The following is a 55,881-nucleotide window of genomic DNA, read 5'->3' as shown; positions in this document are numbered from 1 at the left end:
ACCTGATCTGGCCGGTGTTCGTGCACGAGTTGTCCGGCCGCGCGCCGATCGCGTCCATGCCCGGCGTCGAGCGTCTGTCGTTGGACGAATTGCTGCGCGAAGCCGAAGCGGCCCTGGAGCTGGGTATTCCGGTGATCGACCTGTTCCCGGTGATCGACCCGGCCGGCAAGAGCCTGGACGCGGCCGAGGCGTGGAATCCGGACGGCCTGGCGCAGCGTGCGGTACGTGCGCTGAAAGCGCGGTTTCCCGAACTCGGCATCATGACCGACGTGGCGCTGGACCCGTACACCACGCACGGCCAGGACGGCATCATCGACGCCAAGGGCTATGTGCTCAACGAGATCACCGTCGAGGCGTTGGTCAGGCAATCGCTGTCGCATGCCGAAGCCGGTGTGGACATCATTTCGCCGTCGGACATGATGGATGGCCGCATCGGTGCGATCCGTCGCGCGCTGGACGCGCAGGACCACCTCAACGTGCGCATCATGGCCTACTCGGCCAAGTACGCCTCGGCGTTCTACGGCCCGTTCCGCGATGCGGTCGGCAGCGCCGGCAATCTGGGCAAGGCCGACAAGACCACCTATCAGATGGACCCGGCCAACAGCGACGAGGCCATGCGTGAGATCGCGCTGGACCTGGAAGAGGGCGCGGACATGGTGATGGTCAAGCCGGGCATGCCGTACCTGGACGTGGTGCGCCGGGTGAAGCAGGAATTCCGCGTGCCGACCTTCGCCTATCAGGTCAGCGGCGAGTACGCGATGCTCAAGGCCGCCGCCGCCAATGGCTGGCTGGACGAACGCAAGTGCGTGCTGGAAGCGCTGATGGCGTTCAAGCGCGCCGGCGCCGATGGCGTGCTGACCTATTTCGCGCCGCAGGTGGCGCGCTGGTTGCGGGAAGGCTGAGTGCGGTGAGGCGGTGCTGTGACGCCTCCCAGGCGGGTAATCGGCGCTTGCAGGCTTGGCGTGATTCGAAAGACGCAATGATCCCGCAGGCCGCGTTGTCTCGCGGCCTGTGCTTCGTACGGCGTGCTGCAACCTGCTGGATGAGCAAGGATCGTGCAGCGCAGGCGGCTTTGGTCAGTCTGCCTTCCGCGGATCAGCGGGTACCGGCGTCGCTGCAATGAACGAGTGACAGGCCCATCGTTGCGTGATCGCGTCGCGTCAATGACGCAAGCCTCAAATCGCCACGCAAACTGCGATAACGATTCTCATCTACAATGGCGGGCCCACTGTTGCAGGCTGCTCGCGCGTGCTTAAGACCGCCCTGTTCCAATTGCACTGGCTGCTCGGCATCACGGCCGGGCTGGTGCTGTCGGTGATGGGGCTGACCGGCGCGTTGATGTCCTTCGAAGACGAGATCGTGCGGCTGGCCAATCCGGCCATCGCACAGCTGGCACAACGGCATACGGCAGGCGAGCGGCCATTGCCGGTGAATGTGCTGCTGCGCCGGCTCGATCTGGATCGACAACAGGCGGTCACCCGCATGCTGATCGATCCGACCGGCAAGCGCCCGTCCACCGCACGCCTGGCCGGCAAGGGCGGCGGCCGGGTGTATTTCGATCCGTATACCGGGGAGAAAGTTGCCGCTCCGCGGCTGAGCGGCGCGTTTGCCTTTATCGAGGACCTGCATCGCCATCTGACCGCGGGCAAGCGCGGCCAGGCGGTGACCGGTGCAAGCACCCTGATCCTGCTGTTCTTCTGCGCCTCCGGCCTGTATCTGCGTTGGCCGCGACGCTGGTGGAGTCTGCGCACCTGGTGGGCGGTGGAGTGGCGACGGCAGGGGCGCAGTTTTCTGTGGAGCCTGCATGCGGTGTTCGGTACCTGGTGTCTGCTGGTGTACCTGCTGGTGGCGCTGACCGGGCTGACCTGGTCCTACAACTGGTACCGCGACGGCGTGGTGGCCTTGCTCGGCACCGAGCCGGCGATGCGTGGCGACGGGCGCGATCATCGCCCCGCCACGGTGGATTTCGCAGCCGTGCAGCGCACCCTGGATGCCATCCCGGGCACGCACGGCACGGCACTGGACCTGCGTATTCCGCCGCGTGCGGGTGAACCGCTGAGCGTGCGGTTCCTGCCCGATCATCCCGATCACGATCGCGCCTACGACAATCTGGAGATCGAGCCGGGCAGCGGTGCGTTGCAGCGTCGTCAGGACTATGCACTGCTGCCGCGCGGCCAGCAGTTGCTGGTGAGCATGTTTCCGCTGCACTCGGGCAGTTTCTTCGGGCTGCCGGGCCGCATCGTGGTGATGCTGGCCAGTGTCGGCATGTCGGTGTTCTTCGTGACCGGTTGGATGCTCTATCTGGATCGCCGCCGCAAGAAGCGCGCGCTGCGTGCCGCGCGCGATGTCCTGCACGGTGCACCTGCGGCCTCGCAAGCCGAGCCGTGGTTGATCGGGTTCGCCAGCCAGAGCGGGTTTGCCGAACGGCTGGCCTGGCAGGCGGCCGCGCATCTGCAGGCCGCCGGTCTGCCGGTGCAGGTGCGCTCGCTGGCACAGCTCACCGCGCAGCATCTGCAGGGCTCACGGCATGCCTTGTTCGTGGTCAGCACCTTCGGCGATGGCGAGCCGCCGGACACCGCGCGCAGCTTCGAGCGCGAACTGTTGCGCCAGCGCATGACGCTGTCGCAGCTGACCTATGCCGTGCTGGCCCTGGGCGACCGCCAGTACGCGCAGTTCTGCGGGTTTTCGCGACGCATCGAGCAGTGGCTGCAGGCGCAAGGCGCGCAGCCATTGTTTCCGGCAGTGGAGATGGACAACACCGATCCGCAGGCCCTGGCGCAATGGCATGCGCAGTTGGCGCAGATTGCCGGTGCGCCGGTGGCCGCCGTGCCGCTGGCACGCCCGACGCTGCTGCACTGGACGTTGGCGGCGCGCACGCATCTCAACCCGGGTAGCGAGGGAGCACCGATCTGGCAGATCGATCTGCTGCCACCGTCCGGCACGCAGTGGCAGGCCGGCGACATTCTCGAAGTGCAGCCGGCGCACGCCTACACGCACGTCCGCGCGTGCCTGGCTGCGTGGGGACTGCCGCCCGACGCGCTGGTGCATGTCGATGCGCAGTTGCTGCCGCTGCAGCAGGCCGTTGCCGAGCGCGTGCTGCCGGAGCCGCCCACGCGCCCGCCAACACCGCATCCGGATCCACAGAGCTGGCTGGACGCCTGCGCCTGGCTGCCGACCCGCGACTACTCGCTGGCCAGCGTGTCGGCCGATGGCGTTGCGACTGCAGTGGTACGCCTGACCACAGGTACCGACGGCAGCCCCGGTCTGGGCTCGGGCTGGCTGATCTGCCACGCACCCGTCGGTGGGCAGATACGCGCGCGGTTGCGCACCAACCCCGGCTTCCATCGCGTCGAACAGGCGCCGATGGTGTTGATCGGCAACGGCACCGGTATCGCCGGCTTGCGCAGTCTGCTGCGCGAAGCCGAGCTGGCCAGCGTGCACGGGCATTGGCTGCTGTTCGGCGAACGGCAGGCCGCGCACGATGGTCTGTTTGCCGACGAACTCCAGGCCTGGCATGCGCGTGGCCATCTGCAGCAGCTGGACCGGGTGTTCTCGCGCGACCAGGCGCACAAGCGCTACGTGCAGCATCACTTGCGCGAGACCGGCGACACCTTGCGCCACTGGATCGATCGCGGTGCGGTGATCCATGTCTGCGGCAGCCTGGACAGCATGGCGCGTGAGGTCGATGCCACACTGCGCGAATTGCTGGGCGAGGCGCGCCTGGAGTCGCTGACCGCAGCGGGACGTTATCGGCGCGATGTGTATTGAGCGCGGCCGTCGCCACTGCATCGCTGCGTTGGAGCGCTAACAAAAAATCTAGCGCGCAGTCGTCAGGCGTGGTGCGGATGGCGTGGAGGAACCGCGGGGAACGAGGTTTATATGCTGCTTCCTAGCGCAACTGTGCCCGTCTTGCAGTGAGCGCAGTGGTGTTCGTTGGCTGCATCCTGTTGCATGCAGGCGAGAGCCTGGTTGATCGAGGGCGCGATGCCCTCACCACTTCCGGGACACGCCGTGAATCCGTCCATGGAGGCTCCTTGGCGGCATCCATGCCGCCAAGGTTCCCGCAACCGGTAAGGACATCACGCTTGCCAAGTTGGTCGTGCGCTGACGGAACTGCAAAAGCGGGATGACTTAAGCGAGGTGACTTAACGCAGCGGCCTGGCCGCTTGTATGCATGTGTGGATGACTATTAGCGACAGGGGGCAAACCCAATCCACTTGCTGCCCGCCTTCGACGGAAAGTTTTGGAAATCAGACCACGTCTGCCAGATCACAAGGATCATGCAACCACCGCTGCATCTGACCGCCGGCTGCCGCTCCCGCTTCTGACCATGCATACCGACCATCTCGACTGGCCCTTGCCCGCTCACCGTCGCGGGACCTTACGCGGCATGGATGCCGCGTAAGAGCCTACAAGGACGTACTTGCGGCGTGTCCCGCGATGGTGGGCGGGCAAGGGCCCTGCGACCAAGCTTCAGATCAGCAGCCCTACAGTCAAACCTCAGATCAGCATCCCTGCAGCGTGACCCAGATCATCCGCTCTACAACAGCTTGGCGCGAAGTCGTATTCCCGGCAGCTCCTGGCCCGAGTCTGCGCACCCACCCATCCTCAACGGCAGCTCGTATCTCCATCCACCGCCGGCGCCTTCATCCGATAGATGTCCAACTGCCCCGCACGTGGCGCGCGCGCGCTGCCGGTCACCAGCAACTCGCCTGGCTTGGCCGCATCCACCACCGCACCGAAGGTGCGTTCCTGCGGCCCGTTGAACGACAGCGGCAATGCCTGGCCCACGGTGTAATGGCCGTTGTTGCAGGTCGCCAGCAATAACTGGCTGGGACCATTTTGCTGGCCGCGTGCCCATACCAGCCCCCGTCCATCGCCGAGCCAGGCCACATCCAGCTCGTCGGCAGCGCTGTTGATATCGCTCAGCGCCACCGGCGCGATGAAGGCCTGCCCCTCCCAGCGCGCCACGAAGATGTCCATGCCGCCGGCGCCGCCGTGGCCGTTGCTGGCGAACAACAGGCGCGTGCCGTCCAGCGACAGTGTCGGGGAACGCTCGTCGCCGCGGCTGTTGATCGCCGCGCCCAGCGATTGCACCGCACCGATCCGGCCCTGCGCGTCCACCGGCGCGCGATACAGGTCGGCGCCGCCGGCACCGCCAGGGCGGGTGGAGGCGAACAGCAGCCAGCGGCCATCGGCACTGAACAGCGGGGAGGTCTCGTCCTGCGCGGTGTTGATCGGCAGCACGTCTGCGTTCTGCCAGCGCCCGCCGCTCAACCGGGCCTGCCACAGATCCCAGCCCCCGCTGCCGCCGGCGCGGTCGCTGGCCCAGACGATGCGTTGCCCGTCCGGACTCAGCGTGGCGCGCGCTTCGTTGGCCGGGGTGGAGACCACGCCCATGCCTTCGATGCCGAATTCGGCAAGCCCCGACGCGGCGGGGACGCAGAGTAAACTTGCCGCCAGCGCGAGCAGTGTCCATCGAAGTTGCATGCGGGGTTCCTGCCTCAAGTCGCGCACAGTCTAGTCAACCAGAGAGCGTTTCATGCCCGTATCCCGTTATGCCGTGTTCGGTCACCCCGTCGCCCATTCGCTGTCGCCGGCCATCCATGCCGACTTCGGGAAGCAGACCGGCATCGCGCTGGACTACACCGCCATCGACGCACCGCCGGAAGAGTTCGCTGCCGCGCTGGAGCGCTTCGCCGACGAAGGCGGCAAGGGCGCAAACGTCACCCTGCCGCTGAAGGAAGCCGCCTTCGGGTTGTCGGCCAGCCTGAGCGATCGCGCGCGTCTGGCCGGTGCGGTCAACACGCTGGTGCGCAACGACGGGCAGTGGCAGGGCGACAACACCGATGGCGCCGGCCTGGTGCGTGATCTGACCGACCGCCACGGGCTGGATCTGCGTGGTCGCCGAGTGCTGCTGCTCGGCGCCGGTGGTGCCGCGCGCGGCGTGGCGCCGGCGCTGCTGGAAGCGGGCATCACCGAGATGGTGGTGGTGAACCGCTCGCCCGAGCGCGCCGATGCCTTGTGCGATGCGCTCGGCGAACCGGGGCGGGTGGTCTCGCGCTACATCGAAGACCTGCGCGATCTGGGCGACTTCGAACTGATCGTCAACGCCACCGCGGCTGGGCGCGATCGCGACGCCGGTGCGTTCGCCATGCCGCTGGGCCTGGTCAACAGCCTCACCGCAGCGGTCGATCTCAATTACGGCGCCACCGCCATCGCATTCCTGGCCTGGGCACGCGCGGCGCAATGCCGCTACGCCGTCGATGGCCTGGGCATGCTGGTGGAGCAGGCCGCCGAGAGTTTCTCGCTGTGGCACGGGGTGCGCCCGGACACCGACCCGGTCTACGCCGCGCTGCGCGCGCGCGAGGCCCTTCTGGTCAGTGCCGACTGAGGTGGGCAGCGTCACCGCCACCGATATCCTGCTGACGCTGGTCACCAGCCTGCTGTCGCGCGTGCCGATGCTGATCGCGTTGCTGCTCGGGCTGGTTCTGCTGTGGCGTGCCTCGCAAAGCCCGTTGCGGCGTACCGGGCTGGCCGCGCTCTGGCTGCTGCTGGGCTGCCTGTTTGCCGAGGTTGCCTTCCAGGCGATTCCGATGCTGTTGCTGCAGCAAGGCAATGTGCGTCAGATCAGCATGGTGGCCAGCATCGCCCACTTCGTGCTGATGGCGGTGCAAGGCGTGGGCATCGGCGTGCTGGTGTGGACGCTGGCAGGCAGCCTGCAACGCGTGCCGCCCGCCGCCGGCCCGCGCCCATGATTCCGCTCAAAGCCATCGCCCTGGTGGTGGTCGGGCTGGTCAGTGCCGGGCAGGGCGGGTGGACGCTGCTGCATCCGCAGGCGCTGGCTGCGGTCAATCGCGGTGGCCTGCTGTATGAACGCTTCGGGCCCACTGGCGTGGGCGCCGGCATGTTGCTGATGGGCGTCGCAATGGTAGTCATCGGACTGGTATGGGCGCGCCATGCATGGCCGCCGCGGACGCAAGGCCGCTGACACGAGGCGCGACGCTGCCTGCTCGTTGCAGGCAGCGCAGGGTGATTGGGTCGGCATCCATTGCGCGACCTTTCGGGTCAGAACGTGCGGCCAGTGCCCGCCGGCGATGAGCGGATCCGACGCATGCAGTGGCCGTGCAGCGTGCGTACCCGGGACCAGGCTGGCGGTGGCGCCGCCCCGCGCCAGCAAACACGTTCAGCCGAGTGCTACGCCGGTCGCAGGCGCTGCGCCGGTCCGTGCGAAAATAGCGCGATGAATGAAGTCGCCCCACCGGCCGCGCCGTCGGCGCCTGTTCCCACCCAGCGCGTTCTGACCGACCCCATCAAGGCCGGCATCCGCGAGGCCTACGCCAAGCTGCAGGCCAACACGCCCGGCTTCGCCACACGGCGGGCGCAGAGCCAGATGATCGGCCTGGTCTCGCGCGCGCTGGCCACCTCCGGCGGCATCGGCATTGCCGAGGCGCCCACCGGTGTGGGCAAGAGCCTGGGCTATCTCACCGCCGGCGTGCCGATCGCGCTGGCCACCAAGAAAAAACTGGTCATCAGCACCGGCACCGTGGCGCTGCAGTCGCAGTTGGTGGAGCGCGACATCCCGGCCTTCCTCACGGCCACCGGGCTGCAAGCCACCGTCGCGCTGGCCAAGGGCCGTACCCGCTACCTGTGCACGCGCAACGCTGCCGAGCTGCAGGGCGAAGCCAGCCAGGAAGGCATGTTCGACGATGAGCAGGCGCTCTACGACCGCCCGCTCAGCCCGGCCGACGCGGATCTGGCCAAGCGCCTGGCCAAGGCCTACGCCGAGCGCAGCTGGAACGGCGATCTGGACGATGCGCCGGAACAGATCTCGGTGCCGCTGCGCCTGCGCATCACCACGCCGGCCTCCGGCTGTGCCGGTCGCCGCTGCAGCTACGCCGCGCAATGCCCGGTGCTGAAGGCGCGCACCGACGTGCGCGAAGCGCAGATCGTGGTCACCAACCATGCATTGCTGCTGTCGTCGCTGTCGCTGGGCGACGCCGAAAACGGCCAGCCATTGATCGCCCCGCCCGCCGACATGCTGCTGGTGCTCGACGAAGGCCATCACATCGCCGGTGTGGCGATCGACCAGGGCGCCGCCAACCTGCCATTGGACGAGATGGCCAAGCGCACCGGCCGGTTGCAGATCCTCATCGCTGCCGCCTACCGCGCGGTGGACAAGGACAAGCTCGGCAACCTGCTGCCCAACGAGGCGATCGAGGTGGCCGCGCGCGTGTCCAAGCTGCTCAAGGCCTTCCACGCCGAGGTCGAACGTGTGTGGAAGCCCGAGCCCGGCGAGCGCGATCCCTTGTGGCGTGCGGCCAACGGCAAGCTGCCGCCGCAATGGGGCCCGGCGATCGAAGAACTCGGCGAGGAAACCCGCGCGTTGTTCAACTGGGTGCATGCCGCACACAGTGCGATCGCCAAGGGCAAGCAGGACGACTCGGCGCGCGAACGCCTGCAGCGCAGCCTCGGCCTGGCCCTGGAGATGGCCGAGCAGCAACACAATCTGTGGAGCGGCTGGCGGCGCGAAGATAAGGAAGGCCAGCCGCCGATGGCACGCTGGATCACGCTCTCGCGCGACGGCGATCTGATCTGCCATTGCTCGCCGGTGTCGGCTGCGCAGGTGCTGCGCACGATGATCTGGAACGAGGTGGATTCGGTGGTGATGACCTCGGCCACCTTGACCGGCGGCGGCGATTTCCAATCGTTCGCGATCGACAACGGTCTGCCCGATCACGCCGAAATGGCCTCGCTGGCTTCACCGTTCGACCTGCCCAACCAGGCCGAATTGGTCGTGCCCAACTTCCCGGTCACTCCCGACGATCGCGAAGGTCACCCGAAGGAAGTCGCGCGTTACCTGGTGCGCGAACTCGACTGGACCGCCAAGGGCAGCATCGTGCTGTTCACTTCGCGCTGGAAGATGGAAAAGGTCGCTGACCTGATGCCGCTGGCGCAGCGCAACCGCGTGCTGGTGCAGGGCGAGGGCAACAAGTCGCAACTGATCACCGAACACCTGCGCCGTATCGCCGCCGGCGAGGGTTCGGTGCTGTTTGGCCTGAATTCGTTCGGCGAAGGCCTGGATCTTCCCGGCGATGCCTGCACCACCGTGGTCATCACCCAGGTGCCGTTCGCGGTGCCGACCGACCCGCAGACCTCGACGCTGAGCGAATGGCTGGAGAGTCGCGGCCACAATGCCTTCAACCTGATCGCCATCCCGCACGCGCTGCGCACGCTCACGCAGTTTGCGGGCCGCTTGATCCGCAGTTCCAGCGACCACGGGCGCGTGATCATCCTCGACTCGCGCCTGCTGACACGTCGCTACGGCAAACGCATCATCGACGCGTTGCCACCGTTCAAGCGGGTGATCGGGCGTTGATCGATCACTGCTGCATTGATGCAGTGGCCCGCTGACAAGCAGCAACCTGCATCGGCAGCGCTGCATGACCGACGCATGGCGTCCGCCATTCGCACCCTGACGAGCGCAGTGCCACGACAGTGCTGATTGATGCTGCAGCTGCATCTTGAATGCGAGGCGCAGTGCATCCTGCCCGAAACGTCAGCTCGACCTAAAACGGATGCAAGACGAAGACGTTTGACCACCACCCCGAACGTTTGCAACCTCGTATCGCAGCATCAGCTTGTTCCCGCCGCACTTGCGTCCATGCAGACGAAGACGGTCTGTGGATCATTGCTCGCCTATCTGCAACCTACTGCCGGGGCATTTAGCGATACATATCACGCAACGCACCCACCATCATGTTTGCCTATCGCAGCGATCATAACTAACGACTTCTCACGCTTCGGTCTGCTGGCGATGATTCAGCTCCCTCAAACGAGCTGACGCCATGCGCCCTGGATCCCTCATGGTGCTAGCCCTGCTAGCCCCGACGCTGATCGCCCCGCCGGTTTTCGCCCAATCCGCTCTGACCCGCGACAACGGCGCCAAGGTCGGTGACAACCAGAATTCGCAGACCGCCGGGGCCAATGGCCCGGCCCTGCTGCAGGACGTGCAACTGATCCAGAAGCTGCAGCGCTTCGATCGCGAGCGTATTCCCGAGCGCGTGGTGCATGCACGCGGCACCGGCGTCAAAGGCGAGTTCACCGCCACCGCCGATCTGTCCAGCCTGACCAAGGCCAAGGTGTTCAGTGCCGGCGAAAAGACCCCGGTGTTCGTGCGCTTTTCCTCGGTGGTGCACGGCAACCATTCGCCGGAAACGTTGCGCGACCCGCACGGCTTCGCCACCAAGTTCTACACCAGCGAAGGCAACTGGGATCTGGTCGGCAACAACTTCCCGACCTTCTTCATCCGCGATGCGATCAAGTTCCCCGACATGGTCCACGCGTTCAAGCCGGACCCGCGCACCAACCTGGACGACGATTCGCGCCGCTTCGATTTCTTCTCGCACGTGCCCGAAGGCACCCGCACGCTGACGCTGCTGTACTCCAACGAAGGCACCCCCGCCGGCTACCGCTTCATGGATGGCAACGGTGTGCACGCCTACAAGCTGGTCAATGCGCAGGGCGAAGTGCACTACGTCAAGTTCCACTGGAAGACGCTGCAGGGCATCAAGAACCTCGACCCCAAGCAGGTCGCCGCCGTCCAGGCCAAGGACTACAGCCACCTGACCAACGATCTGGTCGGTGCGATCAAGAAGGGCGACTTCCCGAAGTGGGACCTGTACGTACAGGTGCTCAAGCCGGAAGACCTGGCCAAGTTCGATTTCGATCCGCTGGACGCTACCAAGATCTGGCCGGACGTACCGGAGCAGAAGGTCGGCCAGATGGTGTTGAACAAGAACGTCGACAACTTCTTCCAGGAAACCGAGCAGGTCGCAATGGCGCCGGCCAACCTGGTGCCGGGCATCGAGCCGTCGGAAGACCGCCTGCTGCAGGGTCGCATCTTTTCCTACGCCGACACCCAGCTGTATCGCATCGGTGCCAACGGCCTGAACCTGCCGGTCAACCGTCCGCGTGTGGCCGTCAACAACGGCAACCAGGATGGCGAAGGCAACAACGGGCACACCACCAGCGGCGTGAACTACGAGCCGAGCCGCCTGGAGCCGCGTCCGCAGGACACCGCCGCGCGTTACAGCGCGTTGCCGCTGTCGGGCACCACCCAGCAGGCCAAAATCACCCGCGAGCAGAACTTCAAGCAGGCCGGTGAGCTGTATCGGTCCTACAGCAAGAAGGATCGTGCCGATCTAGTGCAGAGTTTCGGCGAGTCGCTGGCCACCACCGACACCGAGAGCAAGCACATCCTGCTGTCGTTCCTGTACAAGGCCGACCCCGAGTACGGCACTGGCGTGACGCGTGTCGCCAAGGGCGACCTAGCACGGGTCAAGCAGCTGGCCTCCAGCCTGCAGGACTGATCCACCCACGGCACCGCGGCCTGTGCCGCGGTGCCGTTTTCGCTACCGGGAGAGCCACATGCGCACCCTGCTGTTTCTGATGCTTGGCACCCTGTCTGCGGCTGCCAACGCCGCCTCGCCCGCATCTGTCTCCACCAGCGCCACGACTGCCGCCGCCGACCCGGCGCAAATCAAGCTGCAGCTGCGCGAGTACTTCTTCGACGCGGCACGCGAAGGGCGGCAGGACATGCTGGCCGAGTTCATCCGCTCGCGCTACGACCTCAACACCCGTGATGAGAAGGGCTACACCGCCCTGATCCTGGCGGCCTATCACGGCCAGCGCCCGGCAGTGGAGCAGTTGCTCAGCGCCGGTGCCGACCCGTGTGTGCAGGACAAGCGCGGGAATACCGCGCTGATGGGTGCGATCTTCAAGGGCGAGTTGGGCATCGCCAAGCGCCTGATGCAGGCCGACTGCGCGCCGGACCAGCGCAACAACGCCGGCCAGACCGCCGCGATGTACGCCGCGCTGTTCCAGCGGACCGACGTGCTCAAGGATCTGGCCGCCAAGGGCGCGGACCTCAGCCTCAAGGACGGGCAGGGCAACGATGTGACCAAGCTGCAACGCGGCGAGTTTGCGACGTCCCCGGCGCGCTGAGCGCGCCAGTCATGCGTGGCGAGCCTGGCATGCGTAACGCCAGGCGTCAGCAAACTCGCATACGCCATGCGGCCGATGCCGATGCCGATGCCAGTCCGGCCGCCAATGCCGGCGTGAGCCATCGGTAATGCTTGCTGCAGGGTGCCGCACCGTTATCCACCGGCCAGCCGCCTGTAGGCCCCATCCGAGCGGGTTACACGCCTCGCGCTCGGGCATCTTCGACGCGCTGTACGTGGTTGCGACGCCAGCTCCGTCACGGTGGCCGTCGGGCGAGTCGCTGATCGCCATCGCCTGAGTCCTGCACCTCGATATCCGGTGCCTTGGTGGCCGCGCTCGCAGCACCCCATCGCGCGCGCTGACGCCACCGGTGCGTGCCAGCGACCACCAGTTTCGCTATGGCCACCTACGCGGTTGCCGGTTGGCCGGTGCGCGCCCTAAATGTCGTGCACGGTTGATCCCGAATCTGTTGATTGCTGGCCGACGCGCCGAAACTGCCTTGGCTGGCCGCCGAAAAGTGCGGTCACCGCCCCGTCGGTTTTCTGCCGCAGGTGCGTTGGATATCCGGCGGAAGCGGTGATTTTTCTGCCACTGCGTCAGGAGTTTCCTGACGGCCAAACCTTTGTGCGCCAAGGCTTTGACATAAATCTGAGCGCGCGCTGACTTGCTTAAAATCTGTTCCCGAAAACCGCAAAAAACAGTTCAAGAAAGCGCTGCGAACGCCGATGCTTCCGCTATCGCACACTGGAACCCCCGGACCATGAAGCTCGATCCCTCCATCCCTTTCCTGATGTCCCTGTTGGCCATGGTGCTGTGCACTGCCACTGCCGTGGTCGCCCTGGTGTTCGGTCAGGTACACGTGCTGGCTACTTCGTGGAGCTTCTACACCGTGCTGGGCACCGCCCTGATCACCCTGGTCGCCTCGTATCACGCCCTCGGCAAGCCGCTGAGCGCCGAAGAGCGTGTGGGCTTCCGCAACCTGTAACTGCAGATCCCGTCCAGGCGCCGTGCACCGTGCCGGCACTGGACGAAAGAAGCTCCGCTGATCACTGATGATGCACCGCGTTCGGCCGGCATCGGCGGACGCCACCAGGCACTGCGCATCTGCAGCGATGCCGCCCATTAACGCGGACCCGGCGAGCGAGAGGAACGACAGCAGCGCCAGCGCGATGTCGTTCGCCCCCTGCCGGTGCACAAGCAGCTGTGATGCCGGCCGGCGAAGCGTGCCACCTGCGCAATCCCAAACGCGCGTCGTGCTCGAATTCGGCCTGCCGATACGGGGCAATTACACGGTGCAATGAATGGGTGGTCCTGCAGCGCGCTTCGGCAGATCGGCCTGGCAGCATGCCGCGCCGCGCGCGGCAGATTCGCCGACACCCGTGTAAGCTGTTGATCCTGCTCCGCATTCCGATGGCTGCTCGCTGTAGCCACATGTCGATGACCGCTTCCGCCGATCGCTACGCCGCCTCCCTGCGCCTGTCCGTCGCCCCGATGATGGACTGGACCGACCGCCATTGTCGGGTTTTCCATCGCCTGTTGGCACCCTCGGCACGGCTGTATACCGAGATGGTGCACGCCAATGCGGTGATCCATGGCGATCGCGCGCGGTTAATCGGCTTCGATCCGGTCGAACAGCCGCTGGCGCTGCAACTGGGCGGCAGCGAGCCGGCACTGCTTGCGCAGGCCGCGGCGATCGCGCAGGAGTGGGGCTACGACGAGATCAACCTCAATTGCGGCTGCCCGTCCGATCGCGTGCAGGCCGGGCGCTTCGGTGCCTGTCTGATGCGCGAGCCGGCGCTGGTCGCCGACTGTGTTGCCGCCATGTGTGCGGCGACCACGTTGCCGATCACGGTCAAATGCCGTCTCGGCGTGGACGACGATGACGACTACGCCGTCTTCGCCAGTTTCGTCGACCAAGTGGTCGCAGCCGGCGCGGCCATGGTGGTGGTACATGCCCGCAACGCGTGGCTCAAGGGCCTATCGCCCAAGGAAAACCGCGAAGTGCCGCCGCTGCGTTACGACTGGGCGTATCGCCTCAAGCAGGAGCGCCCCGCGTTGCCGGTGGTGCTCAATGGCGGCATTGCGGCGGTGGAAACCGCAATGGAGTACCTGCACCAGACCGACGGCGTCATGCTCGGCCGCGCCGCCTACCACGACCCCTACCTGCTGCATCGCCTGGATGCGGCCCTCGATCGACGTACAGAGCAACCGCGCGACCACTTGCTGCGCGCCTTGCGGCCCTACGTCGAGTCCCAACTGGAACACGGCCTGGCATTGAAGCACATGACCCGGCACGTGCTGGGGCTGTTCCATGGCCAGCCGGGCGGACGCGCGTTCCGGCAGGTCCTGAGCGAGGGCGCGCACCGACCCGGTGCCGGTTGGGAGTTGGTCGAGCAGGCCTTGCAGCGCACCGACACCCAGGCCTGGCGCGTGGTGGCCTGAACTGGTCTGTGGCTTGCATTACCTGAACCGGCATATCCGTTGACCGCATTCGGCAGCGATGTCGCCCGTCAGGCCCGACGGCGGAATCCAGGGCAAAGCGCCTTTCCATGCACGTCCGGGATTCATTTCACTGAACAGCGTTAACACAAAGCTGAAAAGTTCAGATGGGATTCACCCCGAAAAATCAAGAATTTGGGTCTATTCTCGGGCTCGACCATGCTGGCACCGGTGGTTGGTTTCACGAATTTTGAATGTTCCTGAACAACCCGCTAGGATTCATTGTGACCCAGCCGTTCTGCCGCGCTCGCTATGTCGTCCTGGTTGCCCTTGGGGTAGCCATGGCAACGCCGTCGGCGTGGGGACAGGGATATCCGATGTCGCATGCGGGACGCGAGGCGTTGCCGCCATCGGCGCGCGGCAATGGACGCACACTCTCGGACACCATTCGGCAGGTGCAACGGTCCACCGGTGGACAGATCCTCAGCGCCGAACGCGTGCCGTTCGATGGGGGCAATCTCAACCGGGTCAAGTACATGAAGGATGGCCGTGTGCACACCGTGTACGAGTCGGAGCAGATGCAGGCCGCGCCGCCGCGCAGCCAGGCGCCACTCGATGTGCCACCACGCGACGATAACCACTAGGCGTAGATAGTTCTGCGTTCAGTCTTATAAATCCCCCGGCAATTGGCCGACAACGTAACTAGGGAGAGTGCATGCGTATCCTTTTGGTCGAAGACGAAGCTCCGCTGCGCGAGACCCTTGCCGCGCGTCTGAAGCGTGAAGGCTTTGCTGTCGACGCTGCACAAGACGGCGAAGAAGGCCTGTACATGGGCCGCGAAGTCCCGTTCGATGTCGGCATCATCGATCTCGGCCTGCCCAAGATGTCGGGCATGGAACTGATCAAGGCGCTGCGCGATGAGGGCAAGAAGTTCCCGGTGCTGATCCTGACCGCGCGTTCGAGCTGGCAGGACAAGGTCGAAGGCCTCAAGCAGGGTGCCGACGATTACCTGGTCAAGCCGTTCCATGTCGAAGAGTTGCTGGCGCGCGTCAATGCGCTGCTGCGGCGCGCGGCGGGCTGGAGCAAGCCGACCCTGGAATGCGGCCCGGTCGCGCTGGATCTGGCAGCGCAGACGGTCAGCGTCAATGGCGCCAACGTGGATCTGACCAGTTACGAGTACAAGGTGCTCGAGTACCTGATGATGCATGCCGGCGAACTGGTCTCCAAGGCCGATCTGACCGAGCACATCTATCAGCAGGATTTCGATCGCGATTCGAACGTGCTGGAAGTTTTCATCGGGCGCCTGCGCAAGAAGCTCGATCCCGATGGTGAGCTCAAGCCGATCGAGACGGTACGCGGTCGCGGCTATCGTTTCGCCATTCCGCGTACAGAAGGCTGAGTCCGCGCATCGGCAAGCAGGAAGATCAGGTGCCGGGCCGCTCCAAGTGGTATAGACGCTGGCGGCCGCGCTCCCTGCAGGCCCGCCAGTTGCTGGCCGCCAGCCTCAGTCTGGTGGCCTTCCTTGCACTGGCGGGTTATGCGCTGGATGTCGCGTTTGCCGACACCGCCGAAAAGAATCTGCGCGAGCGGCTGAAGAACTACGCCTCTGCGTACGCCGCCAATATCGATTTCGTCCGCGACGGCTCGCTGTATATCGGCGGCCAGCCGCCGGATCCGCGTTTCGATGTGCCCGGCGGCGGGCTGTACGTGGAAGTCGTGCGCCCGGACGAGAGCTGGACCTCGATGTCGGCCGAAGGCCCGAACATTCCGCACGGGCGCATGCTCGAGCCACGCCAGGAAGAGTTCATCGGCCCGCTGGAGATGACCCAGATCGACGGCAGCGTGGGCCAGCTGTACCGCTACGGCCTGGGCGTGAGTTACGTCGAGCGCGAACACGGCGGCGAGATTCCGTACACCATCTACGTGATGGAAGATGCGCGCTCGATGGGCGCGCAGCTGCGCGTGTTCCGTGGCGCGGTGTGGTTCTATCTCGGCAGCGCCGGTGTGGTGCTGCTGGTGCTGCAGGCGTTCATCCTGCAGTGGAGCCTGCGTCCGCTGCGGCGGGTCATCAACGAGTTGACCAAGGTGCAGCGCGGCGAGATCCAGCGCATGAGCGAACAACACCCGCGCGAGCTGGAGCCGCTGACCGAAAGCATCAACGCCTTCATCGAGAGCGAGCGCGACAATCTGGACCGCCAGCGCAATACGCTGGCCGATCTCGCACACAGCCTCAAGACGCCGATCGCGGTATTGCGCACCCAGCTCGATAGCGGTCAGTCCGAGCGCGATCTCCACGAGGAGATGGATGTGCAGCTGCGCCGTATGAACGATCTGGTGTCCTACCAGCTCGCACGCGCGGCTTCCAGCGGGCACAAGCTGTTTGCCGCACCGCTGCCGATCGAGTCGACCGCCGAAGAGATCGTGCGCGGATTGGAGAAGGTCTATTCGGTCAAGGGCGTGTTGTGCGAGTTCGATATTTCGCCCGACGCGCGCTTCCATGGCGAGCCGGGCGATCTGCAGGAACTGCTGGGCAACCTGCTGGAAAATGGCTTCAAGTGGGCACGCAGCCGCGTGCTGCTGACCGCACAGCCCGGTCCTACCACCGGCAGCCGTCGTGCCGGATTGATCCTGTCGGTGGAAGACGATGGCCCGGGCATCGCGCCGGAAGATGTGGCCAAGATCCTGCAGCGTGGCGTGCGTGGCGACGAGCGCGTGCAAGGCCACGGCATCGGCATGTCGATCGTGCAGGATCTGATCAAGGCCTACCGCGGCGAGCTGCAGGTGGTGCGCTCGCAGGAACTGGGCGGCGCCCGCTTCGACGTGACCCTGCCGCCGGGACTGTGACCGGCCTGCGCTGCGGAATGAACCCGTGGTCAACGTCGCAGCGCATTCCGACAACCGTTTAACGCCCCGCGCGTTGGCTTGACCATACTGAGCTGCTTCCAGGCTGTTGCGATGGAGAGCTGCATGTTCGAGCGCAATGCACAGATGCGTTGGCTCAGCGAGCGTCCAGTGGGCGCGCCCGGCCGTCACCGCTGGCAGCTGGCATGGCTGTTGGCGGGCTGTGCCTTCGCCATGTCGTGCAGTGCTGCCCATTCGGCACTGACGCCGGCACAGACGCGCTGGCTGCAGCGTGCGACCTACGGCGTAGATACCGATAGCGTAGCGCAGCTGCAGCGGCTCGGTCCCAGGCGCTACGGCAGGTTGCTGTTGCAAGCCAGCGACGATGCGGCATTGCCAGCGCCGATCCATGCACAACTGCAGCAATTCGATGCATTGCACACGCCCCTGCCGACCTTGCTGATGCAGTACGAGGCCGACAAGATCCGCCTGCAAGGCATGCCAGATGGCGACGAAAAGACCGCCTTGCGCAAGGCGTGGCAGGCGCGTGGCGGGCAGATGCTGACCCAGGCGCGCCAGGCACAGCTGTTGCGTGCGGTGTATGCGCCGGAGCAGACGCGCGAGCAGCTGGTGTGGTTCTGGCTCAACCATTTCAGCGTGTACGCCGACAAGGGGCGGGTGAAATGGATGGTGGCCGATTACATGGAAAATGCGATCCGCCCGCATGCCACCGGCAAGTTTGCCGACCTGGTGATGGCGACGCTGGAAAGCCCGGCGATGCTGGAATATCTGGACAACGCCAAGAACGCCAGAGGCAAGATCAACGAAAATTACGCGCGCGAACTGATGGAGTTGCATACGCTTGGCGTGCATGGCGGTTACAGCCAGCAGGATGTGCAGCAACTGGCACTGATCCTCACCGGTGCCGGTCTAGTGCCGGTCAAGGCCGAGGGCGTTCCGCCCCTGTCGACTGCTGCGCCGGGGCAACCGCAGGTGGTGCGCAAGGGGCTGTTCGAATTCAATCCTGCGCGTCATCAACCCGGCGACAAGACCTTGCTGGGCCAGCGCATCGCCGCGGGCGGGCTGGATGAGATCGAGCGTGCGGTGCAGCTGTTGGTGCGGCAGCCGGCATGCGCGCAGTTCGTGTCGCAGCGTCTGGCCGAGTATTTTGTCAGCGACAAGCCGCCGGCCGCGCTGGTCGAGCGCATGGCGAACACGTTTCGACGCAGCGATGGCGACATCGCCAGCGTCATGCAGGCCATGCTGGACTCGGCGGAGTTTGCGCAGGCGCAACCGCGCAAGTTCAAGGACCCGAACCGGTTCGTGGTTTCGGCGATGCGGCTGGCGTACGAGGGCCAGCCGGTGGTCAATGCCGCGCCAATGGTGAGCTGGGTGCAGCAACTCGGCGGGCCGCTGTTCGGGCGCATCACCCCCGATGGCTGGTCGCTGCAATCGCAGGCATGGACCAGCTCCGGGCAACTGGCGCGGCGCTTCGAGGTGGCGCGTGCGCTGGGTGGCGGGCCCAAGCAACTGTTCCGCTTGGATGGCGATAACGACACGCCACTGCCGGCGCTGACCCAGATCGACATGCGCCCATCGTACCGCTGGGCCGCACCGTCGCTGTCCAGTGCCACGCGTGATGCCCTGGGGCAGGCGCGTTCGCCCGCAGAGTGGAATGGATTCCTGCTGTCATCGCCGGACTTCAACTATCGCTGATTCGAACGTCGCCGATGCAACGGCTGCCGAGTCAACGCCTGCTGTTTCAACAGTCTATTGGCGACCATCGCCATGGGAGCGCGCCATGCAACGACGTCAATTTCTGCTTGCTTCCGCAGCGGCCGCGAGTCTGCCCTGGAGCGGTCGCCTGTTTGCTGCGCCACGCGACAGCGCGCGCATGCTGGTGGTGTTTCTGCGTGGCGGCTACGACAGCAACAATCTGCTGGTGCCGCATGCCAGCGATTTTTATTACCAGGCGCGCCCGACCCTGGCGATCGCACGACCGGATGCGGCCAATCCGAACAGTGCCGTTGCGCTGGATGCGCAATGGGGTCTCAACCCGGTGATGCGCGATGCGCTGTTGCCGCTGTGGCAACGCCAGCAATTGGCATTCGTGCCGTTTGCCGGCACCGACGATCTGTCGCGCAGTCACTTCGAGACCCAGGACGATATCGAATCCGGACAGGCCGGCCGCCAGCGCCGCGATTATCGTTCCGGCTTCATGGCGCGCCTGTCGGGTGTGCTGAGCGGAGTGCCTGCGATTGCCTTTACCGATTCCTTGCCGCTGACCTTCCAGGGCGGCGGCGACTTGCCCAATGTGTCGTTGCGGGGCATCGGCAAGGGCGGTCTGGATGCGCGTCAGGCGCAGATCCTGTCGCAGATGTACGACGCGACGCCGCTGGCAGCGGCCGCGCGCGAAGGACTGGCCCTGCGTCGGCAGGTCACCGCGCAGCTGCGCGAAGAGATGGAGCAGGCCGGTCGCGGCGCCGCCAGTGCGCGCTCCTTCGCCGACGAAACCCGGCGCATGGCAAGCCTGATGCGCGAGCGTTATCGGCTGGGCTTTGTCGATGTCGGCGGCTGGGACACGCACGCCAATCAGGGCAGTGTCGAAGGCGGCCTGGCGAACAATCTGCGCAATCTGGGCGAAGGGCTGGCGGCGTACGCCGACGCCCTGGGACCGGCATGGAAGGACACCGTGGTGGTGGTGCTGTCCGAGTTCGGCCGCACCTTTCGCGAAAACGGCAGCAAGGGCACCGATCACGGGCACGGCACCGCCTACTGGGTGCTGGGTGGCAGCGTGCGCGGCGGTCGGATCGCGGGCGAGCAGGTCGCCGTTGCGCAGGCGCAACTGCTGCAGAACCGCGATTACCCGGTGCTCACCAATTACCGCAGCCTGTTCGGCGGTGTATTGAGTCGGTTGTGGGGATTGTCGCCTGCGCAGTTGGAACGGGTGTTTCCCGGTGCCAGGCCGCGCGATCTTGGGCTAGTGTGAATGCCTGGCAATGCGCTGGCGATGTCGATCCGTCTCGCGTTCGGCATCGCGCATTGTGGTGGTCAGTCGGTTGGAACGCATGCGATTGATGCGGGCTAGAGCATTGCATGACGACAGCCCAAGTCATGCAGGCGTGTCACCACACCAACAGCGCTGCGCTGACGATGCAAACGGCGAAGGTCCATAAAAACGCGTCAGCTGCGCAGCGACATCCGGCATGACGCGCGCCAGCAGCTGCGGCGCGGAGAAGTGGTATTCGCTCACCACCGCGAAGAACTCTTCCGGCGCTTCGGCGGCATACGGGTCGATCTCGGTGTCTTCGCCTGCATCGACGCGTTGGCAGAACGTATCGAAGGCGCGCTGGAAATCGCGTGCCCAGGCGCGTTGCGCATCGCGCGGCAGCGGCGGGGTGCCGTCGAGGGCGCCATCCAGCGCATCGAGCTTGTGCGCCATCTCATGCACGATCACGTTGAAGCCGGCCTGCGGGTCGTCCAGGTCGGCCTGCACATCGGCCCAGCTGACGATCAGCGGGCCTTGCTCCCAGGCCTCGCCGATCAGGGTGTCGTCCCAGGCATGCATCACCCCGGCCGCATCCATGTGCGTGCGCTGCACGCGGAACGCGTCCGGGTAGACGATCAGCTGCGACCAGCCACGCCAGCCGGCCGCGCCGATGGTCAGCAGCGGCAGGCAACACATGGCCGCCAGCAGGACGTGATCGTGCGGTTGCAGCCGCAGCCCGTCGAGCGGAGAAATGGTCTTTTGCTGCAGGAACTGCGCGGTCAAGGCGCGCAGACGGTGCTGGCGGGACGGGTCGAGCGCAGCGACCCAGGCACAGCGGCGGCTGACCGGCAGCCATAACGCATCGGGAACATCGGGGGGCGGCCGGCGTAGCCGGCGCAACAACCACTGGATCAGCGGAACATGCCCGGCAGGAAGCTATGCCAGCGCGGCATCATGCGCATGCGTGGGAACAGGCCGTCGCCGTCGCTGCCACCGCCGCCGGTGGCCGGCGCGGGCTTGTGCGCGGGCGCGCGCGACGCGGTTGCTGGCTCGCCGTTGGGGGTTCTGCCGCGGGCCGCCGAGTTGCTGCTGACGCAGCTCTCATGATCGCCATCGGCCAGCTGGTCCGATGCCAGCGCGGCAAGCGGAGCCAACAACAGAAGCAGGCAAACCGTGATTCGGCGCATCGTCCACATCCAGGGCAAGCGGCGTGAGTCGCCGATCATAACGTGCTTTTCACTCCCTCACGCAAGCCAGGGTGGGCGGGTGCGGACGCTTGGCGCATACTTTCACGGATCGATTTGGGGACTTGCCGTGGATGACCGCGCCTTGCTGGCCAAACTTGCGAGCGGCCGGCTATCCGGCGATGCGCTGGCGCGCGATGCCGGGCTGACCCGTGCGGCGGTGTGGAAGCGCATCCAGAATCTGCGCGCGGCCGGAGTCGACATCGACGGGCGGGCCGGGGACGGCTACCGCCTGGCGGCGCCGCTGGACCTGCTGGACGACGCGCGCATTCGTGCGGCGATGTCGGCCGATGCGCTGGCAGGCCTGGCTGCGCTGGAGATCGCCTGGACGCTGGAATCCACCAACACCAGCTTGCTGGCGCGCCCGGCGCCGGAGCGGGGCGTGGCGGTGCTGCTGGCCGAGCGGCAGACCGGCGGGCGCGGCCGGCGCGGGCGCCAATGGACCTCGCCGCTGGGTGCGCACATCTATCTGTCGGCCTCGCGCCGTTTCAGCGGTGGACTGGGCCAGTTGGCCGGGCTCAGCCTGGCCGTGGGTGTGGCGGTGGCCGAAGCGTTGCGTGGTTGCGGTTTTACCGATGTCGGGCTGAAGTGGCCCAACGATCTGCTGGCGCGCCAGCGCAAGCTGGGCGGCCTGCTGATCGAAGGCGGCGGCGAAATGGCCGGCAACGCGCGCGCGGTGATCGGGCTGGGTTTGAACGTACATATGCCAGCTGCGGCCGCCGCTGCGATCGATCAACCATGGGTGGATCTGGACACGCTGGCCGGCCGCACGGTATCGCGCGAGACCGTGGTGGCTGCGGTGTTGTCCGCGCTGCTGCCGGCGCTGGAGTTGTTCGAGGCGCAGGGGCTGGCCCCGTTCCTGAGCCGCTATGCGGCATTGGACGTGTTGAGCGGGCGCGCAGTGCAGGTCGAAGAGGCCGGCACCCGGCATCGCGGCATTGCGCTTGGCCTGGCTGCCGACGGTGCGTTGCGGGTGCAACTGGGCCAGACGGTGCGGCTGTTCCACTCCGGAGAAGTGAGCGTGAGACCTGCATGAGCGAGTGGCTGTTCGACCTGGGGAATTCGCGGTTCAAGTACGCACCGCTGCAGGGCGGCCGCGCCGGCGATGTGCAGGCCTGGCCGCACGGTGCCGAGGCGATGGATGCGGCCGCGTTGTCGGCCTTGCCCACCGGGCGTATTGCGCATGTGGCCAGCGTGGCTGCGCCGGCATTGACGCAGCGCATGCTCGGCTGCCTGCGCGAGCGCTTCCAACAGGTGCGCATCGTGCGGACCGCGGCCGAATGCGCCGGCATCCGCATCGCCTACGCAGACCCGAGCCGCTTCGGGGTGGATCGCTTCCTGGCGCTGCTGGGCGCGCGCGGCGACGCACCGGTGCTGGTGGCCGGCGTGGGCACCGCGTTGACCATCGACGTACTCGGCGCCGATGGACGGCACCACGGCGGACGTATTGCCGCCTCGCCGACCACCATGCGCGAAGCGCTGCATGCGCGTGCGGTGCAGTTGCCGGCCAGTGGCGGGGCCTATGTCGAGCTGGCCGACGACACCGACGACGCACTGACTTCCGGCTGCGATGGCGCCGCAGTGGCGCTGATCGAGCGCAGCCTGCAGCATGCGCAACGCAGCCTGGGGGTGCCGGTGCAGCTGCTGGTGCACGGGGGCGGCGCGCCGCCGTTGTTGCCGTTGTTGCCCGGTGCCAGTTTCCGCGCGGCGCTGGTGCTGGATGGGCTGGCGACCTGGGCGAGGTCTGCGCTGGCGCCTTGAATGGCGAGCTACGCAATTGCTAAGAGCACGCGGCGGGCGCGGCCGTGAGGCCGAACCGGTGGTACTCGTACACTGCGCCAGCGTCTGGCGTCGGCAGCAAGTCGACGAGCCCTCGCCCATTGTCACTGACCCCCTCTTAGAATCCATTGCATGTACGTACGCGCATTCATCGTTGTCCTGATCGTCCTCAATGCCGGTGTGGCGTTGTGGTGGGCGTTGCAACCGGCACCGATAGCAGTGGCTGCACCGCCGCAGCCGGCCGGTGTGGCGCGCTTGGAAGTGCTGCCGAGCACTGCGACAGCAACGAGGCCCGCAGCGGCAGGCGAGGCAGGCACGACCCCGGCAGCTTCGGACGCCACGCCGACCGCACCATCGGATGCACCGGTATCGACATCGACATCGACGGCACCAGCGGCAGCGTCTTCGTCGCCAGCTGCGGCCGCCGCGAAGCGGACCGATACGCTGCAGTCATCGGCACAGGTTCCAGCGCCAGCCAAGGTCGCTCCAACACCGAACGAGGTTGCAGCAGCTGCGATCAAGCCATCGCCAGCGGTACCTACCCCGGCCGCTGCGCCCGAGCGCTGTGCCAGCCTGGGGCCGTACGCGGCGCGCGCCGAAGCCTATGCCGCGCTGGCGCGCCTGCGTGGTCAGGCCACGCGCACCAGCGTGCGCGAGGACAAGGACGCCGGGATCAGTACGTTCCGGGTGATGCTGCCCAATGTCGGCGATCGTGCAGCGGCGCAGGCCTTGGTCAAGCGCATCGCCGCCGCCGGCATGGGCGACTACTACGTGATTGCCCAGGGTGAGAACAACACCATCGCGCTGGGGCAGTACCAGAGTCGCGAGCGTGCCGAGCGACGTCAGGCCAGCCTGGTCGGCGCGGGGTTCCCGGCGCAATTGCTGCCCAGCGGCTCCGGGCAATCGCGCTGGTGGATCGATGTGCGCAGCGCGGCCGCGATCGGCACATTGCAGGGCACCGCGGGCGCGGCGCGTCAGCGGTCGCTAGATTGCGCCGCGCTGCGCTAGAATGCGCACCGGCGCGCAACGCGCCTGCCTTTGCCGGCATAGCTCAGTTGGTAGAGCAACCGCCTTGTAAGCGGTAGGTCCCCAGTTCGAATCCGGGTGCCGGCACCACGAAGGTCTGCGTCCCATCCCGGAATGTCCGGGTAGCTCGGTACCGGCTGCGCTATTGGGTTAGCGTCCCCAGAACGCCTCCGTTTTCCCGGGTTCGATTGGTCGAGAACAGGCATCTGCTCGCAGCACGCGAATTGCTTGCGCCAGGTGCTGTTGCCTGCGCACAGTACGCGCAGCAACTCAGGCCGGGCGACCGGCCGATAGCAGTTTCAGTGCGGCCTTGTCGGCGTCGGCATGGTTGGCCTGGCCGCGCAGGCGTTCGGCCAGCGCTGCAACGACGATGGCGTGGGCCTGGCGAAGCACGCTGTCCGCATCGGCGCTGGCATCCACGACGTGCTTCCCCGGCAACTGCAACTGCGCAAAGATGCTGCGGCAGCGTTCCAGGTTGTCCTGGGTTTCGAAGTGATTGGGTGCATCGCCGCGGGCGCGGATACGCGCCAGGCCGCTGGGCGGGGGCAGGTCGAGCAGCAGCAGCACGTCCGGGCGCGGCGCGAAGGCGTTGCGCTCCAGCAGATCGTCCAGCGGCAGGCCGGCGGCGCCTTGGTAGGCGATCATTGAGGGGAAGTAGCGGTCCAGGATCACGATGTCGCCGCGTGCCAGCGCCGGTGCGATCAGGGTATCCACGTGCTCGTGACGGTCGCGGATCAGCAGCTCGGCTTCTTCGTCCGCGCTGAGGCGGCCGGTGGCGGCGGACTGGCGCAGCTGGGTGCCCCACGGGCCATTAGTCGGTTCCTTGCTCAGCACCACGCGCGCGCCGGCCGCTTCCAGCGTGGTGGCCAGGCTGCGGGCGAGGGTGGTCTTGCCGGCGCCGTCGATACCTTCGATCGCGATCAGCAGACCGCCGGGCTTCAGTTCGATTGTCATCGCGCTACTTTATCCGATCGTGGTGCTGGATCAGCACCTGGCATCGGCGGGGAAGCCGCCCTGCAGCGGCCGATCCCGGCGCATCGGGTCTCCGCTGCGCGTCACCGATGGCACCGCCGCTGCCGCGCGTCGATGCCTGTGCCAGACGGCTTGACGAACGGTCTGTCCAACGCATTGCCGGGCGCGCACGACAACTGCAGCACGATCGCCGATGCAGGCTGCACTGGCCGCCTACGGCCGGTGCGATTGCCCATGCCGCATGACCGGCATGTCCTGTGCGATGTCGGGAACGTCCCGATGCCCTAGTTATTGATCGCGCGCCATACTGAACAAGTCAGGCAAAGCGCTCGCATGTATGACGTTCGCGTCGCGTGTCTGGCATCAAGGAAGATGGACGCGTCGCCGCCACCCTAGAGGCGGCATCCCCCGCGTGACGCCCTTTTCAGGCACCGTCGTGACCGGATTCCTTGTTTTTCTCGCTCGCCGACCACGTCGGCAATGCCACGTACGCGCCCGATCAGCTGGTCGCCGAGGTGTAACGATAGGACAGCAGCGACTTCACCAGGAACGTGATCTGGGTGGCCGAGCGTGCATCCACGCGCATGACCGGGATGCGGAAGCCTTCGGCCACCAGGGCGTCGCGGAACGGCGGCAGCAGGAAGTCCTGCATGTCGTCGGTCATGGTGATGCCCACTGCCAGGCTTGCCGCAGGTGCGATCTGCGAAAACTCGCGCAGCAATGCCAGGGTGGCTTCGCGCATCTGCGGATCGCGCGCGCTGACCAGCACGATCACGCCCAACGCGCCGTCGCACACCAGCGGCCACATGAAATCCAGGTACTTCTGCCCGGGCACGCCGTAGACGTGCAGCAACTCGCCGTCCTCCAGTTCGATCGAGCTGTAGTCCAGCGCGACCGTGGTGTAGGTCTTGTCGCCGTAGGCATCCTGGCTGAGCGGCATCTCGGTGCTGACCGGCTCCACGTCCGAGATGGCGCGTACGGCGGTGGTCTTGCCGGCGCCCATGCCGCCAACGAACACCAGTTTGTTGGCCGGAACACTCATGACTGCGCCTGAAAGAGAGAGAGGCCAAAGCGACGTGCGACCCAGGAGAAAAACCGGGAATTGCTGCTGTCCGGACGGGGCTGCGTTGCAGGCACGGCAATCTCCGCAATCTGGGCAAGGCCGCTGGCGAGTGCAGCGGCGAACAGGCATTCCACCGTTTGCAGCGGTAGCTTGCAAGCCTTGGCCAGCGCCTGCGGGCGCCACGGGCGCGCATGCAGGTGGGCAATGGCAAGCAGTTGCGCCGGCGAACTGGTCTCGGCGCTCAGCTCCGGCCATTGCCGCAACTGCAGCGCATGGCTGGGTTCGACCGCCGGCAGCGCGGGGCGCAGGTGATCGGGCAGGGCGAAATACAGCGCTTCGAACGAAATACGTTGGCTCAGTGCGCTGTCGGCGGCGTCCGGTGCAACCTGCCAACCGGGGCGATCCAGGGCCGCGAGCAGCTCGGACAAGGCAATGCCGGCGGGAAGCTGCACGCAGCCGTTGGCCGGGTCCACGCGCACCTGCAAATGCCCGTTGCGTAGCAGCACCGCAGCGGTGCCGAATTCGCCGCGGCAATGGCGGATCAGCAGGGCCGGCTCGGCAACCTGCGCGTGCGCGGAGGAGGACAGCAGCACGCGCATCTGCTCGTTGAGTTCGCGCACGGTGGCACCGTGCTTGAGCCAGGCGCCGCCGACCGGTGCTCGCGACACCACCAGCACCCGCAGGGGTTGCCCTTGCAAGGCCTGCCAGGCGGCCAGCCCGTCGGCGCTTTCCAGCCCCAGCACCACCACGTCGGCGGCGTGGTGCGGCCATTGTCCCAACTGCACGTCGATGCGCTCGGCCAGCAGCAACGAGCACGCCAGTTTCAGGCGCGTGGTGTGCAGCAGGTCCAGGCCGGCCGTGGCGACCCGCATGGTGTGAATGGGTGAGGTCATGACATGGCGCCGCGTCGGCGCGGAGAAAGTGCGGTGCCTGCCGATGCGGACCGGCAGGCCGGGCAGGCGACGCGCGTGCGCCGCCTAGTGGGCATCAACCGAAATCCAGGGTCTTCTCGAACGCCTTGAGTTCGTGACGGGCCATGGCCAGATTGGCCTTGGCGCGATCCAGTACGACATACAGGAACAACGTGCCGTTGCTCTCCAGCGGGCGCAGCAGGTGGTACTGGCGTGCCAGGGTGATCAGGATGTCTTCGATGGTGTCGTTGAGGCCGAGCTGCTCGGCGATACGGCGCTTGGCACGCACCACTTCGGTATTGCCGGCCGCGGCAAGTTCCAGGTTGAGATCGGTGCCGCCGGTCATGCCCAGCGCCATGCCGCTGTCGCTATCGACCAGGGCAGCACCGACGAAGCCGGCGATCGAATGCAGGTGTTCCAGATTGAGTTTTGACACGGGTCGTCCTTACGAGCGGTGAGAAATCAGTGCACTGGCGCAAGCACGAACAGTGCCAAGCGCTCAGTTCGTCGGCTGCGCCAGCGCTGTCGCCAGGCGGCCGGCGCAGTCGCGCGCATTGAACAGCAGCGCCGCGGCGTTGAGGTCGCTGCCGCCCACCGCAGTGAGCGTCAACGGTCTGTCGGCGCGAATGCGGATCAGCACCAGCTGCCCGCCACGCGTACTGACGGTGGCGTAATCGGCTTCGCTCAGACCGGATTCGCGCGCCAGGGTCTCGCCCAGGGTCAGGAACGAGTTGGCCATCGCTGCCAGACGGCGAGCATCCACGTCCAGGCTGGATTGCTCGGCGATGGCACGCCCGTCGGCAGTGGACAGCATCAACAGACGGATGCCCGGCTCGCGCTCGATGGTCTGCGCAAACTCGCGCCCGATGCGCAGCAGATCGTAGTGATGCGACGCCCGCGCGACCTCGCCCACGGCAGCCTTGACGACCTGGTTGACGGCGTTATGCGGCATGAAATCCTCCCCTTGTACGAAACCCGCTGCGCGATGAAAGACCCTGTCGATGACACCGGGACCCGCGCTGGCGGGCGAACAGTAGCATCGGCACCTTCGGCCATCGTCATAGCAGCCCCAATCTCTTAACTGTGCGGTCAGACAAGCACAGCCCGCAAAGCGCAGATACGCCACAAACTGCCCAACCACGTCACTTCGAGCAGCCATCGGGAACGCGTTGGCGCCGCCAAGCGGCCGCGGCCGGTACCTGGTAGCGCCACGGCGGACTGCATCGCACCCTGCACTGCGGCGTTGCGCCTGCCGTCCGTGCCGGTCCGACGTTTGCCCGCCACGCAGTATCGGCCGCACTTTGGATTGCTGCAGTGGCAGATGCGATTGCGTGATCGGTGACGCACGCCGGGCGCCGTGCTGCGCTGCCGCGCGTCAGTGCGCGAGCCGGCGACTAGACTTCAGCGCTTTCTCGATGCTGGAGCAATGCATGGCGACGCAGTACCTGCCGATTTCCCTGATTGGCGTTCCCACCGACATCGGTGCCGGCCACCGTGGTGCGCGGATGGGGCCAGAGGCGTTGCGCATCGCCGGGCTGCAGGAGGCCTTGATCGGCCGCGGCGTGGAGGTGCGCGATCTGGGCAATCTGGATGGCCCGCGCAATCCCTGGCAGGCCCCGCAGGCCGGCTACCGCCATCTGGACGAGGTGGTGGCCTGGAACCAGGCGCTGATGGAGGCCAGCTATGCGCAGCTGCGCGCCGGCCGCATGCCGATCATGCTCGGTGGCGACCACTGCCTGGGCATCGGCTCGATCACCGCCGTGGCCAACTATTGCCGCGAGCAGCAACGCCCGCTGCGGGTGCTGTGGCTGGATGCGCACTCGGACTTCAATACCAGCGAGGTGACGCCGTCGGGCAATGTGCACGGCATGCCGGTGGCCTGCCTGTGCGGGCTGGGCCCGCAGGCGCTGACGCATCTGGGCGGCAGCGCACCGGCATTGCTGCCCGAGCAGGTGCGGCAGATCGGCATCCGCTCGGTGGACCCGGAGGAGAAGCGCCTGATCAAGCAGCACCGCATCGATGTCTACGACATGCGCTACATCGACGAGGCCGGCATGAAGCGCACCATGGAGACCGCCCTGCAGGGCATGAGCGAGGATACTCATCTGCATGTGAGCTTCGATGTGGATTTCCTGGACCCGAGCATCGCGCCGGGCGTGGGCACCACCGTGCCGGGTGGGCCCAATTACCGCGAAGCGCAGCTGGTGATGGAAATGATCGCCGACACCGGGCGCATGGGATCGCTGGACATCGTCGAGCTCAATCCGGTGCTGGACAACCGCAACGCCACCGCCGAGCTGGCGGTGGATCTGGTCGAGAGCCTGTTCGGCAAGTCGACACTGATGCGAGATTGATCGATCGCTGAACGCAGCACGCCACGTTCACATCAAATCCACGGCCGCGCAGTCAGATTTGGCGCCAGACACGGTGCGTCTGCACCGAACGCAGAACTGAGGAAGACCGATGAAGCGACTGCTGACACTGATGGTACTGGGCCTGTTTTCGGCCGGTGTGATGACTGGCTGCAATACTATGGCCGGCGCCGGCAAGGACATGCAGGGTGCAGGCGAGAAGGTCGAAAAGAAGGCCGACAATTGCAGCGACGGTAAGTGCTGATCCTTGCGTTCTGTTTGAACCCTAGTTGTTTGATTTGATTGATCTGCGGCAAGCCGCCGCTTTACCCACGAAGGAGTCTGTTATGAAGCGTGCAATTGTGCTGCTGGTGCTGTCGGTGTTGTCGGTCGGTATGCTGTCGGGTTGCAACACCGTCGCAGGTGCCGGCAAGGACGTGCAGGGCGCTGGCGAGAAGGTGGAAGACGCTGCGCGCAAGTAATCTAGCGCTGCATGCAGAAAAACGGGCCGCAAGGCCCGTTTTTTTTGCCCGAGTTTTTTGCGCAAGCAGGGCTGCGCAATGACGCGCTCGGGCATGCAACGGCGCGGCCAAGGCGAAAAGCTGCGCCAAAGCGTCGGCAACCGTTCAGTGCGGTGATTACGGGTTTGACGGTTTTTGATCTACAGCGAACGGCGCCCCGGGCAACCTGCGCGCACGGTCAATCGCGACCGCATCAGCGGAGTCGACGCAATGAATACCGACATCATTTCCGGCAAGTGGACCCAGCTCAAAGGCAAGGCGCAGGCCAAGTGGGGCGACCTCACCGACGACGATTTCAAGGTTGCCGAAGGCAATGCCGAGTATCTGCAGGGCAAGCTCCAGGAGCGCTACGGTTGGGACCGCGATCGCGCCCAGAGCGAAGTGCGCGCCTTCGAAAAGTCGTTGCGCGACGACACCTGACGGTGCCGCGCAATCGCGCTTGCCCGAGGTGGTGAGCGCAACTGCACACAACGGGCCGCTCGATGCGGCCTGTTGCGCGTCTGCCGCCGATGCCGGCAGCGACAGCCGCAAGACAGCGCCGCAGCCATGCCAGGGGCACGGAACCGCTAAACTTGCGTGCTGACTCCCTGGCCTTACGCAGATGACCACTCGCGTCCTTACCGGCATCACCACCTCCGGCACCCCGCATCTGGGCAATTACGTTGGTGCGATCCGCCCGGCCATCCAGGCCAGTGCGGCTGCCGATGCGGAAAGCTTCTACTTCCTGGCCGACCTGCACAGCCTGATCAAGGCGCAGGACCCGGCGCGGACGCAGCGCTCCACGCTGGAGATCGCCGCCAGCTGGCTGGCCTGCGGCCTGGACCCGGAAACGGTGGGGTTCTATCGCCAGTCCGATGTGCCGGAGACTACCGAGTTGCTGTGGCTGCTGACCTGTGTGGCCGGCAAGGGCATCCTCAACCGCGCGCATGCCTACAAGGCGGCGGTGGACAAGAATCGCGCCGATGGCGAAGACGATGACGCGGGCGTGACCGCCGGCTTGTTCATGTATCCGGTGCTGATGGCCGCAGACATCCTGATCTTCAACGCGCACAAGGTGCCGGTGGGACGCGACCAGATCCAGCATATCGAGATGGCGCGCGATTTCGCCCAGCGCTTCAACCACGTGTATGGCCGCGACTTTTTCACCCTGCCCGAGGCGGTGATCGACGAGCAGGTCTCGACCTTGCCGGGTCTGGACGGCCGCAAGATGAGCAAGAGCTACGGCAACACGATTCCGCTGTTCGCCCCGCGCGAGGAATTGCGCAAGCTGGTGTTCTCCATCCTCACCGATTCGCGCGCGCCGGGCGAGGCCAAGGACACGCAGGGGTCGGCATTGTTCCAGCTGTACCAGGCCTTCGCCACGCCGCAGGAAACAGCGGCCTTTGCGCAGGCCTTTGCCGATGGCATCGGCTGGGGCGATGCCAAGCAACGGCTGTTCGAGCGTATCGATCAGGAAATCGCACCGCTGCGCACGCGCTATGAGGCGCTGATGGCCGAGCCGGGCAAGATCGAGGCGATTCTGCGCGCCGGTGGTGCACGTCTGCGCGCGCGCTACGCAACGCCGTTTCTGGCCGAGCTGCGGGCTGCGGTGGGTCTGCGCGACCTGTCCGGCCAGGGCGATGCGGCTGCGACGCCGGTGAGCGAGAAGAGCGCGCCTCCGGTGTTCAAGCAGTATCGCGAGAGCGACGGGCAGTTCTATTTCAAGTTGAACGATGGCGCCGGTGCCTTGCTGCTGCAGAGCGAGGGCTTCGCCTCGCCACGCGATGCGGGCCAGCTGATTGCGCGGCTGAAGCAGGCCGAGCAGGGCAGCGACCTGCAATTGCCGGGCCTGCACGCGCAGGTGGAGGCGGACGTGATCCTGGCGGCGCTGCGCGTGTTGCGCGAGGCGTAACGACACCCGTGGAGCCGGGGTGGCTAGACTGTGGCCTCTCGCATAGCCGTGGGGAAGCAATGACAACGACCGCCGATTCCAGCATCCACACCATCGACACCGGCTTTGGCGGTGTGCAGTTCGATGCGGCGTATCTGATCGTCGAGGCGCAACGTGGCGCCTTCGTCGATTGCGGTACTTCGCTGTCGGTGCCGCAGATGCTGGCCGCATTGCAGTCGGCCGGGCTGACGCCGGCGCAGGTGGACTGGCTGATCCTGACCCACGTGCATCTGGATCATGCCGGCGGAGCGGGAGCGTTGCTGCAGCACCTGCCCAATGCGCGGGTGCTGGTGCATCCGCGCGGCGCGCCGCACATGATCGATCCCACCCGGCTGATCGCCGGCGCCACGGCGGTGTACGGCGAGGCGGAAATGGCGCGCAGTTATGGCGCGATCGTGCCGGTGCCGGCCGAGCGCGTGGTGGAAGCGGCCGACGGACAGACCGTGATGCTGGGCGAGCGCGCGCTGCGCACCATCGAGACGCCGGGCCACGCACGACATCACCTGTGCGTGTGGGATGCGCGCAGCCGCAGCTGGTTCACTGGCGACACCTTCGGCCTGTCGTATCGCCAGCTCGATAGCGCGCAAGGCGCCTTCATCCTGCCGACCTCCTCGCCGGTACAGTTCGAGCCGGAGGCGATGCTGCACTCGATCGCGCGGCTGATGGAGACCGCGCCGCAGGCGATGTATCTCACCCATTACGGCCGGGTCGAATCGCCGGCACCGCTGGCGCAGGCGCTGGTCGAGCAGATCCATGCGATGACCGCCATCGCGCTGGACTGCGCGCAGCGTGCGGACCGCCATCGCTGCATGCTGGCGGCGCTGACCGACCTGTATCTGCAGCGCGCCCGCCTGCACGGCTGCCGGCTGGACGATGCGCGCGTGGCGCAGTTGCTGGGTACCGATATCGAACTCAACGCGCAGGGCCTGGCGTGCTGGCTGGATCGCGCGAAGCGTACCAATTAGCGCCAAACACCCCCCACTCGAACGCTGTAGCGGGTCGTCGCATCGTTCGGCGACAGTCAAAAGCCTAGTCCGTCGAGCGCGCGGTGCCCTCACCGCTTGCGTGACACGCCGTAAATCCGTCCGTGGAGGCGTGGTGGCGGCCTCCATGCCGCCACACGGTCCCGCAACCGGCAAGGACACCGCACCAGAGAGTTGGTCGGCTGCTTTTGAAAGCTTGTTGCTCGGCTAGCGGTAATAGCTGAGACGTTTTAAGTTGCGTGTTGAAGCCTGTCTGCTGCTCGGCTTGCGATCGGGAGATGGTGAGGCGCTAGTCGAACGAACAAGTGATCCGACCAGCGCAGGTCATGCCCCGCTTGCAACCATGCACACCGACCATCCCGACGGGTGCTTGCCCGTTCACCGTCGCGGGACCTTACGCGGCATGGATGCCGCGTAAGAGCCTACACGGACGTACTTGCGGCGTGTCCCGCGATGGTGGGCGGGCAAGGGCCTTGCAGCCAAGCCGCAGATCCGCCGCCCTGCAACCGATCTATCCGCACTGCACAGGCTCCGGAAAACAATGCCAAAACAATCGAGACCTTGAACCGTAACCGTGTTTGCGCGCGATCAGAGGCTCGATTCAAAAGCTCGGTGAGTCGAAGGCGCGATGCCATCACCACGCACGGGACAGGCCGTACACCCGCCCATTGAACTCCGTGACAGCATCCATGCAGCCCAAGGGGCCTGTTAGAAAAGAAGACATCGCGCCTGCCAACGCGGCTCAAAGCACTCCCGTGGCAGCCGCGCGCTTGTAAACTGTGTGTCATCTATCTGTTGCAAGGCCATGCCGTGAATCCGATGCGCATCCTGTTGTTGTCCGCCTGCCTGTTCGTGGGAGGCGTGGCGCAGGCCGCCAACGATCTGCCCGGTGGCGGCATCGACGCCGAAGCGTTGTCGCGGCATGTGCGCCTGCTGGCCTCGGATGAGTTCGAGGGCCGGGCGCCGGCCAGTGCCGGCGAGCAGCGCACGGTCGATTACCTGGTCGAGCAGTTCAAGGCTGCCGGCTTGCAGCCGGGCGGCGAGCAGGGCGGTTGGACCCAGGCGGTGCCGTTGGTACGCGCCCAGGTCGATGGCCCGGTGCGCGCCAACCTGGGTGTCGGCGGCAAGACCCAGGCGCTGGTCAATGGCACCGATGTGACCCTGCAGAGCCTGCGTCCGCAGGACGCGGTGCGCTTGAAGAATGCACCGCTGGTGTTCGTGGGCTACGGCATCAGCGCGCCGGAGCGGCAATGGGACGACTACAAGGGCGTGGACCTGCGCGGCAAGATCGCGGTGGTGCTGATCAACGATGCCGACTTCGAATCCAGTCAGCCTGGCGCCTTCGACGGCAAGGCGGTGACCTATTACGGCCGCTGGACCTACAAGTACGAAGAGGCGGCGCGTCGCGGTGCCGCCGGCGTGTTGATCGTGCACGAGACCGCGCCGGCCGCGTACGGCTGGGCGACGGTGCAGAGTTCGGGCCTGTCGCCGTTGTTCGATATCGAACGCAGCGATGCCGATGCAAAGGCGCAGCACGTACCGGTGCGTGGCTGGATGCAGCAGACGTTGGCGGTGTCGCTGTTCCAGCGCGCCGGGCTGGATTTTGCGCAGGCCAAGCAGCGCGCGCAGCAGCGCGACTTCGCGCCGATGGTGTTGGGCGATGCGACGCTGTCGGTGGATTTCAAGCTCAAGCGCGAGCGCGTGGTCACCCATAACGTGGTGGCCAAGCTCACCGGCAGCCAGCATCCGGACGAGACGGTGATCTTTTCCGCGCACTGGGATGCGTTCGGCGTGGGCAAGGCCGATGCCGGCGGCGACACGGTGCGGCGTGGCGCGGTGGACAACGCTACCGGCGTGGCCAGCGTGCTGGAACTGGCGCGCGTGTTCGCGGCCGGCCCCAAGCCGCAGCGCACGCTGTATTTCATCGCGTTGACGGCGGAAGAGAAGGGCCTGCTTGGCGCCAACTATTACGCCGCGCATCCGCTGGCGCCGCTGGACAAGACCGTGGCGGTGCTCAACATGGAGATGTTCAGCCCCGATGGCCCCACCCGCGATATCGCCTCGTGGGGACGCGGACGGGTGTCGCTGGAAGGCGATCTGGAAACCGCGGCCAAGGCGCGCGGCCGCAGCTATTCGCCGGACCCGAATCTGGAAGCGGGCTTCTTCTACCGCGCCGACCATTTCGCCTTTGCGCGCATGGGCGTGCCGGCGATCACTGCCGGTCCCGGGCTGGACATGCTCGACGGCGGCGTGGCGGCCGGTAAGGCGCTGCGCGACAAGTATTTTGCCGAGTGCTATCACCAGCCCTGCGATCGCTGGACCCCGCAATGGGATGCCAGCGGCCACGCGGCCGACACCACCCTGGTCTACGACGTCGGCGTGGCGCTGGCCAACGGCCGGCAGTGGCCGAGCTGGCAGGACGGTTCAGAGTTCAAGGCGATCCGCGCCGGCAGTGACGCCGCGCGCAAGTAGGACCAGCGGTGTGCAAACGCCCTGGTGCTTTCGAGCCCGGGCGTCCGGCGATCGGCGAGGCGAACGTCAGTGCATCGGGCTATTGCGTGGCGGTTGGTCGAGCCGGCCTGCGGCGACCGCGCCGCCTATTTGCGGCACGGGTAGCGCTTGGCCAACGCCTGCACGATCAACGCAGGTGCGGCCTCGTCCAGGCGCGCATCGGGCAGCGCGCCGATATCGGCGATGATCGCCTGCAGATCCGGCGGGCCGCTCTTGCCGGCCGGCAGGCACCATTGCGTGCGGTAACTGCTGCTGGCGACGCCGAGCAGGTAAGCGCCGGCGCGGTTTGCCGAGAGCATGACCTTGAGTTCGGTTTGTTCGGGCGCGATCTCCGGCGCCAACGAACCGTCCAGCCCGGCCTCGAGGAGTTTGCGCCCGCTGGGTTCCCAGGGTTCGGGCACGCGTGCCAACGCATTGGCCGATAGCACGGTCAGGACGGCCAAGGTCAACCAGGGGACGCGACGCTGCATATGCACTCCGATCTGAGGATCAATGCGCACCATAGCGCGGCAGGCGCTTGAGGGCGTACGACGTTGGCGTGGGCAGGTGATCTAGAATTGAAGCTTCCGCTGCACTTGGCAATCTCCGATGTCCTCTTCACACGATGCTGCTGCGCCTGCGCGCAATGGCCTGGTCGTTGTCGCGTTGTTGCTGGTCTATGTGGTCTGGGGCTCGACCTATCTGGCGATCCGCTTTGCGTTGGAAGGCGGCGCGCTGCCGCTGACCATGGTGTCCGGGGCGCGCTTCATCGTGGCCGGCACGGTGTTGTATGCGGTGCTGCGCTGGCGCGGTGTGGCTGCGCCGACGCGCGCGCAGTGGAAGAATGTGGCGATGATGGGTGCGGCCCTGTTGCTGCTGGGCAACGGCATGGTGGTGCTGGCCGAGCGCAGCGTGTCGTCCGGCCTGGCCGCCACCTCGGTGGCATCGGTGCCGCTGTGGATGGCCTTGTTCGGCGCCCTGCGCGGGCAACATGCCAGCCGTGGCGAATGGCTGGGCATCGTGATCGGCTTTCTGGGCGTGGTCTGGCTCAACGCCGGCAGCAGCCTGACCGCCACGCCGGGCGGGCTGGTGTTGCTGCTGATCGCGCCGATCGGCTGGGCATTCGGCTCGGTCTGGTCGCGCGGGCGCGACCTGCCGTCGCCGTTCATGACTGCCGCCGGGCAGATGCTGTGCGGCGGTGTGTTGCTGGTCAGCACCGGCCTGCTGATCGGCGAGCGCCCGCACAGCCTGCCGACCTCGCAGGGGCTGCTGGCCGTGGCCTACCTGTGCGTGTTCGGCTCGATCGTGGCGTTTACCGCCTACGTGTGGCTGCTGCATCACGTGCGCCCGGCGTTGGCCGGCAGCTACGCCTACGTCAACCCGGTGATTGCGGTGGCGTTGGGCGCCTGGCTCGGGCATGAGCGTTTCAGCGCGCATGACATCGGTGCGATGGCGGTGATCCTGTCCGGCGTGCTGGTGGTGACCCTGGCCAAGGCGAGGCGATGACGGCGGTTTCGCCGATCGAGGCGCGTCGCGGGTTGTTGATCACTGCATCGTCCTTCGTGATCTGGGGACTGGTGCCGCTGTATTGGCATCTGCTCAAGGCGGTGCCGTCGCTGCAGATCATCGCGCACCGTATCGTCTGGAGCGCGCTGCTGGTGGTGGGGTGGTTGCTGGCCAGCTCGGGCCTGCGCTGGTGGCGCGAGATCGTCGCGCAGCCGCGCGCGTTGTGGATGCTGGCGGGCAGCAGCGTGGCGATCGCGTTCAACTGGGGCCTGTACATCTGGGCGATCAACGCCGGGCACGTGATCGAAGCCAGCCTGGGCTATTTCATCAATCCGCTGCTGAGCGTGTTGCTGGGCGTACTGGTGCTGAAGGAACGCCTGCAGCGCATCCAGTGGGTGGCGGTGGTGTGTGCGGCGGCGGGCGTGCTGTGGCTGACCCTCGATGCCGGTGCGCCGCCGTGGATTGCGCTGGGGCTAGCATTGTCGTTCGGCGCCTACGGCTTGCTGCGCAAGCTGGTGGCGGTGGATCCGGTGGCTGGGTTGGGTGTGGAAAGCGTGTATCTGTTGGTGCCTGCGCTGCTGCTGGCGGGCTGGGGTGAGCAGGGCCATGGCGGTGCCTTTCTGAGCGGCTGGGATCTGCGCACCGATCTGCTGCTGATCTTCGGCGGTGCGGTGACCGCGGTGCCGCTGATCGGATTTGCATATGGCGTGCGGCGGATTCCGCTGTCGCTGGTGGGCATCCTGCAGTACATCGGGCCGAGCCTGCAGTTGCTGCTGGGCGTGTGGTTCTTCCATGAGCCGTTCGATCAGGGGCGCGCGATCGGATTTGCGGCGATCTGGGTGGGGCTGTTGTTGTTCGTCGGCGATAGCGTGTGGCGGTCGCGGCGACCGGTTGCCGTGGCGCCCTAGGCATCGGTCGCGCGCAATCCGGGCGATCGCGCAGCGACTGCGTTGCGCGGCGTGCAGCAGCGCGGTTGCCTGCTTCGGCAGCCTGCCGGTGCGCCGCCCCCGTCCGGATGCAGAGCGAGCAACCAGACTCCTGCGCTCACCGCCGCGCGGGCGCAGGCACTGCCCGTATCGGTATGCCATTCGTGCAGGTCCGTTCGGAGCGCACGGTCCGCTCCTACCTGACGACTGTTGCCGACGTCTGTCCGCCGCTCTCAGCCGCGCGGCGCTACCGCCGGTGTCGCCACCGCCAGCGTGGAGGTCGGCAGTGCCTGCGGCGCGGGGCAGTGGCCCGGATCCTGTTGCGTCTGCGCCAGCCACTGGTCGATCGGCCCACCGAGCAGGTCCAATCGCAGCGGCAGGCTCAGATGGGTTTCGCCAGGCAGCTCGACGTAGTGCGCGCGCGGGTTGGCCAGCGCCAGCGCACGCCCATGCGCGACCGGAATGTGCTGATCGGCATCGCCATGCACCAGCAGCACGCAGCTGCGGGTGTCGGCCAAGGCCTGCGCGACATCGACGTGGTCCAGATCCAGCTGCAGCTGGCGGTCGGCGGCGGCGATCACCGCATCGATATTCTGGTCGGCATAGCGCCAGCGCGCATACGCGGCCACCGCCTGCCCACGCCAGCCGCTGGGTTGGCTGGCGAGCAGGTGCGGGACCATGTCGCGGATGCCGCGCCCGGCGTTGGCGAAGGATTCCATCGCCACCACGCCGGTCACGCGCGGCCCGAGCTTGTCTGCGGCGAACAGCGCGGTGGCAGCGCCGTAGGAAATGCCGAACAGGTACAGCGGGCCGCGGATCTCGCCGCGCGGTTGCAGCGCATCGAGCACGTCGATGACGTCGTCGGATTCGCGCGTCCCGTACCCGGAGGGGCCACCGCCGGAATGGCCGTGGTTGCGCAGGTCGATGGTGATCACCCGGTAGCCGGCCTGCGCCAGTTCCAGCGACCACGGCAGCAGCGAATCGCCATCCATCATCCAGCCATGCAGCACCACCACGGTGCCGCGCGGCGTCGGCGGCGTCGCGGTGGGCAGCTTGAAACTGAAATCGACATCCAGCGCATGCGCCGGATCGTGGCGCTGGCCGAGATAGCGGTAGTGCATGGCGTACTGGCCGGGGTCGATCGCGCGCCAGAAGATCGGCACCTGATCGCGGGTGACCACATGCCCGCTGCGGTTGGGCACCGTGGCGATGGTGGCAGCAATGCGCTCGGCATCCAGCAACGGCGAGGTACCGCCGGGCGCGACCAGGCGCTCGCTGAGCGAGGTGGAGGACGAGGAACAGCCGGCCAGCCACAGGCAGGCGCAGGCCAGCAGAATCAGGCGCGTCATGGACAAGATCGATGGATGCAACGGCCGGCCAGCCTACGGCCGGCCCGCTCCGCGCATCTACCGCAGTGCAGTGACAAAACGATGACATCCCGCATTAGGTTCAGCCGCAGCAGCCGCACTCCCTCTGCCTTGGCTGTCACCATTCCCCACTCCCGATTCCCCATTCCCGGGCGGGCCAGCGGCCCGCCTAAACCTCACGCAACGCCGTCGTGATCGGCAACCGCGCCGCCCGCAAGGCCGGGAACAGCCCGCCGACCAGCCCAATACCCAGCGCCCATTTCAGCCCGCTCCACAACAACTCCGGCGAGACCTTGAACTGGAACACGATCTGGCTGAAGTTGCTGCCCAGCGTGGACACGCTGTAGCCATTGAAGATGGCCCAGGCGATCAGGCCACCGAGCAAGCCGCCCAGCAGCGCCAGCAGCATGGTCTCCAGCATCAGCGCCATGACCACCGGCGTGCCGCGAAAACCGATCGCGCGCATGGTGGCGATCTCGCGCGCCCGCGTCGCCACCGCCGCATACATGGTGTTGAGCGCGCCAAACACCGCGCCCACCGCCATGATCGCGCCGATCACCGTGCCCAGGATGCTGATCAACCTGTTCAAGCCGCCGCCCTGTTTGCCGTAGTAAGCACGGGTGGTTTCCACATCCAGTTTGAGCCGCGGATCGGCGGCCATGGCGGTCTTGAACTGGCTGAAACCGGCCTTGCCGGTGGTGCGCACGTTGATCGACTGGTAGGCGCTGCGGTTGTAGGTGGTGGCCAGTGTCTGCGCATCGGTCCACAGCTCCGAATCGTGCGCATCGCCGGAGGCGAAGACGCCGACCACGGTCCATTGCTGGCTGCCGAGGGCGAGCGTTTTGCCCAGCTCCAGTCCGCGGAACTGATTCAACGCGCCCTTGCCGACCACCATCTCACGCAGGCCGGGGGTGAAGCGCCGGCCCTGCACCAGCTTGACCTTGTCGTGCACCGCCCAGGCCTGCTCGCCCACGCCGCGCAGTTGCGCGTTGACGTCGGTGCCATCGGATTTGGAGGCGATGTTGACCACCTGCGAGAGCTCCGGCGACAGCAGCGGGCGGCCCCCGGCATCGGCGGCGATGCCGGGCAGGCTGCCGATCAGCGGCACCAGGTCGCGGGTGATCACCGAGTTGGTCTCCGCTTGCGAGCCGCCGCGCAGAACAATCGCGGTGGTGTCATCGCCAGTGCTGTTGAGCGTGGCCTGGAAGCCCTGGCCCATCGCCAGCATCGCCACCAGCACGCCGACCACGCCGGCGATGCCGACCACGATCACCGAGCTGGCACCCCAGCGTTGCGGCAGCGTGGCGATGCCGATACGTGCGGCGGCCAACGACAGCCGGCCGCTGCGCGTGGCGACCAGCCACGCCGCCAGCAAGGCGGCGGCGACCAGCACGCCGACCCACGGCAGTGCGATCCACACAGCCAACCCGACGGCCAGCGACACGACCGACAGCAGATTGACGAGACGGTTCTTCCATTTGGTTTGCATCTGCATGCTCCTGTCAGCGGCCGGCGAGGGCATCGACGATCTTCAAGCGCTGCGCGCGTCGCGCCGGCAGCACACCCACCACGATGCCGATGCCGGCCATCAGGCCCAGCCCGACCAACCAGGTCTGCAGCGGCACGCCCTGCACCGGCATCACCCCGCCGCTGCGTGCGGCCACCAGCGGGATCACCAGCGACGCCAGACCCATGCCGATCAAGCCGCCCAGGCCGATCAACAGCACCGACTCCACCAGCACCAGACTCAACACGGTGCGGTCCTGAAAGCCCAGCGTCTTGAGCGTGGCCAGCTCCGGTATGCGCTCGCGCACCGCCTGCGCCATGGTGTTGCCGGTCAGCAGCAACAAGGTGAAGAACACCGCGGCCATGATCGAGGTGACGATCAGGCCGATATCGGCAAACTGCTTGATGAAGGCCTGCTGGAACGCCGATTCGGTCTGCGACTTGGTCTCATGATCGGAGTTGGCCGACAACGCATCGATCGCCTGCGCCACGCGCGAGGCCTGGTCGGCACTGCGCAGCGTCACCGTGTACCAGCTGACCCTGCTCTTGATGTAGTCGTTTGACTCGTCGAAGTATTTCCAGTTCATCATCAACTGGCGCTCCTGGTTGGCCGCCACCGCGCGGTCCTTCATGCGGAAGATGCCGACCAGTTGCAGCGGCCAGTCGTTGCTGCCGCCACGGGGGAAGATGGTGGCCTGCAGCGGAATGGTGTCGCCGATCTTCCAGCCATTGGCCTTGGCCAGGGTTTCGCCGACGACGGCGCCGGTGCGTGTGGTCTGGAATGCCTTGAGCTGCTCCTTGGGCAGTTCGTACTCGCTGTAGACGTCGAAGAAATTGGGCGCCACCGAAAAGTTCGGAAAGAAATTCTTCGGGTCGCGGTAGATGCCACCGAACCACATCGCCGAGGTCACATCTCGCACGCCCGGCACACTACGGATCTGCGGCTCCAGGCTGATCGGCAGCGATTGGGTGATCGACAGGCGCGAGGCCACCACCAGGCGGTTCACGCCGCTGACGCTGCCGCCGGAAGTGAAGGCCACGCGCACCGAATCGAGCATGCCGAACAGCAGGAACGCCGCCACCACCGACAGCAACGTCAACAAGGTGCGGGTCTTGCTGCGGAACAACTGCGCCCACACCAACGACAGGTACTTCATGGCAGCACTCCCTTAGAGCACGAGCGGCGCTTCGGCCAGCTCGCCCTTGTCCAGATGGATGGTATGGGTGGCGTACTCGGCCGCCTTGGGGTCGTGGGTGACCATCACGATGGTCTTGCCGTGTTCGCGATTGAGTTCCTGCAGCAGGCGCAGGATCTCCTCGGCGTTGTGGCGGTCCAGATCGCCGGTGGGTTCGTCGCAGATCAGGAAGGTGGGGTCGGACACGATCGCCCGCGCAATCGCCACGCGTTGCTGCTGGCCGCCAGACAGCTCGCTGGGTTTGTGGTTGCGGCGTTCCTGCAGGCCGACCAGGGTCAGGGCGATTTCCGCATTGCGCTTGCGCTGCGCGGCGTTGAGCGCGGTGAGCAGCAACGGCAGCTCCACATTCTTTTGCGCGGTGAGCATCGGCATCAGGTTGTAGAACTGGAACACGAAGCCGACGTGGTGACTGCGCCAGGTCGCGAGCTGGCCGCCGCTCATGCGGTCGATGCGCTCGCCCTGGATCTCGATCTCGCCACCGCTGGGGTTGTCCAGCCCGCCGATCAGATTGAGCAAGGTGGTCTTGCCCGAACCGGACGGGCCCATCAACGCAACGAAGTCGCCGCTGGCGATCTCCAGGTCGATGCCGTGCAGCACCTGCACCTGCTCGGGGCCGCGTTGGTAGGTCTTGGTGATGTTGCGCAAGCTGACGAGAGTGGTCATGGCGACTCCTGACGGTGCAATGGAAAGAGGCAAGCGCGGTGCGGCATGGCGACCGCGATTGCATGGGGCGGCAACACGACAACACGACAACACGGCGATGCGGTGACGGTGACGGTGACGCGGCAAGACGGTGCGAGGCTGGATGACGACAGACCTAACTGCTGGGTGACTGCGCCAGGACGCATGGCGGCGACAGGCCAGGCGGCCAGGTCTGCACTGACCGATGCCGACGCTGGCTGTGGATCACCAACGTCGCCGGGATCGTTGCTACGTGGTTGCATCGCTCTGCGCGATCACAGCGCCATCCAGCTGCCACGAGCGCATCAGCCACTGCTGCCACTGTGGGCGCCGCGCTCCCCGGAGCGGCGTCGCTGCCCACGTGGTGACCGCAGTTGCCGGCGCAGCTACTCGGTAGTGCCCGCTTCCGCTTCGGCTACCGTGTCGCCGTCCTTCAGGCTTTGCGGCGGATCCAGCACCACGCTGTCGCCCGCCTGCAGCCCCGACAACACCTGGCGGTCCTCGCCCATCACCATCCCGGGAGTGACCGTCTTCATGCTGACGGTGCTGCGCTCGCCGACCACGAACGCGACCGTGCGCGTATCGCGTTCGACCAGCGCTACAGCCGGCACGCGCACGCCCTGCGGCTTGCGGGCTTCCTGCGCGTTGGCCCGTTCCAGAAAGCTCACCCGTACGCCCATTTCCGGCACGATGCGCGGGTCCTTGAGCTTGAACGCCACGCGCACCTTCACCGTGGCCTTGCCGCGGTCGGCGGTGGGAATGATGGCGATCACCTCCCCGGGAATCTTCCAGTCCGGATAGGCATTGAGCACCGCCTCCACCGGCATCTTCGGCTGCACGCGACCGATATAGGACTCGCCCACTTCCACCTCGATTTCCAGCGATTCCATATCCACGATGGTGCCGATGCCGGTGCGGGTGAAGCCACCGCCGGCCGACAGCGGCGAGACGATTTCGCCGGGTTGCGCGGCCTTGGAGGTGACCACGCCGGCAAACGGCGCACGCACCACGTTGAAGTCCGAGCGGATCGCCGAGATCGCCAGCTGGTCCGATGCCACGCGCACATTGCGTTGCGCATTCTGCAGCTGTGCGCGCAAGGCATCGCGCTGTGCGGTGGCCTGCTCGTACTGCGAGCGCGACACCAGTTGCGCGCCGACCAGCGATTGCAGCCGCGTCGCATCGGCATTGGCCACCGCCAGTTGCGCCTGCATGTTGTCGACCTGGCTGCGCGCGGCCGACAGCTGCGATGCCGACAGCGTGCGCTGCGCATCGGCATCCAGCGGGTCCAGCGTGGCCATCACCTGGCCTTGTTCGACGCGCATGCCTTCTTCGATCATCACCTCGCGCACCTTGCCGGTGACCTGTGCCGACACCGTGGCCATGCGCCGCGCCACCACGTAGCCCGATGCGTCCAGCACCGAGGCGCTGCTGCTGCCGGCGCTGATCGCCACCACCGGTGCGGTCTGCACCTTTGCCGCCGGGCGGCGGGTGAACCACCACGCCGCGGCCGCCAGCAGCACGACGATGACCACGGCCGCGGCGATCCAGACGCCGCGCCGTGCAGGTTCAGGGGCGGCAGGACGCTGGCGGTCGATACGCAGTTGCTTGAGCAGATCGGCAGAAGTATTCATCGATGACCAGGACGGGATGCTGCGCGAAATGTGACCGGCCGCGGGCGTCGCCGCAAGCTGCCGGAAGTCACCAATACGGTTACGGCGACGAACGGTAGCGCGACCAACGCTGCTGCGAGGTGCTGCGCAGCATGCGACCGCAGCGGCGGCATCCACCAGTGACAGCTGTCACCTGCCGTGCATGACAGCGGCAACTGGCCGGGCTTTCCAGGATGGGCGAGGCTGCAGCATCCTCATGCCGGAACCCCCGTGCGCTGCGTCCATTGCTGTCGTTGGTCTGCGCGACCGCCCAGGTCAGTGCTGCGCATGACCACCGCGAGCAGGTGCAGCGCAGATGCATGAGCGCACTGGTTCGCAGCGACCTGCAGCAGCGCGCGCGCAGCCGGGCCCGGCAGTGGCAGAATCCGATCACCCACATGGACCCACCCCGATGCGCGTGTCGCTACCCGCCTGGCTTCGCCCCGCCGCCAATTCGCAGGTTGCCGCGCGGCTGGCGCAGGGCCAATCGCCGTGGATGGATGGCGTGCATCTGCTGTGGTCGAGCTGGGTGTTCGTGGTGCCGGTGTTTTCCTCACGCGGCTACGACAGCACCTGGCTGCTGTGCACACTGCTGTCGTATCCGGTCTTCTTGCTGTTGTACGCGCGCATGTTGCTGGCGCCACGCGGCACCCTGTATCGCTACGCCTGGGCGATGGGCTTGCTGAGTGCCGCGTTGCTGCCGGTGTATCCCTCGGGGATCAGCTATTTCGTCTTCGCCTGCCTGAGCCTGCGCCCGTCCACACGGCATGCCCTATGGCGGCACTTCGCGATACTGGTGGTGATGAACGTGCTCTACCTGGGCTGGGCGCACTGGCTGGGAATGCGCCTGCAATCGCTGGTGTGGTTGCCGGTGTCGGTGCTGGGCATGGCCGCGGTCGGGGCGGTGTACAGCATCAACGAACGCAAGGACGCGTTGTTGCGCCTGTCGCAGGACGAGGTACGCCGGCTGGCCGCCACCGCCGAGCGCGAACGTATCGGCCGCGACCTGCACGATCTGCTCGGCCATACCTTGTCGCTGGTGGCGCTCAAATCCGATCTGGCCGCGCGCCTGATCGCGCGCGATCCGCACGCCGCGCGTGGCGAGATCGATGCGGTGGCGCAGATTTCGCGCGATGCCCTGGCGCAGGTGCGGCGCGCGGTCACCGGCATTCGCGCCGCCGGCCTGGTGGCCGAGCTGGCGTCGGCGCGGGTGTTGCTGGACATGGACGGCATCGTGCTGGAATACGAGCTGGAAACGCTGGCATTGCCGCCGGAATACGAAACCGTGCTGGCACTGGTGGTGCGCGAAGCGGCCACCAATGTGCAACGGCATGCGCAGGCCAGGCGGATGCGCGTGAGCCTGCGCGCGCAGCGCAACCAGGCAGTGCTGGACATCACCGACGACGGGCGTGGCGGGGTGATCGTGCCCGGCAATGGCCTGGACGGCATGCGCACGCGTCTGCACGGCCTGGGCGGTGCGTTGGAGGTGGACGCGCTGCCACGCGGTATGCGCCTGCGCGCCAGCGTGCCGTTGCCGCAGCCCACGCTGGCGACGGCGCAGCCGCCATTGCCGGTGCCGCTGCTGCCGCAGTCGCGTTGATCGCGCACACGCCCGCTGCGTTTCACGCAATGCACGGCGGGCACCACCACTGCTATCGTGCGCCACCGTTGTCTGCATACGAGCGCGCGCAATGATCCGGGTGTTGCTGGCCGAAGACCAGGCGCTGCTGCGTGGCGCATTGGTCGCCTTGCTTGGACTGGAAGACGATATCGAGGTGGTCGGCAACGCGGGCGATGGCGAAAGTGCCTGGCGCGACCTGCAACGCCTGCAGCCGGACGTGCTGATCACCGATATCGAAATGCCCGGCCTGACCGGCCTGGAGCTGGCTCAGCGCATCCAGCGCCAAGCGCTGCCGGTGCGGGTGATGATCGTCACCACCTTCGCCCGCGCCGGTTTCTTGCGCCGCGCGCTGGATGCCGGGGTGGCGGCGTATCTGCTCAAGGACGCGCCGGCCGAACAACTGGTCAGCGCACTGCGTCAGGTGCAACGTGGCGGGCGGGTGATCGACCCGCAACTGGCCCTGGACGCCTGGGTGGAAGCCGATCCCTTGAGCGAACGCGAGCGCACGGTGTTGCGGCTGGCGGGCGAAGGCCGCTCGGCCAGCGAGATCGCGCAGCAGTTGCAGTTGTCGCATGGCACGGTGCGCAATTACCTGTCCGAATGCATCGGCAAGCTGGGCGTGGCCAATCGCATCGAAGCGTATCGGCTGGCGCGGCAGAAAGGCTGGCTGTGATGCGTCTGACGCAGACGCGTCGCGCTGTCAGCGAGCGCAACCCCGGATCGCACGGGCTGCGCATTGCCGCGTATCGATCGTGCCTTGCCGCAACCTGCAGCGATTCCAAATAAAGCGAAAAGCATGCCACGCGGGCGCGGGTACACTGCCGGGCCAGAACGATCCCCTGCGAGCGAACGGCATGAAACCTCTGTGGCTGTTGGGTCTACTGATGGTATGCGCATTCAACGCGTCTGCCGAGCAGTTCAAGATCCTGGTGGCGGCGATTCCCAACCAGTATCACCACGACTATATCCCGGTCGCCAAGCCGCAGTTCGAAGCGATGGCGCGCAAGCATTACGTCGAGTTGGTGTGGGCGTGGAATGCCAAGGCCTTCGATGGCGATCTATCGCAATATGCGGCGATAGTGCTGCTCAATACGCCGGCCACCGATCTGGATCCCACGCAGCGTGCGAACTTTCAGACCTACGTGCGCAACGGTGGCGGCGTGGTGGCGGTGCACAAGGCATTTGCGATCAAGCGCGGCGACTGGGAGTGGTACGACCACCTGATCGGCCGCTCGTTCCGCACCCATCCATACATGCAGACCGCGATGGTCGACGTGGTGGACGCCGACTTCCCGGCCACTGCCGGCCTGCCCAGGCGCTGGGTGTGGACCGACGAATGGTACGAATACGATCCGCCGTACAGCGATGACCTGGTCACGCTGCTGACGGTGGACGAAACCAGTTACGACCCCAGCTTGATCTGGCCAGGTCAGGTCGCCAAGGGCATGGGCAGGCAGCACCCGGTGGCGTGGTACCACCACTTCGAAGGTGGCCGCGTGTTCGCCACCGCGCTCGGCCATCTGGCCGAGGCCTACAACGACCCGCGTTATCTGGAGCATCTGTATGGCGGGATTTACTGGGCCGCCACCGGCAAGGGCATCGAAGCATCCGCGCCAGCGGCCAAGACCAAACGCCAGCGTTAAGCACTAGCCCCTCTCCCGCCGGGAGACGGGTTGGGGAGAGAGGGTAAGGGGCAAAGCCACTCCAGACCGCGGCGAATCCGATGCTTCGCCCGTCCCCGCATCCGCCCTGCGGGGCACCTTCTCCCGAGGGGAGAAGGGAGCCCACACCCATCCATCAACGCGCAGACCGCTCGCCACGCGCCATGCTGGAAAACACGCCATCGCGGCGCACCCAGGCATGGAACAGCGCCGCGCTCAGATGCCCCAGCACGGTGGCGAACAACAGGTACGCCAACCAGCCATGCGCGCTCCGCAACCAGGCGTACAGCGCAGGATCGTGCGGCGCAATCGCCGGCAGGTTCGCGCCCGGCCACAGCACGACCGGATAAGCACCGGCCGACAGCATCGCCCAGCCGATCAACGGCATGCCCAGCATCAGCGCATACAATAACCAGTGCGAGGCGATCGCGGCGGCCTTCTGCCAGTCCGGCAAGTCGGCCGGCAGCGGCGGCGGACGGTTGCGCAGGCGATTGATCAGGCGCAACACCGCAAGGATCAGGATCGCGATCCCCAAGGGACGATGCAGATCGATCAACCACGGCCGCTGCGTCACCGAAGCCACCATGCCCACGCCAACGAACAGCATGGTCAGGATCATCGCGGCCATCAACCAATGCAGCACGCGTGCGGGCAGATTGAAGTGCGTGTGACTGCTCATTGGTGTGCTCCCTGGCCGGTGGCGCCGCCGCCTGTGCCATTGGCGATCTCCCGCTCGCGCCGGTTGAACGATTGCGAGTACACCGACGAGCGCGCTGCCAGGATCGGGTCGTTGGATCCGGCGATGCCCTTGGGCAGGATCAGCGGGTCGTAATTCAGGTCGCGGCACGGGCCGGTGGCCTGCGGCTGGGCATGATCGATCGACACCGTGCCGGCCACGATCTGCTTGCGGCCTTCCGGCCATGGCTGCGAGGGATCGTCCACTGCATCGCCCGGTTCGGCCACGGTCAGCACCATGTCCCAACGCAGCGGTCCCTGCGCCAGGCGCGTGTCCAGATCGGTGGCAAGGAAATCGCCATCGGCCTGCGCGCGCTGCTCGGCGCTGAGTTCCTGGAACGGCGTATGCGGACGCATCGACCAGCGGATGTAGCGCTCGCGACCATCGGCGGCAATCGCGCGGAACGCATTCACTCCGTTGTACTGCGTGTTGGCCCAGCTGTTGGACCACGCTGCGGTCTTGGCCCACTGCTGGAACTTGGCCGCTTCCGGATACTGCTTGCCGAACGCGGCCAGCTTGGCCGGATCGGGCTTGCCGGTGGCCGGGTCCGGCCTGGAGGCTACATTCAATGCCTGGAAGCCGGCCGGCGTGGCCACCACGAAGAACGGAAAACTGTTCATCGCGGTGCGCCATTCCTGCCCGTCGTCGCTGCGCAACAGCAATGCCATGCTGCGTACGCGGGCCGCGCCATCGGCGCCATGCGGGTCGCCGCCGCCGATCGACATGCGCCCGAGCACCGGCGTGCTGGCCTGGCTGAAGATGCGTGCCGACGACAGCCAGGTGGCCTTGCCGCTGGCCTTGAATTCCCCGCTCACACACACGCCCTTGGTATGCGCGCGGCGGAAGCCCGGATGCGGCGGCCCGCTGGCTTCGATGGTGTCGGTCATGCGCGCGGCGGTGAGCCGGTCGCCACCGATCCAGCCGGCGGTCCAGGCGAACGCAACCGCCAGGCCGCCGGCAATCGCGGCGATCCCCAGCAAGGGCGCCGCGCGAACGCGTCCATGCTGCGGCGGTGGGGAAGGAGGTGGCAAGGTCATGGCTGGCTCCGGTGGTCGCTGCGGTGAGTGGTCGATGCAGTGAGACGACGTGCAGGCCGACTTATTCCCGCGATCGCCCCGGCGTTGTGGCACGCGCATCGAACGTGGGAATAGTCCACGCTCCAGCGCGTCTACTGTGTGATGCCACCACCAAACCTGCCGATGGATGCTCTGGACGATGACCAACTGCGTGCCGTGCTGCCGGCGCTGCGTCGCTTCGCGCGCTCGCTGAGCGGCGAGCCCGCCAGCGCCGACGACCTGGTGCAGGCCACGCTGGAACGCGCGCTGCGGCGCTGGTGCACCCGCCATACCGCCGAAGCCCTGCAGCCGTGGCTGTTCGCCATCCTGTACCGGCAGTTTCTGGACGGGCAGCGACGCGCCGCGCGCTGGCAGCGCGTGGTGGGCTTGTTCGCGCCGCAGCAGCCCAGCCAGTCCGCATCGGCCGAGCAGGTGCACGACGGCCGCGCCATGCTGGCCAGCCTGGCGTTGCTGCCGCCGGAACAGCGCGCCTTGCTGCTCCTGGTCAGCGTGGAGGGTTTCAGCTACCGCGAGGTGGCCGACACCCTCGGCATCCCGATCGGCACGGTGATGTCGCGGCTGTCGCGTGCGCGCGAACGCCTGCGTGCATTGAACGAAGGCCACGTGCGCCATGTACCCGCATTGAGGATCCTGAAATGACCAGTACCCCGCCGCCTGACGAACACGCACTGCACGCCTATGTCGATGGCCGGCTGGAGCCGGCGCAACGCGCAGCGGTGGCCGCCTGGTTGCAGGCGCACCCGGCGCAGGCTGCACGCGTGGCGGGCTGGAAACGCGATGCCGAAGCGCTGCGCGCCGCGCATGCCGGCCTGGAGTCGGAGATGGCCACGCTGGCGCTGACGCCTGCGGCACTCCGCCGTGGCCTGCAGCAACGCCGCCGGGTCCTGGCTGCCATGGCCGTCAGTTGCGTGCTGGCGCTGGGCCTGGGCACCGGGCTGGGCTGGCAGTTGCGCGAAAGCCGGTTCGCCAGCCAGCGCGTGCCGATGGCCGATGCAGTGGCCGCATACCGCCTGTTTGCCGATGCCGACGCGCATCCAGGCGTTGCGTTGGACGTGCAGCGCCGCGCGGAGTTGGAACCGTGGTTGCGCACGCATTTCGGCCATGCCGGTGTGGTGCCGGATTTGCGCGTGCAGGGCTATGTGCTGCGCGGCGGGCAGTTGCTTTCCACACCCGAAGGCGCGGCAGCGATGCTGGTCTACAGCGATGCCGACGGCGCGCGTATCGGCCTGTATCTGCGTCCGCGCAGCGGGCCGATGCCCACCGGCGAACGTCGCGATGGCCGTCTACTGGCGCAGTACTGGGCCGAAGGCGAGACCGCGTTTGCGCTGGTCGGCCCGGCGACGCAGACACGCATGCGCACGATCGCGCCGTTGCTGCGCAGCCAGGGATGACCGGCGCCACCTGAGGCGCGTGCTGATGGCGCGCGCGCTGCGTGGGCGGCGGGCTCAGCCGCCGTAGCGTTGCTGAAGCATCGCAAAGGCCGAGCGCAGCGCCAGCGCCTCGCCGCCAGCCGGGCGGCCGGGGCGGTCGCTGTCGTTCCAGGCGTACACGTCCAGATGCGCCCACAGCTGGCCCGGCGCGACAAAGCGCTCCAGGTACAGCGCGGCGGTGACCGCGCCGGCCATGCGCGAGCCGGCGTTGGCCATGTCGGCGACATGGCTGTTGAGGTAACGCAGGTATGGGCGCCATAGCGGCATGCGCCAGACCGGGTCGCGGGTCTGCTCGCCGGCACTCAGCCAGGCCTGTGCCAGCGCATCGTCGTTGGCGAACAGCGCGGGCAGGTCCGGCCCCAGGGCGATGCGTGCGGCACCAGTGAGCGTTGCGAAATCCAGGATCAGATCGGGGCGCTGCTCGGTGGCGTAGCTCAGCGCATCGCACAGCACCAGGCGGCCTTCGGCATCGGTGTTGTCCACTTCCACCGTGACGCCGGCGCGGGTGGTGATGACCTCGCCCGGGCGGAACGCATCCGGGCCGACGGCATTTTCCACCGCCGCAATCAACAGGGTCAGTCGCACCGGCAGCTGCTGCGCCATCACCAGGCCGGCCAGCGCCAAGGCATGCGCCGCGCCGCCCATGTCCTTTTTCATGTTGCGCATGCCATCGGCCGGCTTCAGATCCAGCCCGCCGGTGTCAAAGCACACGCCCTTGCCGACCAGCACCAGATGCGGATGCGCCGCATCGCCCCATTGCAGCTGGATCAGCCGCGGCGCCCGGTGCGAGGCGCGCCCGACCGCGTGGATGGTGGGGAAGTTCTGCGCCAGCAATTGCTCGCCGACGATGGCATCGACCTGGGCGCCGTGCGTTTGCGCCAGTGCGCGCGTGGCCTCTTCCAGATGCTGCGGGCCCATGTCCTCGGTCGGGGTGTTGACCCAGTCGCGCACGCGGATGCAGGCCTCGATCAAGGCACGTGTCTGTGGCGCCGGCGTGGCGGCCAGTTCGGCCGGTACGCGCGGCACCTTGCGGTAGCGCGAGAAGCGGTACGCACCCAGGCCCCAGCCCAGATGCAGCAGTGCCTGCTCGTTCTCGCTCAGCGTGTTGGCCAGGGTCCAGCGGCTGGCCGGCGGCAGCGCCATCGGTGCATGCGCGTAGGCGTAGGCATCGGCGCGGTCGCCGATGCCCAGCACCGCGCCGGCCAGTCCCTGCTCGCCCGGCAACAACAGCACGCTGCCCGGCGCGGCATCGAACCGTTGCGCCTGTGCCCACGACAGCACGCGCGTGGGCTGCTCGGCGCACCAACGTGCAAAGCCTTCGCGGTCGAGCACATGCAGTGGCAAGGCTGCGGCGTTGGGATCGATGAAACCGGTGAGCTGCGACATGGAAATCCTCGGAAGCGGCGCCCGGCGCCGAGCAAAAAGTGGCTCAGGCGGGAAGGCAGATGCCGGCGTGTGCGGCGCCAGGGTGCGGCTGCTGCGCGTCCAGCCAATCGGCCAGCCCGGTCATGGAGTCGAACTCCAGATCCGGCTGCTGGGTCGGGTGCGACCACTGCGCTCCATCGCGATTGATCCAGCAGGCGCGCAGCCCGGCATCCAGCGCGCCCAGCACGTCCATGCGCACGTGGTCGCCCACATGCAGCACCTGCGCCGGCGGCACCTCCAGGCGCGCGCACGCGGCCAGGAAAATGCTTGGATCCGGCTTGGCGCTGCCGTGCTCACGCGAGCCCAGCTGAAACGCAAAGTGATGCATCAGCCCGATGCGCTGCAGATCGGCATTGCCGTTGCTGAGCGCTGCCACCGGCACATGCGCGGCGATACGCGCCAGCGCGTCCAGCGCATCCGGGTAGCACTCCACCTGGTTGCGCGCGGCGTAGAAGACCTCATACGCAGGCTCCAGCAAGGCCAGGTCGCCGCCGCTCTCGCGCAACGCCATTTCCAGCGTCAACCGCCGCAGCGCGCTAAGATCATGGTGCAGGTGCGGGTTGTCGGCAAAGCTGCGCTCGCGCAGGTCGCGCATCGCCTCCACCGGGAACCGCTCGGCGGTAACCGGACTGTGCTCGCGCATCCAGTCGTACACCACCTGATCGATCCGCGCCCCGATCGGCGCAAAGGGCCACAACGTGTCGTCGAGGTCGAGAGTGATGGCGCTGATGTGGAAGCTCATCGCGCGATTGTAATGCCGGGAATGGGGAGTCGGGAATCGAGAATGGCTAGAGCGCAGCCACTGCCCTTGCGATTCCCGAATCCCAACTCCCGATTCCCCGCTACTCCAGCAGCCTGGCCCAACGCTGCATTCCTTCCACCCGACTCAGCACCATCTTGATGCAGACCAGCAGCGGTACCGCCAGCAGCAGGCCGACCATGCCCCACAGCCAGCCGAACAGCATCAGCGCCAGGATCAGCATCAACGGCGAGATCGCCATGCGGCGGCCGAGCACGATCGGGGTGACCACCTGGCCTTCGATGGTGTGCAGCGCCAGGTACAGGATCGCCGGCAGCATCGCCGACAGGGTGGTGCGGAATTCCACAAAGCCCATCAGCAGCATCAGCATGACGCCGATCAACGGGCCCACGTACGGCGCGAAATTGAGCAGCGCCACCACCGTGCCCCACAGCAGCGCTTCGGGCAGCGGAATCTTGAGCGCATAGAGAATGCCGGCGAAGATCAGCCCGACCAGCGTATTGATCACGCTGATGGTGAGCACATAGCGCGAGACCTCGCGCTCGATATCCAGCATGATTTCGGTGGTGAAGCGTTGTTGCTGTCGATTGGGCAGCAAGGCGATCGCGTGGCGTTGCAGGCTTTCGCCGTAGACCATGAAAAAGAACGTCAGCAGCACCACCGCGAGCACCGAGGCGGCCAGTTTCGGCGTGCGCACCAGCGCCTTGTAGGGGTCGTCCATCTGTGTGCGCACGATCTGCACGCTGCGCTGGCCGTCGCCGCCGGCAGCGCGTGCAAAGTTTTCCGCGGCCTGGTTGGCCTGCATCACCGGCTTGGTGAAATCGCGCACGTCGCGCGCAATCTGGCGCATCTGCCTGGGCGCCTGCTGCACCCATTCGGCTGCCGGCCCGGCCAGTTGCGCGGCCAGTGTCACGGTACCGGCCAAGCCCAGGCACAGCACCAGCAAGGCGCCGAGAAAGCGTGGGATATACAGCTTGCGTAGACCGCGCAGAATGGGGTTGCCGATTAAGGCAAAGAACGCCGCCAGCATCACCGGCAGGATGATCGTCTGTGCAGCCCACAGCGTGTAACCGACCGCCAGCGTGGCCAGCACCACCAACGAGACCGGTGCGCGTGGGCGCGGTGCCGGTGGCGGCGGGAGCGATTCTGCCGCAACGGCAGCATCCATTAAGTCGACGGGAAGAGTCATGCGCGCCCTGACAGCAGACTGGCGTGCTGCCAGCGGTGCGCCATTATCAGCCTAGCGCGTCAACGCAGCGCACAGAGGGCGTGCGGATAACGTAGTGAGGGCGTGCGGATAACGTGGTCCGCGACAGCGTCGGTGGCGGGCTCTGCCGCACAGTGGATGACAGATCCGTCAGCGTGATCCCGAGCGATGGCTCGGGAACGGATCCTCAGGCGGCGCGATCGACCGCCGCATGCACCACCGTCACCGGTGGATCGGCAGCGACCTCTTCGGCGCTGTCCGCGGCGCGTTCGGCCTGCTCGGAAGCCTCCTGCGCACGATGTGCGGTGAACAGGGCAGAGATCGTGCTGATCATCTGCAGAATCTTCGGGATGCCGCCCAGCTTGCTGGCAATGCTGCCCAATGCCGCCTGCGGTTCGTTACGGCCGGTGACAAAACCCAATCCGAAACCAACGACCACGATCCGCAACGGAGACCACCCGGCACGCCAGGTATCACGCAACTCTCCCCAATGCAGGCGCGTTTCCTGTGCGCGCCCTTCCACCAGAAACTCTGCGCGTTCGACGCGTTGACGCAAGGTGCCAAACTTCATGTGCGTGCTCCATCGGCAGCCGACGCGTGGGCATCGTCGTCGTCGCTGCTGTCATCAAAGATGCCCAGCTTGATCAGCTGACGACGTGTTGCATTCAAGCCGGTGTGGTCGAAGTAGAAGAACACCCGCCATGCCGCAATGCCGGTGACCAACAAACTGGCCAACGCGGTAAAGAACATCGCCTGGAACCACGACAGACCGGCACGTTGCAGCAGCGCAATAATCGCACCTGCCAGCAACAACCACGAAGACGCGCCAAAGACCACGGCAACACATGCCCAGGCCAGTCCGCGCCCGAAGGCACTGCGTGCAAGTTGCAAGTCGGCCGACACCAGCCGGCGCAATGCGCGGCTGGTGTCCTTGGCCGAGCCAAGCGTTGCACGGCCGGCTGCGCCGACAGCACGTACGCTTTCGTCCAGTCCCGGCGTCTCCGGCCGCGCGTTGGGCGCGTCGGAAGCGGCAGCTGTAGAGGCCTGATCGCTCACGACTTAGTTGTCGTTGCTACGTGCCAGCTTGGCGATGATCCAACCGGTCGCAAATGCCACACCAAATGCGGCCAGCGGACGCTCGCGGATCAGATCGGTTGCACTGTCCAGCAGGTCGTTCCCCTTGCTGACCAGCACGTCGAGCTGTTCCTTGGCAGCGGCGCCGCCGAACTCTGCAGCAGCCATGCCGGCAAGTGCGGTATCGGAAAGCTCTGCCTTGACATTGGCGCGACCGAGCTTGAGCTCATCGCCCGCAGCGCTGGTGGCGCCTTTGACTGCTTCGCCTGCGGCGCTGGCGGCAGACTTCAGGTGGGTGCTGGCTTCGCTCAGATTTTCTTTCAGCTGGTCGGTATTGGTGGGGCTCATGCGATATCTCCTTCGGTCATTGATGGCAGCCGCGATAGCATGCGGGCGTGGTGCAGCAATAGCATCGCTGCGGTGTAGGAGGTGTTAGTGCACGCCGATGACAGTGCACGCCACGTCAACGCATCAACGCGTCGTACTGCGCGTTGCCACGCAGGATGCGCACGACCAAC

At 66.5% G+C, this 55,881-nt stretch carries 55 protein-coding genes and 1 tRNA gene (2 of these 56 running past the window's edge); 33 read left to right on the top strand and 23 right to left on the bottom strand.

Annotated features, from left to right (window positions below):
- Both hemB and FHT09_RS12255 read left to right on the top strand, forming a co-directional pair.
- Positions 1 to 902, top strand: partial view of a porphobilinogen synthase gene (hemB, locus tag FHT09_RS12260; protein ID WP_024939082.1) — the 3' portion only. 88 nt of this gene lie to the left of the window's left edge; 902 of the gene's 990 nt are visible here — the last part of the coding sequence; its start codon lies off the left edge, out of view; the stop codon is at positions 900 to 902.
- A 346-nt stretch (positions 903 to 1,248) separates the two neighbouring features.
- Positions 1,249 to 3,768: a sulfite reductase flavoprotein subunit alpha gene (locus tag FHT09_RS12255; protein WP_104605836.1), complete on the top strand. Its 2,520-nt coding sequence runs from the start codon at positions 1,249 to 1,251 to the stop codon at positions 3,766 to 3,768.
- Positions 3,769 to 4,608: 840 nt separating this feature from the next.
- On the opposite strand, the gene FHT09_RS12250 is transcribed toward FHT09_RS12255, so the two are convergent.
- Complete coding sequence (locus FHT09_RS12250; protein WP_104605834.1) at positions 4,609 to 5,490, bottom strand: PD40 domain-containing protein; 882 nt, start codon at positions 5,488 to 5,490, stop codon at positions 4,609 to 4,611.
- Between the two features lie 52 nt (positions 5,491 to 5,542).
- Here FHT09_RS12250 and aroE point away from each other — a divergent pair, with 52 nt between their 5' ends.
- The 13 genes from aroE to FHT09_RS12185 all read left to right on the top strand — a co-directional run bounded on the left by aroE (position 5,543) and on the right by FHT09_RS12185 (position 20,272).
- On the top strand, positions 5,543 to 6,394 hold the full coding sequence (gene aroE / locus FHT09_RS12245; protein ID WP_047130032.1) for a shikimate dehydrogenase: 852 nt from the start codon (positions 5,543 to 5,545) through the stop codon (positions 6,392 to 6,394).
- Positions 6,384 to 6,758: a hypothetical protein gene (locus tag FHT09_RS12240; RefSeq protein ID WP_047130031.1), complete on the top strand. Its 375-nt coding sequence runs from the start codon at positions 6,384 to 6,386 to the stop codon at positions 6,756 to 6,758. The genes aroE and FHT09_RS12240 overlap by 11 nt, the downstream gene beginning before the upstream one ends.
- The gene (locus FHT09_RS12235) at positions 6,755 to 6,991 is read left to right on the top strand and encodes a hypothetical protein (protein ID WP_024939078.1); all 237 of its coding nucleotides are present in this window, start codon (positions 6,755 to 6,757) and stop codon (positions 6,989 to 6,991) included. Before FHT09_RS12240 ends, FHT09_RS12235 begins: the two co-directional genes overlap by 4 nt.
- Positions 6,992 to 7,243: 252 nt before the next feature.
- On the top strand, positions 7,244 to 9,379 hold the full coding sequence (gene dinG, locus FHT09_RS12230) for an ATP-dependent DNA helicase DinG (protein ID WP_104605833.1): 2,136 nt from the start codon (positions 7,244 to 7,246) through the stop codon (positions 9,377 to 9,379).
- Positions 9,380 to 9,866: 487 nt separating this feature from the next.
- The gene (gene katB / locus FHT09_RS12225; protein ID WP_181141282.1) at positions 9,867 to 11,372 is read left to right on the top strand and encodes a catalase KatB; all 1,506 of its coding nucleotides are present in this window, start codon (positions 9,867 to 9,869) and stop codon (positions 11,370 to 11,372) included.
- Positions 11,373 to 11,430: 58 nt separating this feature from the next.
- The gene (locus FHT09_RS12220; RefSeq protein ID WP_104605831.1) at positions 11,431 to 12,006 is read left to right on the top strand and encodes an ankyrin repeat domain-containing protein; all 576 of its coding nucleotides are present in this window, start codon (positions 11,431 to 11,433) and stop codon (positions 12,004 to 12,006) included.
- Positions 12,007 to 12,763: 757 nt separating this feature from the next.
- The gene (locus tag FHT09_RS12215; protein ID WP_181126309.1) at positions 12,764 to 12,988 is read left to right on the top strand and encodes a hypothetical protein; all 225 of its coding nucleotides are present in this window, start codon (positions 12,764 to 12,766) and stop codon (positions 12,986 to 12,988) included.
- A 452-nt stretch (positions 12,989 to 13,440) separates the two neighbouring features.
- Positions 13,441 to 14,445, top strand: a complete 1,005-nt coding sequence (gene dusA / locus FHT09_RS12210; protein ID WP_104605867.1) for a tRNA dihydrouridine(20/20a) synthase DusA — start codon at positions 13,441 to 13,443, stop codon at positions 14,443 to 14,445.
- A 338-nt stretch (positions 14,446 to 14,783) separates the two neighbouring features.
- Positions 14,784 to 15,086 (top strand): hypothetical protein, encoded by a 303-nt coding sequence (locus FHT09_RS12205; protein WP_104537682.1) that lies wholly within the window; start codon positions 14,784 to 14,786, stop codon positions 15,084 to 15,086.
- A gap of 71 nt (positions 15,087 to 15,157) precedes the next feature.
- On the top strand, positions 15,158 to 15,841 hold the full coding sequence (locus FHT09_RS12200; RefSeq protein WP_002808458.1) for a response regulator transcription factor: 684 nt from the start codon (positions 15,158 to 15,160) through the stop codon (positions 15,839 to 15,841).
- Between the two features lie 74 nt (positions 15,842 to 15,915).
- The gene (locus FHT09_RS12195; protein ID WP_024939071.1) at positions 15,916 to 17,286 is read left to right on the top strand and encodes an ATP-binding protein; all 1,371 of its coding nucleotides are present in this window, start codon (positions 15,916 to 15,918) and stop codon (positions 17,284 to 17,286) included.
- A gap of 144 nt (positions 17,287 to 17,430) precedes the next feature.
- Positions 17,431 to 18,999, top strand: a complete 1,569-nt coding sequence (locus FHT09_RS12190; protein ID WP_258077200.1) for a DUF1800 domain-containing protein — start codon at positions 17,431 to 17,433, stop codon at positions 18,997 to 18,999.
- 85 nt (positions 19,000 to 19,084) lie between these two features.
- Positions 19,085 to 20,272, top strand: coding sequence for a DUF1501 domain-containing protein (locus FHT09_RS12185; RefSeq protein WP_104537684.1), 1,188 nt, complete (start codon positions 19,085 to 19,087; stop codon positions 20,270 to 20,272).
- Positions 20,273 to 20,395: 123 nt separating this feature from the next.
- Here FHT09_RS12185 and FHT09_RS12180 read toward each other — a convergent pair whose 3' ends face one another.
- Together FHT09_RS12180 and FHT09_RS12175 are read right to left on the bottom strand one after the other, a co-directional pair.
- Positions 20,396 to 21,175 (bottom strand): M90 family metallopeptidase, encoded by a 780-nt coding sequence (locus FHT09_RS12180; RefSeq protein WP_104605829.1) that lies wholly within the window; start codon positions 21,173 to 21,175, stop codon positions 20,396 to 20,398.
- Positions 21,176 to 21,183: 8 nt separating this feature from the next.
- The gene (locus FHT09_RS12175) at positions 21,184 to 21,498 is read right to left on the bottom strand and encodes a hypothetical protein (protein ID WP_104537686.1); all 315 of its coding nucleotides are present in this window, start codon (positions 21,496 to 21,498) and stop codon (positions 21,184 to 21,186) included.
- 40 nt (positions 21,499 to 21,538) lie between these two features.
- On the opposite strand from FHT09_RS12175, the gene birA reads away from it, so the two are divergent.
- From birA to FHT09_RS12155, 4 genes are all read left to right on the top strand, one after another.
- Entirely contained in the window at positions 21,539 to 22,552 is a 1,014-nt protein-coding gene (gene birA / locus FHT09_RS12170) for a bifunctional biotin--[acetyl-CoA-carboxylase] ligase/biotin operon repressor BirA (protein WP_308686683.1), read from the top strand.
- Complete coding sequence (locus tag FHT09_RS12165; RefSeq protein ID WP_104605827.1) at positions 22,549 to 23,277, top strand: type III pantothenate kinase; 729 nt, start codon at positions 22,549 to 22,551, stop codon at positions 23,275 to 23,277. The genes birA and FHT09_RS12165 overlap by 4 nt, the downstream gene beginning before the upstream one ends.
- A 150-nt stretch (positions 23,278 to 23,427) precedes the next feature.
- A complete protein-coding gene (locus FHT09_RS12160; protein WP_104605826.1) occupies positions 23,428 to 24,303 on the top strand; it encodes an SPOR domain-containing protein in 876 nt (291 codons plus the stop codon).
- A gap of 32 nt (positions 24,304 to 24,335) precedes the next feature.
- A tRNA-Thr gene (locus FHT09_RS12155) sits at positions 24,336 to 24,411 on the top strand.
- A 180-nt stretch (positions 24,412 to 24,591) separates the two neighbouring features.
- Here FHT09_RS12155 and tmk read toward each other — a convergent pair.
- From tmk to FHT09_RS12130, 5 genes are all read right to left on the bottom strand, one after another.
- Entirely contained in the window at positions 24,592 to 25,275 is a 684-nt protein-coding gene (tmk, locus tag FHT09_RS12150) for a dTMP kinase (protein WP_104605825.1), read from the bottom strand.
- A gap of 517 nt (positions 25,276 to 25,792) precedes the next feature.
- Entirely contained in the window at positions 25,793 to 26,335 is a 543-nt protein-coding gene (locus FHT09_RS12145; RefSeq protein ID WP_104537691.1) for a GTPase, read from the bottom strand.
- Positions 26,332 to 27,249, bottom strand: coding sequence for a hypothetical protein (locus tag FHT09_RS12140; RefSeq protein ID WP_104605824.1), 918 nt, complete (start codon positions 27,247 to 27,249; stop codon positions 26,332 to 26,334). Before FHT09_RS12140 ends, FHT09_RS12145 begins: the two co-directional genes overlap by 4 nt.
- A gap of 94 nt (positions 27,250 to 27,343) precedes the next feature.
- Complete coding sequence (locus FHT09_RS12135) at positions 27,344 to 27,703, bottom strand: hypothetical protein (protein ID WP_016904518.1); 360 nt, start codon at positions 27,701 to 27,703, stop codon at positions 27,344 to 27,346.
- 63 nt (positions 27,704 to 27,766) lie between these two features.
- Positions 27,767 to 28,219, bottom strand: a complete 453-nt coding sequence (locus FHT09_RS12130; RefSeq protein ID WP_104605823.1) for a roadblock/LC7 domain-containing protein — start codon at positions 28,217 to 28,219, stop codon at positions 27,767 to 27,769.
- Positions 28,220 to 28,697: 478 nt separating this feature from the next.
- Between FHT09_RS12130 and rocF the strand changes: the two genes are divergently transcribed.
- From rocF to FHT09_RS12095, 7 genes are all read left to right on the top strand, one after another.
- Complete coding sequence (gene rocF / locus FHT09_RS12125) at positions 28,698 to 29,621, top strand: arginase (protein ID WP_104605866.1); 924 nt, start codon at positions 28,698 to 28,700, stop codon at positions 29,619 to 29,621.
- Positions 29,622 to 29,730: 109 nt separating this feature from the next.
- On the top strand, positions 29,731 to 29,883 hold the full coding sequence (locus FHT09_RS12120) for an entericidin A/B family lipoprotein (protein ID WP_006451340.1): 153 nt from the start codon (positions 29,731 to 29,733) through the stop codon (positions 29,881 to 29,883).
- Positions 29,884 to 29,965: 82 nt separating this feature from the next.
- Positions 29,966 to 30,100, top strand: a complete 135-nt coding sequence (locus FHT09_RS12115; RefSeq protein ID WP_016904515.1) for an entericidin A/B family lipoprotein — start codon at positions 29,966 to 29,968, stop codon at positions 30,098 to 30,100.
- Positions 30,101 to 30,349: 249 nt separating this feature from the next.
- A complete protein-coding gene (locus FHT09_RS12110; protein WP_104537694.1) occupies positions 30,350 to 30,559 on the top strand; it encodes a CsbD family protein in 210 nt (69 codons plus the stop codon).
- A gap of 181 nt (positions 30,560 to 30,740) precedes the next feature.
- Positions 30,741 to 32,030: a tryptophan--tRNA ligase gene (locus FHT09_RS12105; protein ID WP_104605822.1), complete on the top strand. Its 1,290-nt coding sequence runs from the start codon at positions 30,741 to 30,743 to the stop codon at positions 32,028 to 32,030.
- A gap of 59 nt (positions 32,031 to 32,089) precedes the next feature.
- Entirely contained in the window at positions 32,090 to 33,034 is a 945-nt protein-coding gene (locus tag FHT09_RS12100; RefSeq protein ID WP_104605821.1) for an MBL fold metallo-hydrolase, read from the top strand.
- 795 nt (positions 33,035 to 33,829) lie between these two features.
- Complete coding sequence (locus tag FHT09_RS12095; RefSeq protein WP_181141288.1) at positions 33,830 to 35,524, top strand: M28 family metallopeptidase; 1,695 nt, start codon at positions 33,830 to 33,832, stop codon at positions 35,522 to 35,524.
- Positions 35,525 to 35,649: 125 nt separating this feature from the next.
- On the opposite strand, the gene FHT09_RS12090 is transcribed toward FHT09_RS12095, so the two are convergent.
- Positions 35,650 to 36,066, bottom strand: coding sequence for a Rap1a/Tai family immunity protein (locus FHT09_RS12090; protein WP_104605819.1), 417 nt, complete (start codon positions 36,064 to 36,066; stop codon positions 35,650 to 35,652).
- Positions 36,067 to 36,151: 85 nt separating this feature from the next.
- Here FHT09_RS12090 and yedA point away from each other — a divergent pair, with 85 nt between their 5' ends.
- Positions 36,152 to 37,048, top strand: coding sequence for a drug/metabolite exporter YedA (gene yedA / locus FHT09_RS12085; protein ID WP_104605818.1), 897 nt, complete (start codon positions 36,152 to 36,154; stop codon positions 37,046 to 37,048).
- Positions 37,045 to 37,956 (top strand): EamA family transporter RarD, encoded by a 912-nt coding sequence (gene rarD / locus FHT09_RS12080; RefSeq protein ID WP_104605817.1) that lies wholly within the window; start codon positions 37,045 to 37,047, stop codon positions 37,954 to 37,956. The genes yedA and rarD overlap by 4 nt, the downstream gene beginning before the upstream one ends.
- Before the next feature lie 251 nt (positions 37,957 to 38,207).
- Here the strand turns inward: rarD and FHT09_RS12075 are convergent, their stop codons facing one another.
- The 5 genes from FHT09_RS12075 to FHT09_RS12055 all read right to left on the bottom strand — a co-directional run bounded on the left by FHT09_RS12075 (position 38,208) and on the right by FHT09_RS12055 (position 44,355).
- Positions 38,208 to 39,323 carry an alpha/beta hydrolase gene (locus FHT09_RS12075; protein ID WP_104605816.1) on the bottom strand — a complete coding sequence of 372 codons (1,116 nt, stop codon included), beginning with the start codon at positions 39,321 to 39,323 and terminating at the stop codon, positions 38,208 to 38,210.
- Positions 39,324 to 39,510: 187 nt separating this feature from the next.
- Positions 39,511 to 40,836, bottom strand: coding sequence for an ABC transporter permease (locus FHT09_RS12070; RefSeq protein ID WP_181141281.1), 1,326 nt, complete (start codon positions 40,834 to 40,836; stop codon positions 39,511 to 39,513).
- A 7-nt stretch (positions 40,837 to 40,843) separates the two neighbouring features.
- Entirely contained in the window at positions 40,844 to 42,004 is a 1,161-nt protein-coding gene (locus FHT09_RS12065) for an ABC transporter permease (RefSeq protein WP_104605815.1), read from the bottom strand.
- Positions 42,005 to 42,016: 12 nt separating this feature from the next.
- On the bottom strand, positions 42,017 to 42,706 hold the full coding sequence (locus tag FHT09_RS12060; RefSeq protein WP_104605814.1) for an ABC transporter ATP-binding protein: 690 nt from the start codon (positions 42,704 to 42,706) through the stop codon (positions 42,017 to 42,019).
- A gap of 404 nt (positions 42,707 to 43,110) precedes the next feature.
- Entirely contained in the window at positions 43,111 to 44,355 is a 1,245-nt protein-coding gene (locus FHT09_RS12055) for an efflux RND transporter periplasmic adaptor subunit (RefSeq protein WP_181141280.1), read from the bottom strand.
- Between the two features lie 430 nt (positions 44,356 to 44,785).
- Between FHT09_RS12055 and FHT09_RS12050 the strand changes: the two genes are divergently transcribed.
- The 3 genes from FHT09_RS12050 to FHT09_RS12040 all read left to right on the top strand — a co-directional run bounded on the left by FHT09_RS12050 (position 44,786) and on the right by FHT09_RS12040 (position 47,637).
- The gene (locus FHT09_RS12050) at positions 44,786 to 45,973 is read left to right on the top strand and encodes a sensor histidine kinase (protein WP_184416975.1); all 1,188 of its coding nucleotides are present in this window, start codon (positions 44,786 to 44,788) and stop codon (positions 45,971 to 45,973) included.
- Between the two features lie 91 nt (positions 45,974 to 46,064).
- Positions 46,065 to 46,667, top strand: a complete 603-nt coding sequence (locus tag FHT09_RS12045) for a response regulator transcription factor (RefSeq protein ID WP_104537707.1) — start codon at positions 46,065 to 46,067, stop codon at positions 46,665 to 46,667.
- A 181-nt stretch (positions 46,668 to 46,848) separates the two neighbouring features.
- A complete protein-coding gene (locus FHT09_RS12040) occupies positions 46,849 to 47,637 on the top strand; it encodes a ThuA domain-containing protein (RefSeq protein ID WP_104605812.1) in 789 nt (262 codons plus the stop codon).
- 154 nt (positions 47,638 to 47,791) lie between these two features.
- Here the strand turns inward: FHT09_RS12040 and FHT09_RS12035 are convergent, their stop codons facing one another.
- Together FHT09_RS12035 and FHT09_RS12030 are read right to left on the bottom strand one after the other, a co-directional pair.
- Positions 47,792 to 48,334 carry a cytochrome b gene (locus tag FHT09_RS12035; protein ID WP_104605811.1) on the bottom strand — a complete coding sequence of 181 codons (543 nt, stop codon included), beginning with the start codon at positions 48,332 to 48,334 and terminating at the stop codon, positions 47,792 to 47,794.
- Positions 48,331 to 49,428: a catalase family peroxidase gene (locus FHT09_RS12030; protein WP_104605810.1), complete on the bottom strand. Its 1,098-nt coding sequence runs from the start codon at positions 49,426 to 49,428 to the stop codon at positions 48,331 to 48,333. The genes FHT09_RS12035 and FHT09_RS12030 overlap by 4 nt, the downstream gene beginning before the upstream one ends.
- A 162-nt stretch (positions 49,429 to 49,590) precedes the next feature.
- Here FHT09_RS12030 and FHT09_RS12025 point away from each other — a divergent pair, with 162 nt between their 5' ends.
- Together FHT09_RS12025 and FHT09_RS12020 are read left to right on the top strand one after the other, a co-directional pair.
- Positions 49,591 to 50,106: an RNA polymerase sigma factor gene (locus FHT09_RS12025; RefSeq protein ID WP_104605809.1), complete on the top strand. Its 516-nt coding sequence runs from the start codon at positions 49,591 to 49,593 to the stop codon at positions 50,104 to 50,106.
- Positions 50,103 to 50,858, top strand: coding sequence for an anti-sigma factor (locus FHT09_RS12020; protein WP_104537712.1), 756 nt, complete (start codon positions 50,103 to 50,105; stop codon positions 50,856 to 50,858). The genes FHT09_RS12025 and FHT09_RS12020 overlap by 4 nt, the downstream gene beginning before the upstream one ends.
- 54 nt (positions 50,859 to 50,912) lie before the next feature.
- On the opposite strand, the gene FHT09_RS12015 is transcribed toward FHT09_RS12020, so the two are convergent.
- The 7 genes from FHT09_RS12015 to FHT09_RS11985 form a co-directional block, all read right to left on the bottom strand.
- Positions 50,913 to 52,283, bottom strand: coding sequence for a leucyl aminopeptidase family protein (locus FHT09_RS12015; RefSeq protein ID WP_104605808.1), 1,371 nt, complete (start codon positions 52,281 to 52,283; stop codon positions 50,913 to 50,915).
- 43 nt (positions 52,284 to 52,326) lie between these two features.
- A complete protein-coding gene (locus FHT09_RS12010) occupies positions 52,327 to 53,064 on the bottom strand; it encodes an HAD family hydrolase (protein ID WP_104605807.1) in 738 nt (245 codons plus the stop codon).
- Positions 53,065 to 53,164: 100 nt separating this feature from the next.
- On the bottom strand, positions 53,165 to 54,271 hold the full coding sequence (locus FHT09_RS12005) for an AI-2E family transporter (RefSeq protein WP_104605806.1): 1,107 nt from the start codon (positions 54,269 to 54,271) through the stop codon (positions 53,165 to 53,167).
- Positions 54,272 to 54,476: 205 nt separating this feature from the next.
- Positions 54,477 to 54,860: a hypothetical protein gene (locus tag FHT09_RS12000; protein WP_104605805.1), complete on the bottom strand. Its 384-nt coding sequence runs from the start codon at positions 54,858 to 54,860 to the stop codon at positions 54,477 to 54,479.
- Entirely contained in the window at positions 54,857 to 55,345 is a 489-nt protein-coding gene (locus tag FHT09_RS11995; RefSeq protein ID WP_104605804.1) for a hypothetical protein, read from the bottom strand. Before FHT09_RS11995 ends, FHT09_RS12000 begins: the two co-directional genes overlap by 4 nt.
- Positions 55,346 to 55,348: 3 nt before the next feature.
- The gene (locus tag FHT09_RS11990) at positions 55,349 to 55,711 is read right to left on the bottom strand and encodes a hypothetical protein (RefSeq protein WP_046344877.1); all 363 of its coding nucleotides are present in this window, start codon (positions 55,709 to 55,711) and stop codon (positions 55,349 to 55,351) included.
- 115 nt (positions 55,712 to 55,826) lie between these two features.
- Positions 55,827 to 55,881, bottom strand: partial view of a Do family serine endopeptidase gene (locus FHT09_RS11985; RefSeq protein ID WP_104605803.1) — the final stretch only. It continues 1,385 nt past the right edge of the window; 55 of the gene's 1,440 nt are visible here — the last part of the coding sequence; the start codon falls outside the window, past its right edge — the gene reads right to left on this strand; the stop codon is at positions 55,827 to 55,829.

The organism is Xanthomonas sp. CFBP 8152, assembly GCF_014199025.1.
GTDB classification, from domain to species: Bacteria; Pseudomonadota; Gammaproteobacteria; order Xanthomonadales; family Xanthomonadaceae; genus Xanthomonas; species Xanthomonas arboricola_B.
Note: the sequence above shows the minus strand (reverse complement) of the source record. Positions and strands in the feature narration are given on the sequence as shown.

What these genes read in the sequence shown, in the direction of transcription:
- FHT09_RS12250 (WP_104605834.1), bottom strand. Translation starts at nt 5,490, where the DNA reads ATGCAACTTCGATGGACACTGCTCGCGCTGGCGGCAAGTTTACTCTGC.
- aroE (WP_047130032.1), top strand. Translation starts at nt 5,543, where the DNA reads ATGCCCGTATCCCGTTATGCCGTGTTCGGTCACCCCGTCGCCCATTCG.
- FHT09_RS12235 (WP_024939078.1), top strand. Translation starts at nt 6,755, where the DNA reads ATGATTCCGCTCAAAGCCATCGCCCTGGTGGTGGTCGGGCTGGTCAGT.
- dinG (WP_104605833.1), top strand. Translation starts at nt 7,244, where the DNA reads ATGAATGAAGTCGCCCCACCGGCCGCGCCGTCGGCGCCTGTTCCCACC.
- katB (WP_181141282.1), top strand. Translation starts at nt 9,867, where the DNA reads ATGGTGCTAGCCCTGCTAGCCCCGACGCTGATCGCCCCGCCGGTTTTC.
- FHT09_RS12220 (WP_104605831.1), top strand. Translation starts at nt 11,431, where the DNA reads ATGCGCACCCTGCTGTTTCTGATGCTTGGCACCCTGTCTGCGGCTGCC.
- FHT09_RS12215 (WP_181126309.1), top strand. Translation starts at nt 12,764, where the DNA reads ATGAAGCTCGATCCCTCCATCCCTTTCCTGATGTCCCTGTTGGCCATG.
- dusA (WP_104605867.1), top strand. Translation starts at nt 13,441, where the DNA reads ATGACCGCTTCCGCCGATCGCTACGCCGCCTCCCTGCGCCTGTCCGTC.
- FHT09_RS12205 (WP_104537682.1), top strand. Translation starts at nt 14,784, where the DNA reads ATGGCAACGCCGTCGGCGTGGGGACAGGGATATCCGATGTCGCATGCG.
- FHT09_RS12200 (WP_002808458.1), top strand. Translation starts at nt 15,158, where the DNA reads ATGCGTATCCTTTTGGTCGAAGACGAAGCTCCGCTGCGCGAGACCCTT.
- FHT09_RS12190 (WP_258077200.1), top strand. Translation starts at nt 17,431, where the DNA reads ATGCGTTGGCTCAGCGAGCGTCCAGTGGGCGCGCCCGGCCGTCACCGC.
- FHT09_RS12185 (WP_104537684.1), top strand. Translation starts at nt 19,085, where the DNA reads ATGCAACGACGTCAATTTCTGCTTGCTTCCGCAGCGGCCGCGAGTCTG.
- FHT09_RS12175 (WP_104537686.1), bottom strand. Translation starts at nt 21,498, where the DNA reads ATGATCGGCGACTCACGCCGCTTGCCCTGGATGTGGACGATGCGCCGA.
- FHT09_RS12165 (WP_104605827.1), top strand. Translation starts at nt 22,549, where the DNA reads ATGAGCGAGTGGCTGTTCGACCTGGGGAATTCGCGGTTCAAGTACGCA.
- FHT09_RS12160 (WP_104605826.1), top strand. Translation starts at nt 23,428, where the DNA reads ATGTACGTACGCGCATTCATCGTTGTCCTGATCGTCCTCAATGCCGGT.
- tmk (WP_104605825.1), bottom strand. Translation starts at nt 25,275, where the DNA reads ATGACAATCGAACTGAAGCCCGGCGGTCTGCTGATCGCGATCGAAGGT.
- FHT09_RS12145 (WP_104537691.1), bottom strand. Translation starts at nt 26,335, where the DNA reads ATGAGTGTTCCGGCCAACAAACTGGTGTTCGTTGGCGGCATGGGCGCC.
- FHT09_RS12140 (WP_104605824.1), bottom strand. Translation starts at nt 27,249, where the DNA reads ATGACCTCACCCATTCACACCATGCGGGTCGCCACGGCCGGCCTGGAC.
- FHT09_RS12130 (WP_104605823.1), bottom strand. Translation starts at nt 28,219, where the DNA reads ATGCCGCATAACGCCGTCAACCAGGTCGTCAAGGCTGCCGTGGGCGAG.
- rocF (WP_104605866.1), top strand. Translation starts at nt 28,698, where the DNA reads ATGGCGACGCAGTACCTGCCGATTTCCCTGATTGGCGTTCCCACCGAC.
- FHT09_RS12120 (WP_006451340.1), top strand. Translation starts at nt 29,731, where the DNA reads ATGAAGCGACTGCTGACACTGATGGTACTGGGCCTGTTTTCGGCCGGT.
- FHT09_RS12115 (WP_016904515.1), top strand. Translation starts at nt 29,966, where the DNA reads ATGAAGCGTGCAATTGTGCTGCTGGTGCTGTCGGTGTTGTCGGTCGGT.
- FHT09_RS12110 (WP_104537694.1), top strand. Translation starts at nt 30,350, where the DNA reads ATGAATACCGACATCATTTCCGGCAAGTGGACCCAGCTCAAAGGCAAG.
- FHT09_RS12105 (WP_104605822.1), top strand. Translation starts at nt 30,741, where the DNA reads ATGACCACTCGCGTCCTTACCGGCATCACCACCTCCGGCACCCCGCAT.
- FHT09_RS12100 (WP_104605821.1), top strand. Translation starts at nt 32,090, where the DNA reads ATGACAACGACCGCCGATTCCAGCATCCACACCATCGACACCGGCTTT.
- FHT09_RS12090 (WP_104605819.1), bottom strand. Translation starts at nt 36,066, where the DNA reads ATGGTGCGCATTGATCCTCAGATCGGAGTGCATATGCAGCGTCGCGTC.
- yedA (WP_104605818.1), top strand. Translation starts at nt 36,152, where the DNA reads ATGTCCTCTTCACACGATGCTGCTGCGCCTGCGCGCAATGGCCTGGTC.
- rarD (WP_104605817.1), top strand. Translation starts at nt 37,045, where the DNA reads ATGACGGCGGTTTCGCCGATCGAGGCGCGTCGCGGGTTGTTGATCACT.
- FHT09_RS12075 (WP_104605816.1), bottom strand. Translation starts at nt 39,323, where the DNA reads ATGACGCGCCTGATTCTGCTGGCCTGCGCCTGCCTGTGGCTGGCCGGC.
- FHT09_RS12070 (WP_181141281.1), bottom strand. Translation starts at nt 40,836, where the DNA reads ATGCAGATGCAAACCAAATGGAAGAACCGTCTCGTCAATCTGCTGTCG.
- FHT09_RS12065 (WP_104605815.1), bottom strand. Translation starts at nt 42,004, where the DNA reads ATGAAGTACCTGTCGTTGGTGTGGGCGCAGTTGTTCCGCAGCAAGACC.
- FHT09_RS12060 (WP_104605814.1), bottom strand. Translation starts at nt 42,706, where the DNA reads ATGACCACTCTCGTCAGCTTGCGCAACATCACCAAGACCTACCAACGC.
- FHT09_RS12055 (WP_181141280.1), bottom strand. Translation starts at nt 44,355, where the DNA reads ATGAATACTTCTGCCGATCTGCTCAAGCAACTGCGTATCGACCGCCAG.
- FHT09_RS12050 (WP_184416975.1), top strand. Translation starts at nt 44,786, where the DNA reads ATGCGCGTGTCGCTACCCGCCTGGCTTCGCCCCGCCGCCAATTCGCAG.
- FHT09_RS12045 (WP_104537707.1), top strand. Translation starts at nt 46,065, where the DNA reads ATGATCCGGGTGTTGCTGGCCGAAGACCAGGCGCTGCTGCGTGGCGCA.
- FHT09_RS12040 (WP_104605812.1), top strand. Translation starts at nt 46,849, where the DNA reads ATGAAACCTCTGTGGCTGTTGGGTCTACTGATGGTATGCGCATTCAAC.
- FHT09_RS12035 (WP_104605811.1), bottom strand. Translation starts at nt 48,334, where the DNA reads ATGAGCAGTCACACGCACTTCAATCTGCCCGCACGCGTGCTGCATTGG.
- FHT09_RS12030 (WP_104605810.1), bottom strand. Translation starts at nt 49,428, where the DNA reads ATGACCTTGCCACCTCCTTCCCCACCGCCGCAGCATGGACGCGTTCGC.
- FHT09_RS12025 (WP_104605809.1), top strand. Translation starts at nt 49,591, where the DNA reads ATGGATGCTCTGGACGATGACCAACTGCGTGCCGTGCTGCCGGCGCTG.
- FHT09_RS12020 (WP_104537712.1), top strand. Translation starts at nt 50,103, where the DNA reads ATGACCAGTACCCCGCCGCCTGACGAACACGCACTGCACGCCTATGTC.
- FHT09_RS12015 (WP_104605808.1), bottom strand. Translation starts at nt 52,283, where the DNA reads ATGTCGCAGCTCACCGGTTTCATCGATCCCAACGCCGCAGCCTTGCCA.
- FHT09_RS12010 (WP_104605807.1), bottom strand. Translation starts at nt 53,064, where the DNA reads ATGAGCTTCCACATCAGCGCCATCACTCTCGACCTCGACGACACGTTG.
- FHT09_RS12005 (WP_104605806.1), bottom strand. Translation starts at nt 54,271, where the DNA reads ATGACTCTTCCCGTCGACTTAATGGATGCTGCCGTTGCGGCAGAATCG.
- FHT09_RS12000 (WP_104605805.1), bottom strand. Translation starts at nt 54,860, where the DNA reads ATGAAGTTTGGCACCTTGCGTCAACGCGTCGAACGCGCAGAGTTTCTG.
- FHT09_RS11990 (WP_046344877.1), bottom strand. Translation starts at nt 55,711, where the DNA reads ATGAGCCCCACCAATACCGACCAGCTGAAAGAAAATCTGAGCGAAGCC.